Origin of the sequence: Chromobacterium sp. LK11 (assembly GCF_001043705.1) — a bacterium.
In the GTDB taxonomy this organism is placed as follows: domain Bacteria; phylum Pseudomonadota; class Gammaproteobacteria; order Burkholderiales; family Chromobacteriaceae; genus Chromobacterium; species Chromobacterium alkanivorans.
This window is the reverse complement of record NZ_LDUR01000017.1, coordinates 1-57,671: the sequence shown is the minus strand read 5'-3', so window position 1 is coordinate 57,671 and position 57,671 is coordinate 1. Positions and strand designations below refer to the sequence as shown.

At 68.6% G+C, this 57,671-nt stretch carries 35 protein-coding genes (1 of these 35 running past the window's edge); 19 read left to right on the top strand and 16 right to left on the bottom strand.

The genetic code is table 11. The features are described 5' to 3' along the window. The 3 genes in view from VK98_RS12720 to VK98_RS12710 are tightly spaced (at most 2 nt apart) and all read right to left on the bottom strand, a layout consistent with a single transcriptional unit that may run on beyond the window. Nucleotides 1–7,672 carry the 5' portion of a non-ribosomal peptide synthetase gene (locus tag VK98_RS12720; protein ID WP_048414390.1) on the bottom strand. The gene continues 3,269 nt to the left of window position 1, outside the view, so the window shows 7,672 of its 10,941 coding nt (coding positions 1–7,672); the start codon lies at nucleotides 7,670–7,672; the stop codon falls past the left edge of the window. A gap of 2 nt (nucleotides 7,673–7,674) precedes the next feature. Beyond that, entirely contained in the window at nucleotides 7,675–16,674 is a 9,000-nt protein-coding gene (locus VK98_RS12715; protein WP_048414389.1) for a non-ribosomal peptide synthetase, read from the bottom strand. Continuing rightward, the gene (locus VK98_RS12710; RefSeq protein WP_053077366.1) at nucleotides 16,671–22,997 is read right to left on the bottom strand and encodes a non-ribosomal peptide synthetase; all 6,327 of its coding nucleotides are present in this window, start codon (nucleotides 22,995–22,997) and stop codon (nucleotides 16,671–16,673) included. The genes VK98_RS12715 and VK98_RS12710 overlap by 4 nt, the downstream gene beginning before the upstream one ends. A gap of 301 nt (nucleotides 22,998–23,298) precedes the next feature. Between VK98_RS12710 and VK98_RS12705 the strand changes: the two genes are divergently transcribed. The 3 genes from VK98_RS12705 (at nucleotide 23,299) to VK98_RS12695 (ending at nucleotide 28,017) form a co-directional block, all read left to right on the top strand. Further along, nucleotides 23,299–25,053, top strand: coding sequence for a cholesterol oxidase substrate-binding domain-containing protein (locus VK98_RS12705; RefSeq protein ID WP_048414388.1), 1,755 nt, complete (start codon nucleotides 23,299–23,301; stop codon nucleotides 25,051–25,053). Nucleotides 25,054–25,190: 137 nt separating this feature from the next. After that, a complete protein-coding gene (locus VK98_RS12700; protein ID WP_048414387.1) occupies nucleotides 25,191–26,465 on the top strand; it encodes a Y-family DNA polymerase in 1,275 nt (424 codons plus the stop codon). Nucleotides 26,466–26,604: 139 nt separating this feature from the next. After that, nucleotides 26,605–28,017, top strand: a complete 1,413-nt coding sequence (locus VK98_RS12695; protein WP_231589273.1) for an exonuclease domain-containing protein — start codon at nucleotides 26,605–26,607, stop codon at nucleotides 28,015–28,017. Between the two features lies 1 nt (nucleotide 28,018). On the opposite strand, the gene ubiB is transcribed toward VK98_RS12695, so the two are convergent. The 5 genes from ubiB to queA form a co-directional block, all read right to left on the bottom strand. Further along, nucleotides 28,019–29,545 carry a ubiquinone biosynthesis regulatory protein kinase UbiB gene (ubiB, locus tag VK98_RS12690; protein ID WP_048414386.1) on the bottom strand — a complete coding sequence of 509 codons (1,527 nt, stop codon included), beginning with the start codon at nucleotides 29,543–29,545 and terminating at the stop codon, nucleotides 28,019–28,021. Nucleotides 29,546–29,551: 6 nt separating this feature from the next. Then, nucleotides 29,552–30,136, bottom strand: coding sequence for an SCP2 domain-containing protein (locus VK98_RS12685; RefSeq protein ID WP_048414385.1), 585 nt, complete (start codon nucleotides 30,134–30,136; stop codon nucleotides 29,552–29,554). A 175-nt stretch (nucleotides 30,137–30,311) separates the two neighbouring features. Then, entirely contained in the window at nucleotides 30,312–31,046 is a 735-nt protein-coding gene (gene ubiE / locus VK98_RS12680) for a bifunctional demethylmenaquinone methyltransferase/2-methoxy-6-polyprenyl-1,4-benzoquinol methylase UbiE (RefSeq protein ID WP_048414384.1), read from the bottom strand. A 2-nt stretch (nucleotides 31,047–31,048) separates the two neighbouring features. Continuing rightward, complete coding sequence (locus VK98_RS12675) at nucleotides 31,049–31,420, bottom strand: gamma-butyrobetaine hydroxylase-like domain-containing protein (RefSeq protein ID WP_048414383.1); 372 nt, start codon at nucleotides 31,418–31,420, stop codon at nucleotides 31,049–31,051. Nucleotides 31,421–31,455: 35 nt separating this feature from the next. Then, on the bottom strand, nucleotides 31,456–32,478 hold the full coding sequence (gene queA / locus VK98_RS12670) for a tRNA preQ1(34) S-adenosylmethionine ribosyltransferase-isomerase QueA (RefSeq protein WP_048414382.1): 1,023 nt from the start codon (nucleotides 32,476–32,478) through the stop codon (nucleotides 31,456–31,458). A gap of 279 nt (nucleotides 32,479–32,757) precedes the next feature. Between queA and aroQ the strand changes: the two genes are divergently transcribed. From aroQ to VK98_RS12645, 5 genes are all read left to right on the top strand, one after another. Next, the gene (gene aroQ, locus VK98_RS12665) at nucleotides 32,758–33,207 is read left to right on the top strand and encodes a type II 3-dehydroquinate dehydratase (RefSeq protein ID WP_048414432.1); all 450 of its coding nucleotides are present in this window, start codon (nucleotides 32,758–32,760) and stop codon (nucleotides 33,205–33,207) included. A 36-nt stretch (nucleotides 33,208–33,243) separates the two neighbouring features. Beyond that, the gene (gene accB / locus VK98_RS12660; protein ID WP_048414381.1) at nucleotides 33,244–33,696 is read left to right on the top strand and encodes an acetyl-CoA carboxylase biotin carboxyl carrier protein; all 453 of its coding nucleotides are present in this window, start codon (nucleotides 33,244–33,246) and stop codon (nucleotides 33,694–33,696) included. A 126-nt stretch (nucleotides 33,697–33,822) separates the two neighbouring features. Beyond that, nucleotides 33,823–35,181, top strand: a complete 1,359-nt coding sequence (accC, locus tag VK98_RS12655) for an acetyl-CoA carboxylase biotin carboxylase subunit (protein ID WP_043592857.1) — start codon at nucleotides 33,823–33,825, stop codon at nucleotides 35,179–35,181. Then, nucleotides 35,181–36,077: a 50S ribosomal protein L11 methyltransferase gene (prmA, locus tag VK98_RS12650; protein WP_048414380.1), complete on the top strand. Its 897-nt coding sequence runs from the start codon at nucleotides 35,181–35,183 to the stop codon at nucleotides 36,075–36,077. The genes accC and prmA overlap by 1 nt, the downstream gene beginning before the upstream one ends. Beyond that, on the top strand, nucleotides 36,038–37,177 hold the full coding sequence (locus tag VK98_RS12645; protein ID WP_369700246.1) for a DUF3426 domain-containing protein: 1,140 nt from the start codon (nucleotides 36,038–36,040) through the stop codon (nucleotides 37,175–37,177). Before prmA ends, VK98_RS12645 begins: the two co-directional genes overlap by 40 nt. A 222-nt stretch (nucleotides 37,178–37,399) precedes the next feature. On the opposite strand, the gene queF is transcribed toward VK98_RS12645, so the two are convergent. From queF to murJ, 3 genes are read right to left on the bottom strand one after another with little or no spacing between them, the layout of a single operon-like run. After that, complete coding sequence (gene queF, locus VK98_RS12640) at nucleotides 37,400–38,239, bottom strand: NADPH-dependent 7-cyano-7-deazaguanine reductase QueF (protein WP_048414378.1); 840 nt, start codon at nucleotides 38,237–38,239, stop codon at nucleotides 37,400–37,402. Between the two features lie 50 nt (nucleotides 38,240–38,289). Then, nucleotides 38,290–39,057, bottom strand: coding sequence for a CPBP family intramembrane glutamic endopeptidase (locus VK98_RS12635; protein ID WP_053077365.1), 768 nt, complete (start codon nucleotides 39,055–39,057; stop codon nucleotides 38,290–38,292). A 1-nt stretch (nucleotide 39,058) separates the two neighbouring features. After that, nucleotides 39,059–40,594, bottom strand: a complete 1,536-nt coding sequence (gene murJ, locus VK98_RS12630; RefSeq protein ID WP_048414377.1) for a murein biosynthesis integral membrane protein MurJ — start codon at nucleotides 40,592–40,594, stop codon at nucleotides 39,059–39,061. A gap of 126 nt (nucleotides 40,595–40,720) precedes the next feature. Here murJ and rpsT point away from each other — a divergent pair, with 126 nt between their 5' ends. Together rpsT and VK98_RS12620 are read left to right on the top strand one after the other, a co-directional pair. Then, nucleotides 40,721–40,984 (top strand): 30S ribosomal protein S20, encoded by a 264-nt coding sequence (gene rpsT / locus VK98_RS12625; protein WP_048409254.1) that lies wholly within the window; start codon nucleotides 40,721–40,723, stop codon nucleotides 40,982–40,984. Between the two features lie 87 nt (nucleotides 40,985–41,071). After that, the gene (locus tag VK98_RS12620; protein WP_082158967.1) at nucleotides 41,072–42,130 is read left to right on the top strand and encodes a phospholipase A; all 1,059 of its coding nucleotides are present in this window, start codon (nucleotides 41,072–41,074) and stop codon (nucleotides 42,128–42,130) included. 97 nt (nucleotides 42,131–42,227) lie between these two features. Here VK98_RS12620 and VK98_RS12615 read toward each other — a convergent pair whose 3' ends face one another. The 3 genes from VK98_RS12615 to fabI are packed head-to-tail and all read right to left on the bottom strand — an operon-like array spanning nucleotide 42,228 to nucleotide 45,102. Beyond that, complete coding sequence (locus VK98_RS12615) at nucleotides 42,228–43,382, bottom strand: acetate/propionate family kinase (protein WP_048414376.1); 1,155 nt, start codon at nucleotides 43,380–43,382, stop codon at nucleotides 42,228–42,230. Continuing rightward, nucleotides 43,379–44,314 carry a phosphate acetyltransferase gene (locus VK98_RS12610; RefSeq protein ID WP_048414375.1) on the bottom strand — a complete coding sequence of 312 codons (936 nt, stop codon included), beginning with the start codon at nucleotides 44,312–44,314 and terminating at the stop codon, nucleotides 43,379–43,381. Before VK98_RS12610 ends, VK98_RS12615 begins: the two co-directional genes overlap by 4 nt. Nucleotides 44,315–44,325: 11 nt before the next feature. Next, complete coding sequence (fabI, locus tag VK98_RS12605; RefSeq protein WP_048414429.1) at nucleotides 44,326–45,102, bottom strand: enoyl-ACP reductase FabI; 777 nt, start codon at nucleotides 45,100–45,102, stop codon at nucleotides 44,326–44,328. A 264-nt stretch (nucleotides 45,103–45,366) separates the two neighbouring features. Here fabI and VK98_RS12600 point away from each other — a divergent pair, with 264 nt between their 5' ends. From VK98_RS12600 to VK98_RS22820, 6 genes are all read left to right on the top strand, one after another. Next, entirely contained in the window at nucleotides 45,367–45,627 is a 261-nt protein-coding gene (locus tag VK98_RS12600; protein WP_048414374.1) for an FmdB family zinc ribbon protein, read from the top strand. 6 nt (nucleotides 45,628–45,633) lie between these two features. Beyond that, nucleotides 45,634–46,302, top strand: a complete 669-nt coding sequence (locus VK98_RS12595) for a DUF502 domain-containing protein (RefSeq protein ID WP_048414373.1) — start codon at nucleotides 45,634–45,636, stop codon at nucleotides 46,300–46,302. A gap of 83 nt (nucleotides 46,303–46,385) precedes the next feature. After that, nucleotides 46,386–48,179 (top strand): aspartate--tRNA ligase, encoded by a 1,794-nt coding sequence (aspS, locus tag VK98_RS12590; RefSeq protein WP_048414372.1) that lies wholly within the window; start codon nucleotides 46,386–46,388, stop codon nucleotides 48,177–48,179. 290 nt (nucleotides 48,180–48,469) lie between these two features. Beyond that, nucleotides 48,470–49,084, top strand: coding sequence for a peroxiredoxin (locus VK98_RS12585; protein WP_048409261.1), 615 nt, complete (start codon nucleotides 48,470–48,472; stop codon nucleotides 49,082–49,084). A gap of 139 nt (nucleotides 49,085–49,223) precedes the next feature. Next, nucleotides 49,224–50,426: a GGDEF domain-containing protein gene (locus VK98_RS22825; protein WP_053077363.1), complete on the top strand. Its 1,203-nt coding sequence runs from the start codon at nucleotides 49,224–49,226 to the stop codon at nucleotides 50,424–50,426. Beyond that, entirely contained in the window at nucleotides 50,423–51,655 is a 1,233-nt protein-coding gene (locus VK98_RS22820; RefSeq protein WP_156187852.1) for a GGDEF domain-containing protein, read from the top strand. Before VK98_RS22825 ends, VK98_RS22820 begins: the two co-directional genes overlap by 4 nt. An 88-nt stretch (nucleotides 51,656–51,743) precedes the next feature. Here the strand turns inward: VK98_RS22820 and VK98_RS12570 are convergent, their stop codons facing one another. Both VK98_RS12570 and VK98_RS12565 read right to left on the bottom strand, forming a co-directional pair. Next, nucleotides 51,744–53,039 carry an MFS transporter gene (locus VK98_RS12570; protein WP_082158965.1) on the bottom strand — a complete coding sequence of 432 codons (1,296 nt, stop codon included), beginning with the start codon at nucleotides 53,037–53,039 and terminating at the stop codon, nucleotides 51,744–51,746. A gap of 117 nt (nucleotides 53,040–53,156) precedes the next feature. After that, nucleotides 53,157–53,756, bottom strand: coding sequence for an arylesterase (locus VK98_RS12565; protein WP_048414371.1), 600 nt, complete (start codon nucleotides 53,754–53,756; stop codon nucleotides 53,157–53,159). A 2-nt stretch (nucleotides 53,757–53,758) separates the two neighbouring features. Between VK98_RS12565 and VK98_RS12560 the strand changes: the two genes are divergently transcribed. The 3 genes from VK98_RS12560 to VK98_RS12550 are packed head-to-tail and all read left to right on the top strand — an operon-like array spanning nucleotide 53,759 to nucleotide 57,520. Next, nucleotides 53,759–54,451, top strand: a complete 693-nt coding sequence (locus tag VK98_RS12560) for an ABC transporter ATP-binding protein (RefSeq protein ID WP_048414370.1) — start codon at nucleotides 53,759–53,761, stop codon at nucleotides 54,449–54,451. Next, nucleotides 54,448–56,940, top strand: coding sequence for an ABC transporter permease (locus VK98_RS12555; RefSeq protein ID WP_048414369.1), 2,493 nt, complete (start codon nucleotides 54,448–54,450; stop codon nucleotides 56,938–56,940). The genes VK98_RS12560 and VK98_RS12555 overlap by 4 nt, the downstream gene beginning before the upstream one ends. 55 nt (nucleotides 56,941–56,995) lie before the next feature. Then, nucleotides 56,996–57,520 carry a DUF2946 family protein gene (locus VK98_RS12550; protein WP_048414368.1) on the top strand — a complete coding sequence of 175 codons (525 nt, stop codon included), beginning with the start codon at nucleotides 56,996–56,998 and terminating at the stop codon, nucleotides 57,518–57,520. The last annotated feature ends 151 nt before the right edge of the window (nucleotides 57,521–57,671 follow it).

The following is a 57,671-nucleotide window of genomic DNA, read 5'->3' as shown; positions in this document are numbered from 1 at the left end:
GCGCGGCCAGCGGGAAGTCGTCCGGGGTCAGCGCCGTTGCCGCGGCGTTGACGTCCGCGTCCAGGCTCAGCAGCGCGAGCAGCCGCTGCCGCATCTGTCGGGCGAGGGCTTCCACCGTCGCGCGCGGCAGCGTGGCGCGGCCGTAGTTCCAGCGCAGCGACAGCTTGCCGTCGCTGACCAGAGCCACGATGTCGATCAGCCGCGGGCGCAGGCCGTCCGGGTCCTCCATCGCGCCGACGCTTTCCGGCGCCGGCGCCAGCGCGCCGTCGGCCGGCAGGCTGGCGTCGAACTGGCCCAGGTAGTTGAAGGCGATCTGCGGTTCAGGCGCGGCGGCCAGCGCGCGGGCGTCGGCGTCGTCCGCCTGCCGCAGCGCGCCGTAGCCGGCGCCGCCGGCCGGCACCGCGCGCAGCGCCTGCTTGGTTTGGCGCAGCAGTTGCTGCGGCGAGGCCTCGGCCAGGCCGGTCAGCGCCAGCGGATACAGCGCGGTGAACCAGCCCACGGTGCCGGACAGGTCCAGCTCTTCGTCGTCGCGGCCGTGGCCTTCCATGGTCACGGTCAGCGCGTTGGCGTCCAGCCAGTCGCGCAACGCGCCCAGCGCCGCCGCCAGCAGCATTTCCTCGGCGCTGGCGCGCAGCGCTCCGCCGCGGAGCAGGGCGGCGGTTTCGCCGCCGTCCAGCGACAGCTCCACGGTTTCGCTGGCGCCGTAGCGGTTGTCGCGCTCGGCCTCCGCCGTCAGCGGGACGCGGACCGCGTCGGCGGCCAGCCGCGCCTGGTCCAGCCAATAGGCGCGCGCTTCGGCGGAAGGCGCGGGCGGGCGCAGCGCCCAGTGGCCGAAGCCGACGCGAACCGGCGCCGCTTCGGCGCCGGCGAGCAGGCCGGCGAGATCTTGCAGCAGCACGCGCCAGGACACGCCGTCCACGATCAAATGGTGGATGACCAGCAGCAGCCGGCCGGCCTCGCCGTCGCCGTAGTCGAAGTGCACGGCCCGCAGCAGCGGACCGTGTTCCAGATCCAGTGCGCGCTGCGCCGCCTCGGCGCGGGCCTCGACGGCGGCGGCGCGTTGCGCGGCCGGCAGCGCGCTCAGATCGACGCGCTCCAGCCAGTCTTCCTCGCGCAGGGCCTCGCGCGGCGCGTAGCGCTGGCGCCAGCCGTCGGCGTCGGCGGCGAAGCGCAGGCGGAAGGCGTCGTGGTTCTGCTCCAGCCGCAGCAAGGCGCGGCGCAGCGTCGGCGCGGAGACGCCGGCGGCCACGCTCAGCAGCAGCGCCTGGTTCCAGTGGCCGGGGCGCGGCAGGGTCTCGATGCGGTCGAAGAACCAGCGCTGGGCCGGCGTCAGCGGCAGCGGCGCGCCGGGCGGAATCTCCGCCAGCGCGGCCTCTTGCCGCGCCGGGCGGACCTGGGCGGCCAGCTCGGCGATGCTGGGGTGGCTGAAGATGTCGCGCGCGGCCAGCGCCAGGCCGGCCTGGCGGGCCTGGGCCACGATTTGCAGGCCGAGGATGGAGTCTCCTCCCAATTGGAAGAAGTTGTCGTCGGCGCCGATGTCGTCGCGGCTCAGCACTTGCCGCCAGATCGCGGCCAAAGCCCGTTCCTGCGGCGTGTCGGGCGCGCGGCCGCGCGTCGGGGCGGCCTCGTCGGTTTGCGGCGCCGGCAGCGCGGCGCGGTCGGTCTTGCCGTTGGCGTTGACCGGCCATTGCCGCAGCGCGATCAAGCGCGCGGGCAGCATGTATTCCGGCAGGCGCAGGCGCAGCGCCGCCAGGATGGCCGCCTGCCAGTCGCCGGCCTCGGCTTCGGGCGTCAGCCCGACGTAGCCGGCCAGCCGGTCCGCGCCGGAGCGGTCGCGATAGAGCGCGGCGGCGGCCTGGCGCACGCCGGGGCAGGCGGCGAGGCCGGCTTCGACTTCGTCCAGCTCCAGCCGCTGGCCGCGCAGCTTGACCTGGCCGTCGGCGCGGCCCAGGTATTCCAGCACGCCGCCCGGCAGCAGGCGCACGATGTCGCCGCTGCGGTACATGCGGCCGCCGGGCAGCGGCGACTGCGGGTCCGGCAGGAAGCGCCGCGCGGTCTGCGCCGGCTGGCCCAGATAGCCACGCGCCAGGCCGCAGCCGGCGATGTACAGCTCGCCGCGCACGCCGGGCGGCACCGGATTGAGGCGCGCGTCCAGCACGCGGAAGGCGGCGCCGTCTATGGGCCGGCCGATGCCGACGGCGGCCGCCGGCGCGTCGGCGCGCAGGTATTCCGCGCTGGACGCGTCGATGGCGGTTTCGGTGGGGCCGTAGAGATTGACCAGCGGGATGTCCAGCGCGGCGTGGAAGCGGGCCAGGGTGGCGGCCGGCAGCGCTTCGCCGCCGACGAAGACCCGGCGCAGCGAGCGGCAGCCGGCGAAATCCGGCGTCGACAGCAGCACGGCCAGCAGGCTGGGCACCAGTTGCAGCACGGTGACGCCTTGCTCGCGCACGGCGCGGATCAGGTAGTCCGGATCGCGGTGTCCGTTTTCGGCGGCCAGCAGCAGCCGCGCGCCCTGGGTCAGCGGCGCCCAGAACTCCCAGACCGAGGCGTCGAAGCCCACCGGGGTTTTCTGCAGCACCGCGTCGTCCGCGTCCAGCGGGTAGCGGCGGTTCATCCAGGCCATGTGGTTGTCCAGCGCGGCGCGGCCGACGGCGACGCCCTTGGGGCGGCCGCTGGAGCCGGAGGTGAACAGCAGATAGGCCAGCGCGTCGCCATGGGCGGGCGCCGCGGGCGCGGCCGCGTCTTCATCGCTCAGCTCTGCGGCCAGGTCCGGCTGCAAGACGGCGCAGCCGGGCGGCGCGTAAGCGGCGGGGTCCAGGCTGAGCAGCAGCGCCGGCGCGGCCTCGTCCAGGATTTCGCGGCGACGCGCCTCGGGCTGGCCGCGGTCCAGCGGCAGGTAGGCGGCGCCGGCTTTCAGCGTCGCCAGCATCGCCGCCACCAGTTCGGGCGAGCGCGGCAGGTCCAGCGCCACCACCGCGTCCGGACCGACGCCGCGCGCCAGCAGCCGGCGCGCCAGCCGGTTGGCCTGGCCGTCCAGCTGGGCGTAGCTCAGCGTTGCGCCGTCTCCGGCGACGGCGACGGCGTCCGGACGTTGCCGCGCGACGGCGGCGACCGCCTGCGGCACCGAGAAGGCGGCGAGGCCGGCGGACGGCCCGCTCAGCGGCTCGGCGGCGTTGTCGGAGACGTCCGCCAGCGCGGCGTCCAGGCAGGCGGCGTCGGGGTCGCGCGCCAGCGCGGCGGCGGCGGCCAGGTAGAGCCGGCCGATGGCGGCCACTTGCTCGTCGGGGAAGGCGGCGCGGTCGTAGGAGAAGCCCAGGGCGACGGAGCCCTCGGCGCGGCTGGCGCTGAAGGTGACCGCCAGCGGGATGTCGACGGATTCCAGGCTGTGGGTGTCCAGGACTTCCAGGCCGCCGCCGTCGTCCAGCCGGCGATAGATGTGGAAGTCCACGTAGTTGAACGAGGTGTCGAAGCGGGCGGCCTCGCCCAGCTTGAAGATTTCCGCCATCGGGAAGAAACGGTGCGGCAGGCTGGCCCCTTCCGTCGCCATGGTTTCCGCCAGCAGCGCGCGCCAGCTGCCGGCTACGCGAACGCGCAGCGGCAGGGTGTTGAGGAAGAGGCCCAGCGCCTCGGCGCCGTCGGCGTCGGCCGGGCGGCCGTTGCTGACCAGGCCGGTGACGATTTCGTCCTGGCCGCACAAGCAGGCCAGCGCGCGGGCGTGCACCGCCAGCAACAAGGTCTTCAGCGGCAGGCCGCAGTCGGCGGCCAGCCGGATCAGCGCCGCGGCGACGGCGGCCGGCAAGCGCGTTTCCCGCGCGCCCACCCTGGCCTTGCCCGTCGGCGCGGCGCGCTGCGGCCAGCGCGGGACGGCGGCGGACGGCAGGCCGCTGAGCTGGGCGCGCCAATAGGCTTGTTGCGCCGGATCGGCCAGCGCCGCGCGCTCGGCGGCGACGAAGTCGCGGAAGGCACTTTGCCGGACCGGCGCGGCGGTTTGGCCGCGCATGCGTTCGAACAAGCGGGTGCACAAGGTGGCCACGCTCCAGCCGTCCAGGATGGCGTGATGGATGGCCAGCGTCAGCTGCCACTCGTCGTCGGCCAGCCGCAGGCAGCCGACGCGCAGCAGCGGCGGCCGCTCCGGCGCGAAGCGCTGCTCGCTCAACTGGCGCACCTGGCTGGCGACGGCGTCTTCTCTTTGCTGCGGCGACAGGCCGCGCAGGTCGTCGATTTCCAGGCTGGGCGTCAGATCGCGCCAGACCAGCTGCAGCGGCTGGGAGTAGCCGGCGAGCGCGAAGCCGGTGCGCAGCAGCGGGTGTTCGCGGCTCAGCTCCGCCAGCGCCTGGCGCAGGCGCTCCAGGGAAATGTCGGCGCGCAACCGGTGGGAGAACACGTCGTGGTACAGATTGCGGCCGTCGTCGTATTCATTGTGGAACAGCATGCCGGCCTGCAGCCTGGCCAGCGGCAGCGCGTCTTCCACCTCGGGCGGCAGCAGCGCGCGGTCGGCGGCGTCGATCAGCGCGAACGGCGGCAGCTCCGCGTCCGGCGCGGCCGCGTCGCCGTCCTCGCCCATCGCCTCGACGATGGCGGCTATGGTGCCGTGGCGGAAAATGTCCTGGATGCTCAGCGGGCAGCCGCGCTCCTTGGCCAGCCCGGCGATGCGCACGCTGCGGATGGAGTCGCCGCCCAGCGAGAAATAATTGTCGTGGACGCCGACGCGCGGCAGGGCCAGCACCTGGCTCCAGATCTCGGCCAGCAGCTTCTGTCTGGGGGTGGAGGCTTCGACATAGGGCGTGTCCAGCGCCGAGCGCGCGCCTTGCGGCGACGGCAGCGCGCGCGCGTCTATCTTGCCGTTGAGGGTGAGCGGAAACTCGGCGAGCGCGATGAAGACCGCCGGAATCATATGCGCCGGCAGCCGCGCGGCCAGATGGCGGCGCAGCGCTTCGGCGCCGGCCGCGGCCGGGTCGTCGGCGCGCAGATAGGCGATGAGCTGCTCGTCGGCGGCGACGAGGTGGACGTCGCGCACAGCCGGGTGGCAGAGCAGCGCCGCGCGCACTTCGCCCAGCTCGATGCGGAAGCCGCGGATCTTCACTTGCTGGTCGATGCGGCCGCAGTAGAGCAGCTCGCCGTCGGCGTTCCGCCGCGCCAGGTCGCCGGAACGGTAGCGCCGTTGCGCGCCGACGCCGGGAAAGCGCTCGGCGTTGAGTTGCGGGCGGTTCAGATAGCCGAGGCTGACGCCGGCGCCGCCGACCAGGATTTCGCCGGGCGCGCCCAGCGGCACGGGGTGGCCGCAGGGGTCGGCCAGTTCCAGGCTCAGGTCGTCCAGCGGCTCGCCTATCGGGCTGAGCTCGCCGCCGGCGTCGAGATCGGCGGCGAGGATGCGGCGGAAGGTGACGTGGACGGTGGTTTCGGTGATGCCGTACATATTGGCCAGCCGCGGGCCGTCGTCGCCGTGCCGCTCCAGCCACGGCCGCAGCTCGGCCAGCCGCAGCGCCTCGCCGCCGAAGATCACCCAGCGCAGCGCGGACGGCCGCGGCAGCGGCGCTTCGCCTTCGGCGGCGATCGCCAGCTTGAACGCGGACGGGGTCTGGTTCAGCACGGTGACGCCTTCGCGGCCCAGCAGCTCGACGAAGGCGGCCGGATCGCGGCTGAGTTCGCGCGGCACCACCACGCAGCGGCCGCCGTGCAGCAGCGCTCCCCAGATTTCCCATACCGAGAAATCGAAGGCGAAGGAGTGGAAATAGCTCCAGACGTCGTGCTCGTCGAAGGCGAAGTGGCGGGCGCTGGCGGAGAACAGCCGCAGCACGTTGCGGTGCGAGACCAGCACGCCCTTGGGCTGGCCGGTGGAGCCGGAGGTGTAGATCACGTAAGCGCCGTGTTCGGCGTCCAGCTCGGCCGGCGGCCGCGCCGCCGGCCTGGCGTCGCAGCCTATCTCCGTCAGCGACAGGCAGGGGTGCTCCGCCGGCAGCCGCGGCCTGAGTTCGGCGTCGGTCAGGGTGAGCAGCGTCTGGCTGTCGGCCAGCTGGTAGGCCAGCCGCTCCGCCGGATAGTCCGGGTCCAGCGGCAGGTAGGCGCCGCCGGCCAAAGTCACCCCCAACATGGCGGCGATCTGTCCGGCGGAGCGCGGCAGGCAGATGCCCACCGTGACGCCGGGCGCGACGCCGGCCCGGCGCAACCGCTCGGCGATGGCGGCGGCCTGGGCGCGCAGCTGGCGGTAGCTCAGCGTCGCGGAGCCGTCGCTGACCGCGACGCGGTCCGGAAAGCGCTCGGCGGCGGCCAGGAAGGCGGCGGCCAGGGTGTCCGGCCCGCCGCAGTCGGCCGGAACTGCCGGCTGGATCGCGCTTGGCCGCACCAGGCCCAGCTCGCGCAGCGCGGCGTCCGGCCGCGCGGCGATCTGGCGCAGCAGCTCCAGGTAGGCTTCGGCCAGCGCCGCGGCCGGCGCCTCGTCCACCCGGGCGCGGTCGAAGCCCAGCTTCAAGCTCAAGCCGTCGGCGCCCGGCACCAGGGTCAGGGTCAGCGGATAGTGGGTGCGCTCGCGCTGGGAAACGTCGGAAATCCGGAAGCCCAGCCCGTCGGAGGGCAGGGCGTCGCCGATGGGGAAGTTGTCTATCGCCACCAGGGTTTCAAACAGCGGCTGGCCGCGCGGCACGCCGCTGTGGCGCTGGACTTCGGCCAGATCGCTGTGCGACAGCGATTGCAGCTCCAGCTGGCGGCGCTGCACCTCGGCCAGCCATTGCGGCAGCGCGGCGTCGGCCGGCACCGGCAAGCGCAGCGGCAGGGAGTTGATCAACAGGCCGGCCATGCCGTCCACGCCGGGCAGGTCTATCGCCCGGCCGGACAGGGTGAGGCCGAAGACCACGTCGTCCTGGCGGCTGTAGCGGCTGAGCAGGATGGCCCAGGCGCCCAGCAGCAGGCTGCCCGGCGTCACTTGGCAGCGTTCGGCGGCGGCGGCGAGGTCGCCGTCGGCGCGGTAGTCCAGCCGCATCTCGATCTGGCCGACGTCGGCGCCGGCCAGCGCGCCCGGCAGCGCCGGGCGGTCCAGGCCCAGCGGCGTGGGCGCGGCGACATCGCCCAGCAGGGCGCGCCAGCGGCCGGCGGCGGCGTCCTGGTCCTGGCGTCCCAACCAGCCTAGGTAGGCGGCGAAGGGCGGCGGCGGCGGGGGCAGCGCCGCGCCGGACAGCAGCGCGAAATAATCGCGCATCAGGATGGGCAGCGACCAGCCGTCCAGCAGGATGTGGTGGTGGCTCCAGATCAGCCGCCATTCTTCCGGCCCGTAGCGCAGCAGGGTCAGCCGCATCAGCGGCGGCCGGTTCAGCTGGAAGCCGCGGCGGCGGTCCTCGTCCAGCAGCGCCTCCAGCCGCCGTTCGCGCCCGGCCGCGTCGTCCTGGCTCCAGTCGTGGACGGCCAGCGGCGCGCGCGCGCGGCGAAACACCACCTGGCGCGGCTCGGCCTGCCCCTTGGTGACGAAGGCGGTGCGCAGGATGGGATGGCGTTCGGCCAGCCGCTCCAGCGCGTCGGCCATGGCGGCGGGGTCCACCGCGCCGTCCAGCCGGCAGATCAATTGCTCGAAATAGACCGGCGAGCCGGGCGCGAACAAGGTGTGGAACAAGACGCCGCGCTGCAGCGGGCTCAGGGGCAGGATGTCCTGGATCTGGTCTTTGAGGTTGGTTGTGCTTGTCATGTTCATTCGATGTCGGTGAGGTCGTCCAGCAAGGCGGCCAATTCGTTCTCTTCCAGCGCGACGCCGGCGAAGTCCGAGGTGTGGTAGGCGACGGCGGGCTGGCCGCCGGCGCGGCAGAGCGCGGCCAGTTCTTCCAGCGCCAGCCGGCACTGTTCGGCCAGCGCCGGGGTTTGATGCGCGTCGGCGTAGTCGAAGTCCAGCCGCAGGCGGCCTTGCTCGATGCGGGCGTTGACGGCGACGGCGTGCGGCAGCCGCTGGCGCGGGTCCTGCGCCGGCCCGGCTTCCCGTGGCGACAGCCGCGCCCGCAGCCGCGGCAGCACGCCGTCGGCGGCGTCGTCCAGCCGGCCCAGGTAGTTGAAGCTGAGCGGCCGCGGCGGCGCCTGGTCCAGCGCGGCGGCCCGGGCCGGATCGCCCAGATAGCGCAGCACGCCGAAGCCGATGCCGCCGCCGGGCACGCCGCGCAGCGCGGCCTTGGCCGCCGCCGCCGCCGGTTCCCAGCCGTCGCCGGCCGGTTCGACTCGCAGCGGGTGCAGGCAGGTGAACCAGCCCACGCTGCGCGACAGGTCCGGCGCGGGGCCGGCCGCCGCGCCGCGGCCGTGGCTTTCCAGGTCCAGGGCCAGCGCGGGCTGGCCGCTGAGCCGGCGCCAGGCCAGGGTCAGCGCCGCCAGCAGCAGCTCCTGCGGCTGGGCGCGGTAGCGTTCGGCGCCGCCCTCCAGCAGCGCGGCGCTGGCGTCGGCGTCCAGGCTGATCGTCGCGCGGCGGCGTTCCGCGACGCGGCCGACGGCGGCGAGTCCGGGCGGGACGGCCAGCGGGGCGACGGCGGCGCGCCAGTAATCGAACTCGCCGCTCAAGGAAGGCGCGCCGTCGGTCAGCGACTGCGCCCAGGCCCGGTAGCTGACGGCCACCGGCGGCAGCGAGATCTCGGCGTGGTCGGCGGCCTGGCCGTAGGCCTGGTCCAGGTCGTCCAGCAGAATGCGCCAGGACACCACGTCCAGCACCCAGTGGTGGGCGATCAGCAGCAGTTCGGCGCGGCCGTCCGGGCCGGCTTCGACCAGGACGGCGCGCAGCAGCGGGCCTTGCTCCAGATCCAGCGAAGCCTGCAAGCGCGCGCCGTGGGCTTGCAGCTCCGCCTCGCGCTCGGCCGGCGTTGTCGCCCGCAGCGTCAGCGTTTCAAGCGGCGGCGCGGCGCGCGGGCCGTAATGCTGGCTCCAGACGCCGTCGGGGCCGCGGCGCAGCCTCAGGCGCAGCGCGTCGTGCCGCAAGGCCGTCGCGGTCAGCGCCGCCTGCAAGGCGGCCGGGTCCGCGGCGGCGTCCAGGCTCAGCCGCAGGCTGAGGTTCCAGTGCTGCGGCGCGGGCCAGTCTTGTTGCAGGAACCAGCGCTGGATGGGCGCCAGCGGCGCTTCTGCCTGTTCCGGCTCCTCGATGTGCGCCCGCCGCGCGGCGACGCCGGCCGCCGCGGCCAGCCCGGCCACGGTGGGATGGGCGAACAGCGCGCGCGGCTCGATGTCGAAGCCGGCCTGCTTGGCGCGCGAAACGATCTGCAGCGCCAGGATGGAGTCGCCGCCGGCGGCGAAGTAATTGTCGTGCACGCCTATGCCGTTCCGTCCCAGCACCGCGCGCCAGATTTCCAGCAGCGCGGCCTCGGCCGGGTTCAGCGCCTGCTCCGCGTCCGGCGAGGCCGGCGCGGCCTCCTCCGGCGGCGGCAGCGCCGCGCGGTCTATCTTGCCGGCCGGGGTCAGCGGCCATTGCCGCAGCTGCACGATGGCCTGCGGCAGCTCGTGGGCCGGCAGCCGGGCGGCCAGGTGCGCGCGCAGCGCGGCGGCGTCGGTTTCGGCCTCCGGCTTGAGCCGCGCGTAGGCCACCAGCTGGCTGCGCTCGCCGTCCCGGCGGATCAGCGCCAGCGCCTCGTCCACGTCCGGGTGGTTGCTCAGCGCGGCGGCCACGCCGTCCAGTTCGATGCGGTAGCCGCGGAGCTTGACCTGGCCGCCGGCGCGGCCGAGGAAGCGGATGCCGCCGTCGGGCAGGTATTCGCCAAGGTCGCCGCTGCGGTACAGCCGCGCGCCGGGCAGGCCGGACACGGCGTCCGGCACGAAGCTGGCGGCGGTGCGGCCGGGCTGGCCGATATAGCCGCGCGCCAGCGCCTCGCCGCCTATGTGCAGCTCGCCGGGCACGCCGGGCGGCACCAGGCCGCCCCAGCGGTCCAGCAGATAGAGGCGAACGCCGGCCATGCCGCTGCCTATGGACGGCAGCGGTTCGACGGCGTCGCAGGCCTGGATGCTGGCGCAGACCGTGGCTTCGGTCGGGCCGTAGGCGTTGAGCACGCGGCGGGCGGCGGCCCAGCGCGCCAGCAGGCCGGGCGCGGCCGCTTCGCCGGCGGCGATCAGGGTGCGCAGGCCGGGCAGCTCGCTCTCGTCCAGCGCCGCCAGCAGCGCCGGCGGCAGGGTGGCGTGGCTCAGGCCGTGGCGCAGCGCGGCGCGGCGCAAGGCGCCGGCCGGATCTTGCGCCGCGTCGGCGTCCGGCAGGCACAGGGCCGCGCCGCTGCCCAGGGCCATGAAGATTTCCGACACCGAGGCGTCGAAGCTGAGCGGGGCGAACTGGTAGACCCGGCTGGCGGCGTCCACCTGGAAGGCCGCGCATTGGGCGCGGCACAGATTGGCGATGCCGCGGTGGCTGACGCCCACGCCCTTGGGCCAGCCGGTGGAGCCGGAGGTGTAGATCAGGTAGGCCAGGTTGTCGATGCTGGCGGCGCAGGGCGGCGCGGAGTCGGGCGCGTCGACGGCCTCGTCCAGCAACAGCAGGCGCGCCGGCAGCCGGCTCAGCATGGGCAGCCGGCTGGATTCGCTGAGCAGGACGGCGGCGCCGCTGTCGGCCAGCATGTAATCCAGCCGCTCGGCCGGATAGGCCGGGTCCAGCGGCAGGTAGACCGCGCCGGCCTTCAGCGTGGCCAGCAGCGCGGTCACCGCGTCCGCGCCGCGCGGCAGCAGCACGCCCACCACCACTTCCGGGCCGGCGCCCAGCGCTTGCAGCCGGTGGGCCAGCCGGTTGGCGCGGGCGTCCAGCCCGGCGTAATCGAGCGCGCCGTTCTCGTCCAGCAGGGCGGCCGCGCGCGGCGAGAGGGCGGCCTGGTCTTCGAACAGGCGCTGCGCCAGTTGCGGCGGCGCCAGCGGCGGCTGGGCGGCGTCGGCTATCCGCGTCCGCCGCGCCTCGGCCGGCAGCAGCTCGATGGAGGCGAGAGCCGCGTCCGGCGCGGCGACGATGCGTTCCGCCACGGCGAGCCAGCGTTGCAGCAACTCCTCGGCCGCCGCGTCGGCGACGCGACTGCGGTCGAAGGTGAGCTTGACGCTCAGGGCCGCGCCCGGAATCACGGCCAGCGTCAGCGGGTAGTTGGTGTGCTCGCTGAAGCGCGGGGTTTCAAAGCCCAGGCCGGCCGCCTCGTCGCGCAGCATTGCGTCGGCGGGGTAGTTCTCGAAGACCAGCAGGGTGTCGAACAACTGGGCGTTGTCGCGGCCGGCCCAGCGCTGGACGTCCACCAGCCGGTTGTGGGCGTAGTCCTGCACCCGGGCCTGGCCGGCCTGCACCTGGGCCAGCAGCGCGCGCGCGTCGGCGGCCGGGTTCAGCCGCACCCGCAAGGGCTGGGTGTTGATGAACAGGCCTATCATCTCGTCTATGCCGGGCAGATCGCCGTTGCGGCCGGACAAGGCGCTGCCGAACACGATGTCCTCGCCGTGGCCGCTGCGCGCCAGCGTCAGCGCCCAGGCGGCCTGGAACAGGGTGTTCAGCGTGCTGGCGCAGGCTTGCATCGCGGCGGCGGCGCGCGCGCTCCATTCCGGCGACAGCCGCAGCTCGCGTTCGACGAACTCCGCGCCGCCGCCGGCGGGGCCGGCCAGCAGGGTGGGTTGTTCCAGCCCGGAAAAATAGCGGCGCCAGAAGCGCTCGTCCGAGCGGGCGCGGCGGCCGGCGCGGTCCAGCCAGCCTATATAGGCGGAGAACGGGCGCGCCGGCGGCAGGGTCGGGGTTTCGCCGCGGCTGAGCGCGCGGTACAGCGTCAACAGTTCGCGGAAGAACAGCGGCAGCGACCAGCCGTCCAGCAGCAGGTGGTGGTAGCTCCAGATCCAGCGCCAGCGGTCCTGGCCCAGGCGGATCAGCGCCAGCCGCATCAGCGGCGCGGCGTCCAGCGCGAACGGCCGCGCGGCGTCGGCGGCCAGGTAGTCGGCCAGCGCGGCCTCGGGGTCGGCCAGGCCGGACCAGTCCAGCCGGCTGATAGGCAGCGGCGCCGCGCGCATCGCCGCCTGCAGCGGCTGGGCCAGGCCCCGCCAGTGGAAGCTGGAGCGCAGCAGCGGATGGCGCGCCAGCATCGCGCGCCAGGCGTCGGCGAAGGCGTCCGGATCCAGCGCGCCGTCGACCACGCTGCTGAGCTGTTCCAGATAAGCGCCGTCGGCGGCGTCGGCCACGCTGTGGAACAGCATACCCTGTTGCAGCGGCGACAGCGGATAGAGGTCGTCGAAGGAGCCGACGCGGCGTGCCAGCTCGTCGACGGCGGCCTGCTCCAGCCGCGCCAGCGGGTAATCGGCGGCCAGCAGCGGCGCGGCTTCAATCTCGTCCAGCGCCAGCGCCAACTCGCGGGCGAAGGCGTCGGCCCAGCCGGCGACGCTGGCCGCTTCGAACTGGCCGCCGGCGTAGCGCCAGTCCACGCGCAGCCTGCCGTCGAGCACCACCAGCACCAGATCCAGCGCGAAGGGGCGCAGATTGGCGGCGGCGCGTTCGCCGGCGATCAGTTCCGGCCGCAGTTGAAAGCGCTCGTTGTCCAGCGCGCGCGGCGCGCCCAGGTAGTTGAAGCTGATTTCCGGTAGGCCGGCCGCGTCCAGCTGGCGGCGCGCGTCCCGGTCCGGTCCCAGCCAGCGCGCCTGGCCGTATTCCGGCGCGATGGAGGTCAGCCGCGACAATGGCGCGGCGATGGCGGCCAATAGCTCGGCCGCGCCGGCGGAGGCGGCGTCGCCGGCCACGCTCAGCGGATACAGCGCGGTGAACCAGCCCACGGTGCGCGACAGGTCGAGGCCGGATTCGGCGTCGCGGCCATGGTGTTCCATCGTCACCGCGAAGCGCGGCGCGTCGAGCCGGGGCGCCAGCGCGCGCCACAGCGCTAACAGCAGCAGCGTGCTGACGCGCTGGCCGGCGGCGCGGGCACCGGCGCGCAACAGGCGACCGGTCAAGGCTGTGTCCAGTTCGCGGCTGAGCAGCCGCGAGCCTGCCTCGGTATTGGCCGCCGGCGTCGCCGCGTCGCGGCGCAGCGTCGGGAAGCCGGCCGCCGCCTGGCTGAGCCAGGGCGTCGGGTCCGCCTCGGCGGCGTCGGCTCTTTGCCGCTCCGCCCAGCGGCGCCAGTTGGCCGGCACGGCGGCGAGCCGCGGCGCTTCGCCGCGCGCCAGCGCGTCCAGCGCCTGGCCCAGGTCGTCCAGCAAAATGCCCCAGGACACCGCGTCCACCGCCAGATGGTGGACGATCAGCGCCAATAGCGGTGCTTGTCGGCCGCGGCGCAGCAGCAGCGCGCGCGCCAGCGGGCCGGCGCTTGGATCCAGTTCGCGCTGGGTCTGCTCTATTGCCGCGCGCGCCGCCTCCTCGCTCTCGTCCGCCAGTTCCAGTTCGCGGCAGGGCCAGCCGCCGGCCGCGTCGGCCAGCGCCGGGTCCGGCGCGAAGCGCAGACGGAAGGCGTCGTGGCGCGCGGCTACGGCGTCGAGCGCGGCTTGCAGCCGGGCCGGGTCCACGGGGTGGTTCAGTTGCAGCGCCAGCGCCTGGTTCCAGTGCCGCGGCTCGGCCAGATCCAGGCCGGCGAACCAGCGTTGGATTGGCGTCGCCGGCAGCGGGCCGGCGGCGGCATGCTCCTCCTCGGCCGCCGCCGTGTTCAGAGCAGCGGCCAACTGGCGGATGCTGGGTTCCAGCAGCAGCTGGCGCGGGCTCAGCGCCAGACCTTGCGCGCGGGCGCGGGCGACCACTTGCAGCGAGAGGATGGAATCGCCGCCCAGGGCGAAGAAATTGTCGTCGATGCCGGGCAGGGGCACGGCCAGGACCTCGGCCCAGATTCGGGCGAGTGCGCGCTCGGCGTCCGAACGCGGCTCGACGCGCGGCGCGTCGCTGGCGGCCTGAGCCGCCGGCAGCGCGGCGCGGTCTATCTTGCCGTGATGGGTCAGCGGGAAACGCTCCAGCGCCACGATGACGGCGGGCAGCATGTGCTCGGGCAGCTCGGCGGCCAGCGCGGCGCGCAAGGCGGCGGGTTCGCCGTCGCCGACGACGTAGGCGATCAGCCGCGGTTCGCCGGCGGCGGGGCGGTCCAGCAGCGCCAGCGCTTCGCGCACCGCGGGCAGCCGGCACAGCGCGGCTTCGATTTCGCCCAGCTCGATGCGGAAGCCGCGCAGCTTGACCTGATGGTCGGCGCGGCCCAGGTATTCGATCTCGCCGTCGGCGCGGCGGCGGGCCAGATCGCCGGAGCGATAGAGACGGGAGCCGTCGGCGGCGAAGGGATTGGGCAGGAAACGGGAGGCGGTCAGGCCGGGGCGGTTCCAGTAGCCGCGGGCGACGCCGGGTCCGCCGACGTAGATCTCGCCGGGCACGCCTATGGGCACCGGCTGCAGGAAGCGGTCCAGCAGGTGGAAGGCCAGATCGGGAATCGGCTGGCCGATGACCTGACCGCGACGGGCGTCGAGATCGGCCTGGCGGATCGCGCGCTGAGTCACATGCACGGTGGTTTCAGTGATGCCGTACATATTGACCAGCTCGGGGCGGTTATCACCGCGTTGCCGGAACCAGGGCTCCAGGCTGGCCAGCTCCAGCGCCTCGCCGCCGAAGATCACCAGGCGCAAGTCCGGCAAGGCATGAGCGGCGGCGGCGGGAATCAGCTGACGGAAGGCGGCCGGGGTCTGGTTCAGCACCGAGACGCGATGCTGTTGCAGCCAGCCGGCGAAGGCCTCGGGCGAGCGCGACACCCAGTAGGGCACCACCAGGCAAGTGCCGCCGAACAGCAACGGCCCCCAGATCTCCCACACCGAGAAATCGAAGGCGTAGGAGTGGAATAGCGACCACACATCGTCGGGCCCGAAGGCGAAGCGCTCCGAGGTGGCGGCGATCAGTCGCACCACATTGTGGTGGCTGACCACGCAGCCCTTGGGCGTGCCGGTGGAGCCGGAGGTATAGATCACGTAGGCGGCCTGCTGCGGATGCAGACGGCGCGGCGGCGGCGTGTCGTCGCCGGACGAAACGGCGACGTCCAGCCAGCGCAGAGCCAGGCCGGCGGGCAGCGCTTCGGCGGATTCGGCGTCGCCGACGACGACATGGATGGCGCTGTCGCGCACCAGGAATTCGAGGCGTTCGGCCGGATAGCCGGGGTCCAGCGGCACATAGGCGGCGCCGGCCTTGAGGATGGCGAGGATGGCGACCAGCAGATCGGGCTGACGTTGGCAGCAGAGTCCGACGCGCTGCTCCGGGCCGACGCCGAGTTGCAGCAATTGCCGGGCCAGCTGGTTGGCGCGGGCGTCCAGCTCGCGGTAGCGCAGGGCGGTGGTGTCGCCCTGGACGGCGACGCGTTCGGGAAAGGCCCGGGCGGCGTGTTCGAACCAGCTGCACAGATCGGGGTGGGGTGGGGCGACGGCGAGGGGAAGCGGGCTTTGCGCCTGGGCGGCTTGCTCGGCGCTCGGCAGCGGCAGCCGCGTCAGCGGGCAATCCGGCTGCGCGGTCGCCGCCTGCAGCAGTTCGCGGTAGTGCTCCAGCCAACGGGCGGCGGTGTCGGCGCCGATCAAGCCGGCGCGGTATTCCAGCGTGGCGCGCAGGCCGTCGCCGGCTGGCTCCAGCATCAGGCTCAGGTCGAACTTGGCGTCGGAGGGGAACAGCGGCAGCGCTTCCGCCTCCACGCCCCGCCAGTCCAGGCGGCCCAGCGGCGCATTCTGCAATGCGAACAGCGCGCGGAACGGCGCGTCCTGGGCCTGGGTGCGCGGGCCGGCCAGTTTCACCACCTGATCGAAGGGCGCGTGCTGATGGGCGAAGGCGTCCAGGCAGTCGGCGCGGTTGCGCGCCAGCAATTGGGCGAAGCTGGGCGTGCCGCTCAGATCCTGGCGCAGGATCAGGGTGTTGACGAAGAAGCCGAGGGTGGCTTCGAACTCGGCGCGGTCGCGGTTGGCCACCGGGCTGCCGACGCAGACCTCGTCGCGGCCGCTCAGCCGTTGCAGCAGCGCCTGAAAACCGGACAACAGCGCCATGAACAAGGTGGCGTCGGCGGCGCGGGCCTGGGCGCGCAGCGCGTCGGTCAGCGCCGCCGGCAGCGTCAGGCTGACGTGGCCGGCCGCCTCGCTCCGGTTTTGGCCGGCGGCGAAATCGCCGGGCAGCTCCATCTCGCCGTCCAGGTCCGCCAGCCGTTCGCGCCAGTAGTCCAGCGCGTCGGCGTCGCCGCCGGCGCGGGTTTCGCGTTCCCATTCCGAAAAATCGGCGTATTGCAGCGCCTCGGGCAGGGCCGGCTCGGGCAGGCCGGCGGCCAGCGCCGGGTAGAGCGCGCCCAGTTCGCGCACCAGCACGCCCAGCGACCAGCCGTCGCAGGCGATGTGGTGGATGACGATGGACAGCACATGGTGCTGCGGGCCGAGGACGAACAGGCGCGCGCGGATCACTGGATCGCGCCGCAGATCGAAACGCAGGGCGGCTTCCGCGCGCAGCAGCGCCGCCAGGCCGGCCTCGTCGCAGGCGCTGCGCGGCAGCTCGCAGCCGGCTTGCGGGCGGATCAACTGGCAGGGTTCGCCGTCGACCAGATCGTATTGGGTGCGCAGGATTTCGTGGCGCGCCACCAGGGCGTTCAGCGCGGCTTGCAGCGCGTCGGGGTCCAGCGCGCCGCGCAGCCGCAGCGCCAGCGGGATGTGGTAGGCCGTCGAGTCCGGCGCCAGGTCCGCCAGCGTCCACAAGCGGCGCTGGGCGCCGGATTGCGGGAAGACATAGGCGTCGAAAGAGGCGTGGGCGTCAATTGCGTTCATGGTTGGCCTTGATTGGACTGCTTGAAGGAGGCGTCGCCGTCGGCGCAGGGAGTGACGCGCGCCAGCTGGCGGCGCGCCTGCCGCACCGGCGCGGCGGCCGATGTCTGTCCGCGCAGCGCGTCGGCGTGCTGCGCCAGTTCCGCCGCGCGCGGATGTTCGAACAAGAGGCGCAGCGGCAGCGCCAGGCCCAGGCGCTCGCGCAGCCGGTTGGCGGCGCGCACCGCCAGGATGGAGTCGCCGCCCAGCTCGAAGAAGCTTTCATCGCGGCTTACCTGCGGCAGCCGCAACAGCTCGGCGAACACCTCCGCCACCAGGAATTCGCTGGGCGTGCGCGGCGCTTCGAACACGCGCCGGGTCAGCGGTTCCGGCGCCGGCAGCGCGGCGCGGTCTATCTTGCCGTGGTGGGTCAGCGGGAAACGCTGCAGCGTCACGATGACGGCGGGCAGCATGTGTTCGGGCAGCTCGGTGGCCAGCGCGGCGCGCAGCGCGGCCGGTTCGGCGTCGCCGACGACGTAGGCGATCAGCCGCGGCTCGCCGGCGGCGGGGCGGTCCAGCAGCGCCAGCGCTTCGCGCACCGCGGGTAGCCGGCACAGGGCGGCCTCGATCTCGCCCAGCTCGATGCGGAAGCCGCGCAGCTTGACCTGATGGTCGGCGCGGCCCAGATATTCGATCTCGCCGTCGGCGCGGCGGCGGGCCAGATCGCCGGAGCGATAGAGGCGGGAGCCGTCGGCGGCGAAGGGGTTTGGCAGGAAACGGGAGGCGGTCAGGCCGGGGCGGTTCCAGTAGCCGCGGGCGACGCCGGGCCCGCCGACGTAGATCTCGCCGGGCACGCCTATGGGCACCGGCTGCAGGAAGCGGTCCAGCAGATGGAAGGCCAGATCGGAAATCGGCTGGCCGATGACTTGCCCTTTGCGAGCGTCGAGATCGGCCTGGCGGATGGCGCGCTGAGTCACATGCACGGTGGTTTCGGTGATGCCGTACATATTGACCAGCTCCGGCCGCTGGTCGCCGCGTTGCCGGAACCAGGGCTCCAGGCTGGCCAGCTCCAGCGCCTCGCCGCCGAAGATCACCAGACGCAAGTCCGGCAGGGCGTGGTCGGCGGCGGCGGGGATCAGCTGGCGGAAGGCGGCCGGGGTCTGGTTCAGCACCGACACGCGATGCTGCTGCAGCCAGCCGGCGAAGGCCTCGGGCGAGCGCGACACCCAGTAGGGCACCACCAGGCAAGTGCCGCCGAACAGCAGCGGCCCCCAGATCTCCCACACCGAGAAGTCGAAGGCGTAGGAGTGGAACAGCGACCAGACGTCGTCGGGGCCGAAGGCGAAGCGCTCCGAGGTGGCGGCGATCAGCCGCACCACATTGTGGTGGCTTATTACGCAGCCCTTGGGGGTGCCGGTGGAGCCTGAGGTGTAGATGACGTAGGCGGCCTGCTGCGGATGCAGACGGCGCGGCGGCGGCGTGTCGTCGCCGGACGAGACGGCGACGTCCAGCCAGCGCAGCGCCAGGCCGGCGGGCAGCGCTTCGGCGGATTCGGCGTCGCCGACGACGACATGGATGGCGCTGTCGCGCACCAGGAACTCCAGGCGTTCGGCCGGATAGCCGGGGTCCAGCGGCACATAGGCGGCGCCGGCCTTGAGGATGGCGAGGATGGCGACCAGCAGGTCCGGCTGACGTTGGCAGCAGAGTCCGACGCGCTGCTCCGGGCCGACGCCGAGTTGCAGCAATTGCCGGGCCAGCTGGTTGGCGCGGGCGTCCAGCTCGCGGTAGCGCAGGGCCGTGGTTTCGCCCTGGACGGCGACGCGTTCGGGAAAGGCCCGGGCGGCGTGTTCGAACCAGCTGCACAGGTCGGGATGGGGCGGCGTGATGGCGAGGGGAAGCGGGCTCTGCGTCTGGGCGGCCTGTTCGGCGTTCAGTAGCGGCGCGGCCAGCCAGTCGGCGTCGGGGTCGGAGGCCAGCGCCGTCAGCGCCTGCCGCAGATAGCCGGCGATGTCCTCGATCTGCTCCGCGTCGAATTCGGCCTCGTCCCAGGCCAGCGTCAGTTCCAGGCCTTGGTTGCGCGGATCGCGGCTGAACTGCACCAGGCAGGGGAAGTCGGTTTCCTCGAATACTTCCACGCCTTCCACCGTCACCTCCGGCAAGCGCAGCGCCTGTTCGTAGACGTGGAAGTGGATGTAGTTGAAGCCGACCTCGAAACCGCGTCGTCCCTGGTTCTGCTGCATGATGGCGGCCAGCGGCAGGCGGCGCAGCGGCTGCAAGGCGGTTTCCTCGGCAAAGACGCGGCGCGCCAGTTGCGCCCAGCTGCCGGCCCGCAGCTCCACGCTCAGCGGCACGGTGTTCAGAAACAGGCCCAGCGCGGCGGCGCTGTCTTCGCGCTCGGGGCGGCCGTGGGTGACGTAGCCGGTGCTGGCGGCGGCGGAGCCGGTCAGCAGCGCCAGCACGCGCAGGTGGGCGGCGAGCAGCACGGTTTTCAGCGGCAGCGCCAGCCGCGCGGCGGCGGCGTCCAGCGAGCAGGACAGCTCGGCCGGCAACATGCGGCTGAGACGGCGGACGCTGCGCGGGCCGGCCGCGGCGGGCTGAGCGCGCAGCCGGGGCAAGATGGAGGCTTCCACGCCGGCCAGCCGTCGCCGCCAGGCCGCTTTCAGCTCGGCGTCGTTCTCGGCCTGCTTTTCCTGCTCGATGAACAGCGCGCTCAGCGCGCCGGACGCGTCGTTGCCGCCGGCGCTCTCCGGCTGGCGCGCCAGCCGCAGCAGGTCGGTGACCAGGGTGGCCACGCTCCAGCCGTCCAGAATCGCGTGGTGGAAACTCAGCGTCAGCCGCGCGCGGCCGGTTTCCAGCCGGAACAGCGCCAGCCGCAGCAGCGGCGGTTGTTGCGGCTGGAAGGGCCGGGCTTTTTCCGCGGCGACGAAGTCGGCCAGCGCCCGGCTTTGCGCGTCGGCGTCCAGCGCGCGCAGATCGACGACCTTGAGCGGGACGTCGCCGTCGCGGTGGATCAGTTGCAGCGGTTCCGAATAGTGGTTCCAGTGGAAGGTGGTGCGCAGCGCGGCGTGGCGTTCCGTCAAGCGGCGAACCGCGGTGCGCCAGGCGGTCTCGTCCCAGGGCAGGCGCAGATCGAAGCTGAAGATGTCGTGGAAGATCGCGCCGTTCTGCGACAGCTCGCTGTGGAACAGCATGCCGGCTTGCAGCCGCGACATCGGCAGCGCTTCGATCACGTCGTCCGGCAGGCGCAGCCGGTCGGCTTCGGCAATCAGCGAGAAAGCTTGCCGCGCGGCGGTCTCGCCGTTATCGGCAGGCTCCGGCGTTTCGCACAACTGACGGATGGTGGGCCGGCCGAACAGCGCTTGCACGCTCAGCGCCAGGCCCTGGTCGCGAGCGCGGGCGACCACTTGCAGCGAGAGGATGGAATCGCCGCCCAGGGCGAAGAAATTGTCGTCGATGCCGGGGGCGGGCACGGCCAGGACCTCGGCCCAGATGTGGGCGAGCGCGCGCTCGGCGTCCGAACGCGGCTCGACGCGCGGCGCGTCGCTGGCGGCCTGCGCCGTCGGCAGCGCGGCGCGGTCCACCTTGCCGTGGTGGGTCAGCGGGAAGCGCTCCAGCGCCACGATGACGGCGGGCAGCATGTGTTCGGGCAGCTCGGCGGCCAGCGCGGCGCGCAAGGCGGCGGGTTCGCCGTCGCCGACGACGTAGGCGATCAGCCGCGGTTCGCCGGCGGCGGGGCGGTCCAGCAGCGCCAGCGCTTCGCGCACCGCGGGCAGCCGGCACAGCGCGGCTTCGATTTCGCCCAGCTCGATGCGGAAGCCGCGCAGTTTGACCTGATGGTCGGCGCGGCCCAGGTATTCGATCTCGCCGTCGGCGCGGCGGCGGGCCAGATCGCCGGAGCGATAGAGGCGGGAGCCGTCGGCGGCGAAGGGATTGGGCAGGAAGCGGGAGGCGGTCAGGCCGGGGCGGTTCCAGTAGCCGCGAGCGACGCCGGGGCCGCCGACGTAGATCTCGCCGGGCACGCCTATGGGCACCGGCTGCAGGAAGCGGTCCAGCAGATGGAAGGCCAGATCGGGAATCGGCTGGCCGATGACCTGTCCGCGACGGGCGTCGAGATCGGCCTGGCGGATGGCGCGCTGAGTCACATGCACGGTGGTTTCGGTGATGCCGTACATATTGACCAGCTCGGGCCGCTGGTCGCCGCGTTGGCGGAACCAGGGTTCCAGGCTGGCCAGCTCCAGCGCCTCGCCGCCGAAGATCACCAGGCGCAAGTCCGGCAAGGCATGAGCGGCAGCGGCGGGAATCAGCTGACGGAAGGCGGCCGGGGTCTGGTTCAGCACCGACACCCGATGCTGTTGCAGCCAGCCGGCGAAGGCTTCCGGCGAGCGCGATACCCAGTAGGGCACCACCAGGCAAGCGCCGCCGAACAGCAGCGGCCCCCAGATCTCCCACACCGAGAAATCGAAGGCGTAGGAGTGGAATAGCGACCACACATCATCGGGCCCGAAGGCGAAGCGCTCCGAGGTGGCGGCGATCAGTCGCACCACATTGTGGTGGCTGACCACGCAGCCCTTGGGGGTGCCGGTGGAGCCGGAGGTGTAGATCACGTAGGCGGCCTGCTGCGGATGCAGACGGCGCGGCGGCGGCGTGGCGTCGCCGGACGAGACGGCGACGTCCAGCCAGCGCAGGGCCAGGCCGGCGGGCAGCGCTTCGGCGGATTCGGCGTCGCCGACGACGACATGGATGGCGCTGTCGCGAACCAGGAACTCCAAGCGCTCGGCGGGGTAGCCGGGATCCAGCGGCACATAGGCGGCGCCGGCCTTGAGGATGGCGAGGATGGCGACCAGCAGATCGGGCTGACGCTGGCAGCAGAGTCCGACGCACTGCTCCGGGGCGACGCCGAGCTGCAGCAATTGCCGGGCCAGCTGGTTGGCGCGTGTGTCCAGTTCGCGGTAGCGCAGCGCGGCGGTTTCGCCCTGGACGGCGATGCGTTCGGGAAAGGCCCGGGCGGCGTGTTCGAACCAGCTGCACAGATCGGGGTGGGGCGGGGCGACGGCGAGGGGAGGCGCGGCGCGGCGGGCAGGCTTGGCCAGGGTTTGCTCGGGATCGCGCAGCAGGCTGTGCAGCAAGGGTTCCACGCCGTCGATGAAGGCGGCGGCGTCCAGTTCCGCGAAGCTGGCCAGATTGTAGTCGAGGTCCACTTTCACCGGCTGGCGGGAGTCCGCCTCGCGGACGAATATCTTCAGCGGGTAGTGCTGCGACAAGGCGCGCATCGCGGTCATATTGCTGACGGTGCCGTCGAACATGGCGTCGTAATCGTGTTTCTCGAACGACAGGCTGATCTCGTAGGGCAGTTGGTCGCGGCTGAGGCCTTCGGTTTCGCCTATCGGGAAGCGGTGATGGCGGAAGTCGGCTCTTAGTTCGCGCTGGATCAGGCTGAGCAGTTCGGCGAAGCTCCAGTGCGGCCGGAGCTTCAGCCGCAGCGGGCACAAGCTGGCGAACAGGCCGGGGGTGTTCTTGGCCAGCGCGCTGCGGCGGTTGAGGATGGGCAGCGCCAGCAGCAGGTCGTCGGCGCCGAACTCCCGCAGCGCATGGGTGTAGATCAGGCCGATGAAAAAGTGGAAGACGGTGGCCTGGTGCGCGGCGGCCAGTTCGCCGATGCGGCTATAGCTTTCCGCCGACAGCTGGAAGCTGTGCTGGCCGCAGGCCAGTTGTCCGCCGGCGTCGGCGAACAGCCGGGTTTGATAGCCGGCCAGCTTGTCCTGCCAGTACTGCCTGTCCTTCGCGTAATGGCGCGATTCGTAGTAGCCGTCCTCTTCCTCCGCCAATTCGGCTGGCGTCATCATCGGGGCCGGCTCCGGCAGCGCGCCCAGGCGCAGGCCGTTGTAGTAGCGGCATTTCTCTCCGTAGAGCCGGGCGATGGCCCAGCCGTCGAAGGCGATGTGGTGGAAGCGGCCGTAGAGGATGAAATCCTCGTCCCCGTGACGCAGCAGCGTATAGGCGGCCAGCGGCGTTTGGCCGTCGAAGGCGAAGGCGCGGGCGAAGTCGCGCTCGGTCCATTCCCTGGCCGCGCGCTCCGGGTCCGGCTCGCTGCGGGTGTCTATCACCGTCAGCGGGCAAGGGTGGCGCGGGCACAGCACCTGGCGCGGCTGACCGTCCGCCTCGTCGACGGCGATGCGCAGCGCGGGCGTGTGCTCCATCAGCGCGCTCAGCGCGGCTCTCAGGGTCTCGATATCGAGTGCGCCCTGGATCTTTATGAAACCACCGATGTTGAATAATTCGGGCGTGGAGAATAACGATTGATGAAAATAAATTTCCAGCTGCCGGCGTGTAAGCGGGAAGGTTTCCATTTGAGTTATTCCAATCTTATTTTAGAAAGTATTATGCCGAAATATGCTTTTCGGACTGCCTGTGTGTCGCGTAAATCTACACCGATGTGAATTAAATTAGTGAAGCAATTTAACTGGTAAATAAGTCAGGTTTTTAATGATTGCAATACATGATAGCGTCATTCTATTAAGATAATGGGATAGCAGATGCAGTGATTTCCATTATGTTTTTTCAAATATTCCTGCCAAATACGATTTAAATTCAGTCTGTTTAATTCGTATTGTTTTTATTTTTACTTTTAAGAGTGCGAGGAGTTTTGGAATGAGTTCGAATGATGCGGAAAAACCATTGGCCGCCAGCCGGCGGGACTTTTTGACCGGGGCTTTGAAATTGACTTCGGCGGGGGCGCTGGCGGGGTGGTTGCCGGCCGAACGGATCATGGCGGCGCGGCTGACTTGCAGCCAGCCCAATAACTTCCCCGCCGATATTCCCCTATATAAGCAGAGCTTCAAAAACTGGGCCGGCGACATCAAGGTGGACGATGTCTGGACCTGCGCGCCGCGCTCCGCGGACGAGGTGGTGAAGGTGGCCAACTGGGCCAAGGACAACGGCTACAAGGTGCGCGCGCGCGGCATGATGCACAACTGGTCGCCGCTGACGCTGGCCGCCGGCGTCAGCTGCCCGGCGGTGGTGCTGCTGGACACCACGCGTTATCTGACCGCGATGTCCATCGACGCCTCGGGTCCGGTGGCCAAGGTCACCGCCCAGGCCGGCATCACCATGGAAGCCTTGCTCACCGGAATGGAAAAGGCCGGCCTGGGCGTGACCGCCGCGCCGGCGCCGGGGGACCTGACCCTGGGCGGCGTGCTGGCCATCAACGGCCACGGCACCGCGATTCCGGCCAAGGGCGAACGCCGGCTGGCCGGCGCCAGCTACGGCTCGATCAGCAATCTGGTGCTCAGCCTCACCGCCGTGGTCTACGACAAGGCCAGCGGCGCCTACGCGCTGCGCAAGTTTGCCCGCAACGATCCGCAGATCGCGCCGCTGCTGGCGCACGTGGGCCGCTCGCTGATCGTGGAAGCCACTTTGCAGGCGGCGCCCAACCAGCGCCTGCGCTGTCAGAGCTGGTTCAACATTCCCTACGGCGAAATGTTCGCCGCGGCGGGCAGCGGCGGACGCACTTTCGCCAGCTATCTGGACAGCGCGGGCCGGGTGGAGGCGATCTGGTTCCCGTTCACCAGCAATCCCTGGCTCAAGGTGTGGACGGTGACGCCGAACAAGCCCTTGTTCTCCCGCCAGACCGACAAGCCGTTCAACTATCCCTTCTCCGACAATCTGCCGGACGAAGTGACCGATCTGGCCAACAAGATCCTGTCGCTGGGTGACGGCAAGCTGACGCCGGCCTTCGGCAAGGCGCAGTTCGCCGCGGCCAGCGCCGGCCTGGTGGCGACGGCCAGCTGGGACTTGTGGGGCTGGTCCAAAAACCTGCTGCTCTACGTCAAGCCCACCACGCTGCGCGTCACCGCCAACGGCTACGCGGTGCTGACCCGCCGCGAAAACGTGCAGCGCGTGCTCAATGAATTCGTCACCTTCTATCAGGCGCGGGTGCAGGCTTATCAGCAGCAGGGCCGCTATCCTATGAACGGGCCGGTGGAGATCCGCGTGACCGGGCTGGACGATCCCAGCGAGGCGGCGCTCGGCGGCGGCGTGGCGCCGGCCTTGTCCGCCATCCGCCCGCGGCCGGACCATCCGGAGTGGAACGTCGCCGTGTGGCTGGACATCCTGACGCTGCCGGGCACGCCGTACGCCAACCAGTTCTATCGCGAGATCGAACAGTGGATAGAGGCCAATTTCAACGGTTCCTACGCGGCGGTGCGTCCGGAGTGGTCCAAGGGCTGGGGCTATACCGATCAGGCGGCGTGGGCGGATTCCGCCATGCTGCAGACGACCATCCCCAACGCCTTCCGCGCCGGACAGCCGTCGGCGGCCAACTGGGACGCGGCCAAGGCGGCGCTGGCGGCCTATGACCCGTATCGCCTGTTCTCCTCGCCCTTGCTGGACAGCCTCGCTCTCTGACGCTAGAGAATAGTGGAAACGGCGCGCCTCCTTCGGGACGGCGCGCCGTTTTTCGCCGCGCGCTCGCTTCCGCCTGGCCGCGAACGCTACACTGTAAGCATCCCCACCGCGCCGGATTCGCTCTATTCCGCCCAGCCATGCCATCCTGCTACGCCCAAGTCGATTGCAATTCCTTTTACGCTTCCTGCGAGCGGGTGTTCAACCCGCGGCTGGCCGGCGCGCCGATTGTCGTGTTGTCCAACAACGACGGCTGCATCGTGTCGCGCTCGGCCGAAGCCAAGGCGCTGGGCGTGCCCATGGGCGCGCCTTATTTCCTGCACAAGGCGCGGCTGGAGCAGTTGGGCGTGGCGGTGTTTTCCTCCAATTACACCCTGTACGGCGATTTGTCCGGCCGCGCGATGCGCTTGCTGGCCGGCTTCGCGCGCGCGCAGGAGGTGTATTCGATAGACGAATGCTTTCTGGACATCGCCGGCGAGCCGGAACCGGAACGGCTGGCGCAAGCGATGCGCGACGCGATGCTGCGCGGCCTGGGCCTGCCGGTGTGCGTCGGCATCGGCCCCAGCAAGACCCTGGCCAAGCTGGCCAACCACCTGGCCAAGCAGGATCCGTCCAGCGAGGGGGTGATGAATCTGCAAGCGTTGGACGCGGAGGAGCGCCGCGGCGTGCTGGCCGCGGTGCCGGTGGAGGAGGTTTGGGGCGTGGGCCGCAAGCTGTCGCTCAAGCTGAGGCTGGAGCGCATCGGCCACGCCGCGGCGCTGGCGGCGGCGGACCGGGATTGGCTGATCCGTCGCTTTGGCGTCACCGTGGCGCGCATCGCCGACGAACTGGACGGCCTGTCTTGCCTGAGCCTGGAAGAGGCGCTGCCGCCGCGGCAGTCCTTGATGTCCACGCGCTCTTTCGGCCACAAGGTGACGCGGCTGGAGGAGGCGCGCGAGGCGGTGGCGATGCACGCGGCGCAGGTGGCGGAGCGCTTGCGGCGGCAGGGCTCGCTGGCCGGCTTCCTGCAAGTGAGCCTGCAGCGCGGCGTCTACCAGCAAGGCACGGTGCAGCGCGACAGCGAGGTGGTGCCGCTGTTGCCGGCCAGCGCGGACAGCCGGGTGCTGGTGGCCGCGGCCGGGCGGGCGGTCGAGCGCTTGTGGCGGCCCGGCGCCGGCTACCAGAAATGCGGGGTGATGGCCTGGCAGCTGGTGGACGCGGAGCGGGCGCAGCCGGATCTGTTCGCCGAGGGGGCGGACCCGGAGAAAGGGCGGCGCCTGATGGCGGCGCTGGACGCGATCAACCAGCGCATGGGCCGCGGCACGGTCAAGCTGTTGGCGGAAGGGCTGGAGCAGCCGTGGAAGATGAAGCAGGACATGCTGTCGCCGGCCTACACCACGCGCTGGGAGGACATCCCGGTGGCGAAGGCGAAGTAGCGAGGGGCGGACGCGGCGGAAAGCGGGGCGCGGCCCGGCTCTTGGAGTAAAATGCCGCTCTTGATTTGCAACCTTGCGGGGCCAGGGCGGCGGCTATAGTGCAATCAAGCCGCCGCGCGCCGCACTCGAAAGCGAGACATTGAACCCTCTGTTTGCCCAGCCTTGCGCCATCGTCGACTTGGAAACCACCGGCGGCCACATCAGCCGCGACCGCATCACCGAGGTGGGCGTCATCCTGATCGACGGCGACCGGGTGGAGCGCTTCAGCTCTCTGATCAATCCCGGCCAGCCCATCCCTCCCTTCATCGAGAACATGACCGGCATTTCCGACGCCATGGTGGCGGAAGCGCCGAGCTTCGCCGAGCTGGCCGAGCGTTTGCTGGCGATGCTGTCCGGCCGCCTGTTCCTGGCGCATAACGCGCGTTTCGACTACGGCTTTCTGAAAAACGAATTCCGCCGCGCCGGCCTGCGCTTCCAGAGTCAGTCGCTGTGCACGGTGAAGCTGTCGCGCCGGCTCTACCCGCAGTTTTTCAAGCACAGCCTGGACAGCCTGATAGAGCGGCACGACATCCGCCTGCCGGAGCGCCACCGGGCGCTGGCGGACGCGGAGGCGGTGCATCGCTTTCTGGGCCTCGCCAATCAGGAGCTGGGCGCGGAGGCGCTGGAAGCGGCGATGGCGGCGGTATTGGCCGCGCCGCCGGAGCTGGCCGGCCTGCCGGAGGCGCTGCAGGAGCAACTGGAGCTGCTGCCGGACGTGCCGGGGGTGTACACGCTGTACGGCGAGGACGGCAAGCCCTTGTACGTGGGCCGGGGAAGCAATCTGCGCAATCGGGTGCTGGCGCATTTCGCCGCGGTCAAGGGCGGCGGCAAGAGCCGCGAGGTGCATATCGGCGAGCCCATTGGCCGGGTGGAGTGGCGGGAGACCCTGGGCGAGTTCGGCGCGCATCTGCTGGAGCTGCAGCGCGTCCACGCCTTGGCGCCGCGGCACAACCATCGCGGCAAGCTGAGCCCGGAGCTGTGCTCCATCCAGCTGGTGACTGAGGACGGCTTCACCCGTCCCAAGGTGGTGTACGCGCGCGAGCTGGACTTCAGCCGCACCGCGGATTTGTACGGCCTGTTCCGCCACGCGCGCGAGGCGCGCAAGATCCTGGCGGAGATCGCGCTGGGCAATGCCTTGTGCCAATCGGTGCTGGGGGTGGAGGCGGTGACCAGCCGCAAGGGCGCGCCGTGCGCGGCCTTGAAGCTGGGCCGCTGCCGCGGCGCCTGCGTCGGGCGCGAGCCGGCCGAGGTGCACAATATCCGGCTGCTGGGGGCCTTGGCCAAGCTGAAGGTGAAGGCCTGGCCGTTCGCCGGCGCGATCGCGGTGGTGGAGACCGACGAGGTGACCGGCGAGCGCGCCGAGCATGTGTTTGACCGCTGGTGCTATCTGGGCTCGCGCCAGCGCGACGGCGGCCCGCTGGAGGGCGCGCCGTCCTTCGATCTGGACAGCTACAAGCTGTTGGAGGGCTGGCTGCGCAAGCCGGCGGAGGGGACGGCGCTGCGCGAACTCTGAATCATAGCCAGTTCTTCAGCAGCAAGGCCGCCAGCAGGACGGCGATCAGCGCCAGCAGCCAGTTCTGGCGCTTTTGCTCCCGCATCAGCTGGATGTAGCCGCTGATCAGCAGTTCGCTGTTGGCGGAGGACAGCGCGTCGTTGAGCTTGCGCGGTAGCGTGGGCAGGGTGGTGGCCCATTGCGGCGCCTCGTGCTTCAGCGTGCGCAGCAGGCCGCGCCAGCCTATCTGCTCGTTCATCCACTTGGTCAGGAAGGGCTTGGCGGTGTCCCACAGGTCCAGATTGGGGTCCAGTTGGCGGCCCAGGCCTTCGATATTGAGCAGGGTCTTTTGCAGCAGCACCAGTTGCGGCTGGATCTCGACATTGAAGCGGCGGCTGGTTTCGAACAGGCGCAGCAGCACCATGCCGAAGGAGATTTCCGACAGCGGCTTCTCGAAGATGGGTTCGCACACGGTGCGCACCGCCGCTTCCAGTTCCTCGGCGCGGGTGTCTTTCGGCACCCAGCCGGATTCGATGTGGGCAGTGGCCACGCGGTGGTAGTCGCGGTTGAAGAAGGCGAGGAAGTTGACCGCCAGGTAGTGCTTGTCGGTGTCGGTCAGCGTGCCGACGATGCCGAAGTCCAGCGCGATGTAGCGGCCGTCGGCGGCGACGAAGATATTGCCCGGGTGCATGTCGGCGTGGAAGAAGCCGTGGCGGAACACCTGGGTGAAGAAGATTTCCACGCCGAAGCGGCTGAGCCTGGATAGGTCCACGCCGGCTTCGCGCAGCCGCTCCACCTGGCCCACCGGGATGCCGTGCATCCATTCCAGCGTTAGCACGTCGCGGCTGGTGTAGTCGTAGAACACCTCGGGCACGATCAGCATGTCCGAGTTCTTGAAGTTGCGGCGCAGCTGCGAGGCGTTGGCGGCCTCGTGCATCATGTCCAGTTCGTCGTGCAGGTATTTGTCGAACTCGGCGACGACTTCGCGCGGCTTCAGCCGCTTGCCGTCGGTGAACAGCTTTTCCACCCAGCCGGCCAACGTGGCCATCAGCGCCAGGTCCTGCTCTATCACCGGCTGGATGCCGGGGCGCAGCACCTTGACCGCCACTTCGCGGCCGCGGCCGCCGTCGGGCTGGCGCAGCCAGGCCTTGTGCACCTGGGCCACCGAGGCGCTGGCCACCGGGGTGTTGTCGAAGTCGACGTAGAGTTCGTCCACCTTGCGGCCCAGGCTGCGTTCTATCATCTCGCGCGCTTGCAGGCCGTCGTAAGGCGGCACCCGGTCCTGCAGCCGCGCCAGCTCGTCGGCGTAGTCCGGCGGCAGCAGATCGCGGCGGGTGGACAGCACCTGGCCGAACTTGACGAAGATGGGCCCCAGGCTTTCCAGCGCCAGCCGCACCCGTTGCGGCAGCGGCGCGCTGGCGTCGCGGCGCAGCGGCAGCAGGCCGAACAGCTTGTGGACGAAGCCGAGCTTGGAATGGCCTTCCAGGAAGTCGTCCAGGCCGAAGCGGTAGAAGGTGGAAACAATCTTGAAAAAGCGCGAAATCCGCATGTGCCGTCAGGCCTTTGTCTGTTCTTGTTGCAGCGCGGCCTGCAGCCGCGCCAGGCGTTTTTCCAGGCGGCCGGCGTCGTCGCGCAAGGTGTCCACCGCGGCGACGAAGCCTTGCACCTGGCGGCGGCCGGCCAGCACCGGCGTTTCCTCGCGCAGGTGCTCCACCCAGTTGGCGGCCAGCCGCCAGGCCACCTGGCCTTTGAAGCCGAGCAGGCCGCGCGCCAGGGTTTCCGCGCGCTGGGCGGCGGCGTCGCCCACCAGTCGGGACAGGTCCTCGGCGGCGCTCCACTGCAGGCGGCCCAGCAAGCGGCCGACGGCGGCGGCCAGTTCGGCGTCGCCTTCCAGCTGGATGTCGCTCAGCGCCGGGTCGCGGCCGGCCACCGCCGCCAGCGCGACGGCGTGCTTGAGTCGCACCGTGGCCTCCGGCTCGCCCTCGCAGGCGGCCAGCCAGCCGTCGTCGGTGAACACGCCGGCCACGTGGAAGGGCGGCAGCGCCACGGCGACGCGCCGTCCGGCGTGCGCGGCCAGTTCCGCCCGCACCGCCGGGTGTTGGTTCAGCAGGTGGTTGAACGCCGCGATCTGAATGCCCATGCGCTGTCTCCGTGGATGGAAGGTGAAGGGGTCTGGTCTGATCAAGGCCGCATCGCCGGAGCGCAGCGGATCGTAATCAGGCTCTTAGAAGCTGTTCAAAGTCTCGCGAGCAAGAGCGAGCTGAAGGCGTTTTCAACGCCGTATCGCCGACGCGCAGCAGATCGTAAACAGGTTCTTAGAACTTGTAGCCCTTGTGCAGCGCAACCACGCCGCCGGTCATATTGTGGTAGTCCACCTTGCCGAAGCCGGCGTCCAGCATCATCTGTTTCAAGGTGTCCTGGTCAGGATGCATGCGGATGGATTCGGCCAGGTATTGGTAGCTGTCGGGGTCGTTTGCCACCAGCTTGCCCATCACCGGCAGCGCCTTGAAGGAGTAGAAGTCGTAGAACGGCGACAGCGGCTTCCACACCTTGGAGAACTCCAGCACCATCAGCTTGCCGCCCGGTTTCAGCACCCGGCACATTTCCTTCAGCGCCGCGTCCTTGTGGGTCATGTTGCGCAGGCCGAAAGCCACCGACACCGCGTCGAAGTAATTGTCGGGGAAGGGCAGCTTCTCGGCGTCGGCCAGCGACACCGGCAGCATCAGGCCGTCGTCCAGCAGCCGGTCGCGGCCCACGGTCAGCATCGAGCTGTTGATGTCGGTCAGCCATACCTCGCCGCTCTTGCCCACGCGCTTGGCCCAGCCGCGCGACAGGTCGCCGGTGCCGCCGGCGATGTCCAGCACCTTGTCGCCTGCCTTGACGCCGGAGGTGGTCAGGGTGAAATGCTTCCACACCCGGTGCAGCCCGCCGGACATCAGGTCGTTCATCACATCGTATTTCTTGGCCACCGAGTGGAACACATCGGCCACCTTGGCGGCTTTTTCGCTTTCGGCAACGGTCTTGAAGCCGAAGTGGGTCGTCTTGTCCATGGTCACTCCCTGCTCGCGCCTGCGGCGGCGAGGCGATTGAGATAATCCTGCCAGTACTGGTCGCGTTTGGCGCCCAGCTCGTATAGATAGCTCCAGCTGTACAGTCCGCTGTCGTGGCCGTCGTCGAAGGTGATCTTCAGCGCGTAATGGCCCACCGGCTCCAGCGCGGTGACGGCGACGTGGCGCTTGCCCACTTGCAGCACTTCCTGGCCGGCGCCGTGGCCGCGCACTTCCGCCGAGGGCGAGTAGACGCGCAGGTATTCGCAGGGCAGCTCGAAGCGGGCGCCGTCGTCGAAGCTGATTTCCAACACGCGCGACACCGCGTGCAGCTGGATTTCCTGCGGCGCGGGCGCGTCGGGGGTGGGTCCGGACATGGTCTATCCTCAAAGGCGGCCGATGGGGCCGCGCGTCAGTCTTTGCGTTCCAGCAGCATGGCGTCGCCATAGCTGAAGAAACGGTATTCCCGCTCCACCGCGTGCCGGTAGGCGGCGCGGATTTCCTCGTAGCCGGCGAAGGCCGACACCAACATCAGCAGCGTGGACTTGGGCAGGTGGAAATTGGTCAGCAGGCGGTCCACCACCCGGAAGCGGTAGCCCGGGGTGATGAAGATGTCGGTTTCGCCGCAGCCGGCGGCCAGTTCGCCGCCGCGGGCGGCGGATTCCAGCGCGCGCATGCTGGTGGTGCCCACCGACAGCACTTTGCGGCCGGCGGCGTGAGCTTCGGCGATCAGCGCGCGAGTGGCTTCCGGCACTTCGTAGATCTCGCTGTGCATCTTGTGCTCGGCGATATTGTCCACCCGCACCGGCTGGAAGGTGCCGGCGCCGACGTGCAGCGTCACGTAGGCCAGGCGCACGCCCTTGGCGCGCAGCTGCTCCAGCATGTCTTCGGTGAAATGCAGGCCGGCGGTGGGCGCCGCCACCGCGCCGCGTTCGCGGGCGTAGACGGTTTGATAGCGCTCGTCATCCTCGTCGCCGGCGCCGCGTTCTATATAAGGCGGCAGCGGCAGCTTGCCGGAGGCTTCCAGGATGTCGAACAGATTGTCCTCGGCCAGGAAGCGCAGCTTGAACAGTTCGCCGTGGCGCTCTACCATCTCCGCCTCCCAGCGATCGGCGAAGATCAGCCGGGTGCCGGGTTTGGGCGATTTGGAGGCGCGGACGTGGGCCAGCGCGGTGTGGGCGTCCAGCACGCGTTCTATCAGCGCCTCGATCTTGCCGCCGCTGGCTTTTTCGCCGAACAGCCGCGCCTTGATCACGCGGGTGTCGTTGAACACCATCACGTCGCCGGGACTGACCTGGTCGATGAAGTCGGTGAAGCGCAGATCGGCGCGGTCATGGCCGGCCACGCGCAGCAGGCGGCTGGCGCCGCGCTCGGCCGGAGGGTGCTGGGCGATCAGCTGCTCGGGCAGGTGGTAGTCGAAGTCGGAAAGCTGCATAAGACGTAAAAGATTCAGAATCGGCAAATTATACCCGCGCCGCCGGCCGCCGGCATCAGCTTAGTGAGCGAAGTGGCGGGATTTGCGCTGAATCAACATCGATTTTCGGCAAGGCGGTAAAAACTTGCCAGGCGGAAAAACGCCCGTGGATACTAGTGCTTTGACTCGAAGAACCGCCGTGTTCGGCATCCAAACAACTGTTTGAAATGATGCAAAAGCTAGACATCTTGCAGCGAATTGCGGCAAACTCGCGCCCAAGATGATAAACAGGAGCAGGCTTTGACCGGAAAAATCCTCGTGTTGCACGGCCCCAACCTCAATCTGCTGGGACAGCGGGAGCCGCAGCACTACGGCCGGGAAACGCTTGACGATATCAACCAGCGGCTGGAACAGCAGGCTAGCGCCGCGGGGTTTGAATTGTCGGCATTGCAGAGCAATGCGGAATATGTGTTGATTGATCGCGTGCAGCAGTGCCTGCATGACGGTACTGCCTTCATTCTGGTCAATCCGGCCGCTTTCACCCATACCAGCGTCGCCTTGCGCGATGCGCTGGCGGCGGTGCAAGTGCCGTTTATCGAAGTCCACCTTTCCAACGTTCATGCCCGCGAACCGTTCCGCAAGCATTCGTATTTCTCCGACCTCGCGGTCGGCGTGATCTGCGGATTCGGCGCCCACGGCTATGAACTGGCGCTTGCGCACGCCATCCGGCATCTTGCCGCGCAAGCCTAACTCACTCTACCGAATATCCCACTCGAAGGATTATCAATGGATCTCCGTAAACTCAAGAAGCTGATCGATCTCGTCGAGGAATCCGGCATTGCCGAACTCGAGGTGACCGAGGGGGAAGAAAAAGTCCGCATCACCCGCGTATCCGCCGCGCCGCAAATGGCCTACGCTCAGCCGATGACTGCGCTGCAAGTGCCCAACGCCGCTCCGGCCGCCGCGGCCCCGGCCGCCGAAGCCGCCGCGCCGGCCAGCAACGACAAGAACGCGATGAAGTCGCCCATGGTGGGCACCTTCTACCGTTCGCCGAGCCCGGGCGCCAAGAGCTTCATCGAAGTGGGTCAGAGCGTCAACGCCGGCGACACCCTGTGCATCATCGAAGCGATGAAGCTGATGAACGAGATCGAAGCCGACCGCTCCGGCGTGGTCAAGGCCATTCTGGTTGAAGACGGCCAGCCGGTGGAATTCGGCGAGCCGCTGTTCATCATCGAGTAAGCCAGACGACAGGCTGACGGCAACAGGGCACGGCGCAGCGTCTGTGCCCTTGTCGTTTGCCACGACAGCATTGGCGGCCCCCGCCGGCGACGACGCCGGCCGCGGAATCCGCCAGCGGAGAATTCCATGTTTGAAAAAATTCTGATTGCCAACCGGGGTGAAATCGCCCTGCGCATCCAGCGTGCCTGCCGCGAAATGGGCATCAAGACCGTGGTGGTGCATTCCGAGGCCGACCGCGAAGCCAAGTACGTGAAGCTGGCCGACGAATCGGTCTGCATCGGCCCGGCGCCCAGCGGCAAGAGCTATCTGAACGTGCCGGCCCTGATCGCCGCCGCCGAGGTGACCGATTCCCAGGCCATCCACCCGGGTTACGGCTTCCTGTCGGAAAACGCCGACTTCGCCGAGCGCGTCGAGCAATCCGGCTTCGTGTTCATCGGTCCGCGTCCGGACACCATCCGCCAGATGGGCGACAAGGTGTCGGCCAAGAACGCGATGATTGAAGCCGGCGTGCCCTGCGTGCCGGGCTCCGACGGCGCTTTGCCGGACGATCCGGCCGAGATCGTCAAGATCGCCAAGAAGATCGGCTTCCCGGTGATCATCAAGGCCGCCGGCGGCGGCGGCGGCCGCGGCATGCGCGTGGTGCATACCGAAGGCGCCTTGATCAACTCGGTGCAGATGACCCGCACCGAGGCCGGCGCGGCTTTCGGCAATCCCACCGTCTACATGGAAAAATTCCTGGAAGAGCCGCGCCACATCGAAATCCAGATCCTGGCCGACGAATACGGCAACGCCATCTATCTGGGCGAGCGCGACTGCTCGATGCAGCGCCGCCACCAGAAGATCATCGAGGAAGCGCCGGCGCCGGGCATCACCGACAAGCAACGCCAGAAGATAGGCGAAGCCTGCGCCGAAGCCTGCCGCCGCATCGGCTACCGCGGCGCCGGCACCTTCGAATTCCTGTTCGAGCGCGGCGAGTTCTACTTCATCGAGATGAACACCCGCGTGCAGGTTGAGCACCCGGTGACCGAGATGATCACCGGCATCGACATCGTGCAGGAACAGATCCGCATCGCCGCAGGCGAGAAACTGCGCTACAAACAGAAGGACGTGGTGTTGCGCGGCCATGCGATGGAGTGCCGGATCAACGCCGAGGACCCGTTCACCTTCGTGCCGTCCCCGGGCAAGATCGAAAGCTACCACCCGGCCGGCGGCCCGGGCATTCGCATCGATTCGCATATTTACCAGGGCTACACCGTGCCTTCGCATTACGATTCCATGGTGGGCAAGCTGATCGCCTTCGGCGATACCCGCGAGCAGGCGATGGCGCGGATGCGGGTGGCGCTGTCGGAAATCTCCATTTCCGGCATCAAGACCAATATCCCGCTGCATCAGGAACTGTTCATGGACGCGGCTTTCCAGCGCGGCGGCACGTGCATTCACTATCTGGAGCAGCGTTTGTCGCAGCAGAAAAAAGGGGGCGCCTGATGGCCTGGCTGCAAGCCACCATTGACGCCGAGTCAACCGTTGCCGAGCGTCTGGCCGACGCGCTGATGGACGCCGGCGCGCTGTCCACCGCGATCGAAGACGCTTTTGCCGGCACCGAGCGCGAAGAACCCATTTTCGGCGAGCCCGGCGAGCCGGTGGACAAGCTGTGGAGCCGCAGCCGCATCATCACCCTGTTTGATGAAGCGGCCGACGTGGCCCTGCTGATCGCCGCCGCCGCCAACGCCTGCGGCCTGAGCCTGCCCAGCTACAGCATGGAACGGGTGGAAGAGCAGGACTGGGTGCGTCTGACCCAGTCGCAGTTCGACCCGATCCGGATTTCGGACCGGCTGTGGATCACGCCGACCTGGCACGAGCCGCCGGCGCCGAACGCGGTCAATCTGCAATTGGACCCGGGCCTGGCTTTCGGCACCGGCAGCCACCCCACCACGCGCTTGTGCCTGCAATGGCTGGACGCCCAGCTGCAAGGCGGCGAAAGCGTGCTGGACTACGGCTGCGGCTCCGGCATCCTCGCCATCGCCGCGCTCAAGCTGGGCGCGGCCTCGGCCTTGGGCGTGGACATCGACGCGCAGGCGGTGCGGGCCAGCCAGGACAACGCCGAGCAGAATCAGGTCAAGGCGGATTTCTGCCTGCCGGATCAGAACCCGGAGGCGGTCTACGACGTGGTACTGGCCAATATTCTGGCCAATCCGCTGCGCATGTTGGGCCAGTTGCTGGCGAGCCACGTCAAAACCGGTGGTAGAATCGTGCTTTCAGGCATTCTCGCCGAACAAGCCGAAGAGCTGTCCGCCATCTACGAACAATGGTTCCAGATGGACGCTCCGGTGTTCGACGAAGGATGGACCAGACTGACAGGAACCCGACGCCCCACGGTATGACATATACGACACAGTGCCCCAATTGCCAGACACGCTTCAAGGTCAATGATGCCCAGTTAGCGGCCGCCAATGGCTTGGTGCGCTGCGGGCGCTGTTCGCATGTGTTCAACGCCACCGAGCATTTCGTCGCAGCGGAAGCGCCGCCGGCGGAGCCTCCGCGCGCCGCGGCGCCGCCGCCGGCCGTTCCGCCGCAGTCGGCCCAGCCGCGCGAGGCGCTGGACGATTTCGAGCTGGAAGTGCCGGATTTCGATCCGGGCGCCAGCGCGGCGGAAGCGCCGCCGGACGAGTTGCTGATGCCGCCGCCTATGGCGGAGGAGGCCCCGGCCGCGCGCGCCGACGTCGAGGAGTTCCAGCGCGCTTTGGCGGAGGCGATGCAGAATCGCCACGTCAGCGCGCCGCTGGGCAACCCGTTTGGCGCGGAAGACGCCGCGCCGGAGGAGCCGGCGCCGGAAGTGTTCGGCAACCGCCGCCGTCCCGCTCCGGAACCGGAGCCTGAAGCGGCGCCTGAGCCCCTGTTTGAAGCGCCGCCGGTCAAGCCCGCGCCGGCGCCGGAGCCGCGCGTCGAGCCGCAGCTCAGCCACGTCGACGACGATGAGGACGAGGCGCCGCGTCGTCGCCACCCGGCGCTGACCTTCCTGGCCGTGATCGCCTCGGCGATCGGCGTGCTGGTGTTGGCCGGCCAGCTGGTGTATTTCAACCGCACCCGCATCGCCGCGGAAGTGCCGGAACTGCGCCCTACGCTGGAAAGCCTGTGCGACGCGGTGGGCTGTGCGGTGCCCTGGCCCACCGACATCGCCCGCGTGCGCACCGAGTGGTCGGAACTGGCCTTCGTCCCCGATTTCCCCAATCTGATCCAGCTGTCCGCCACGCTGAAGAACCACGCCACTTACTCCCAGGCCTATCCGATGCTGGAAGTGACCTTGAAGGATTCCGACGATCAGGTGCTGATCCGCAAAGTGTTCGCGCCCAAGGAATACCTGAAGCCGGACGACTTCAAGCTCGGCCATTTCAACTCCAACAGCGAGGTCAAGGTGACCATGCGGCTGGACGCCGGCAAGGTGCATGCGATGGGGTATAGCTTGTATTGGTTCTACCCTTAAGAAGCTGCTCAAAGTCTGCTGCGCATCGGCGATACGGCGTTGAAACCCGCTTCGAAATGCTCATGTACCATCTGTACATTCCGCTTTCTCAGCGGTTTTCGCCTTGTCTCGCTCTTGCTCGCGAGATTCTGAACAGGCTCTCAGAACCATTGATCATGGTTTCCAGGACGACAAACAGGCCGGCATTCGCCGGCCTGTTCGCGTTTCCCGTCCGGAAAGATCTTATTGCCGCGCGGTGCGGGTATTCCCCACCGGCATCTCGCCGCAATTGCTGCGGAAGGGATTGATGTCCAGGCCGCCGCGGCGGGTGTAGCGCGCGTAGACGGTGAGCCGGCTGGGCGCGCAGGCGCGCAGCAGGTCGGTGAAGATGCGCTCCACGCATTGCTCGTGGAATTCATTGTGCTGGCGGAAGCCTATCAGATAGCGCAGCAGCGCCTCGCGGTCCAGCCGCGGGCCGGTGTAGCGGATCTGCACGCTGCCCCAGTCCGGCTGGCCGGTGACCAGGCAGTTGGACTTCAGCAGATGGCTGCACAGGGTTTCGCTGACCACGTCGCCGGCGTCGGCGCGCAGGATCTGCGGGCAGGGCGCGTAGTTGTCCACCTCGATGTCCAGATCGTCGATGCAGTCGCCGGCCGGTTCGGCTATGGTTTCGCCGCCAAATTGCTGCGGCAGCATGATGTCCACGCCTATCGCCTTGCCGGCGGCGGCGGACAGGTCCGCGGCCAGCTGGCGGCGCAGCGCGTCCAGGCCGGCCATCCGGGTCTGGTTATAGCTGTTCAGATAGAGCTTGAAGGATTTGGATTCGATCAGGTTAGGGCTGTCGGCCGGGATGCGGAAGGCGGCAATGCCCACCTGAGGCTTGCCGCGGGCGTTGAGCCAGGACAGTTCGAAACCGGTCCAGATGTCCACGCCGGCAAACGGCAGCGCGGCGGCGTCCACGCCGATTTCGTCGCGCTTGGCCTGGCGCGGGATCGGAAACAGCAGATGGGGATCGTAATGATCCTGATAGCTGACGGTTTTGCCCAGAGGGGATTGCTCCGGGGACATGGCTTGAGTGTTCATGGCTTGAATTATATCGATTTTCAAAGAAGCGGCAGATCGTGAGCCGCTTTTTAAAGCAGGCCCTTGCGCCACAGCGCCATCAAGTCCATGGTCAGCGCCACGCTGCAATGCAGCGCGATGCCCAGCCAGATGGAACGGTAGCGGTAGCTGAGCGCGCCCAGCGCGACGCCGGCGACGATGGCGGCCAGGCTCTCCAGCAGCGGCTTCTCAAAATGGATCATGCAGTAGGGCAGCACCATCACGAAGACGGCGCTGACGCCCAGCCGCGGTTTGAGGCCGTGCACCATATAGCCGCGGAAGAAGAACTCCAGCGCGGCGAACTGGGCGAAATACAAGAGCTCCCACAGCAGCCAGTGCGGCCATAAGCTCTCGCCGGGGCTGAGCCGGAAGAAGGGATAGATCTTCAAAAAGCCGGGCTGGCCGGACGCCCACCATACCAAGGGCAGCATCAGGGCGTAGAACAGCGGGAACAGCTTCAGGTCCGTCTTCAACGTGGCGCGGTCCGGCCAGGCCAGGCCGAAGTCGGCCAGCGGGCGGCGATCCAGCAGCCGGATGGCCAGCAGCGGCAGCAGGCAGTAGCTGGCGATGCTGGCCAGCGCCCAGTAGGCGGCGCGGTAGAGATCGGTGTCCGGGTTATGCACCACCTGCTGGCGGAAGGACAAGCCCAGCGCCGGCCACCATTGCAGCAGCCAGTCCATCATCCAGTAACGGTTGGCGGGGTAGTAGAGCAAGGTCAGGCACAGGCAGCTGACCAGCAGCACGCCGGCGGTCTGACGGTCGGCCGGCGTCAGGAGAGGAGCGCGCGGGCCGGCCGGCATCTCAGCGCTCGCGGCGCATGAAGTCGCGCGGGCGGAAGCCGAGCGCGAACAGCGCGGCGAAATAGACGGCCGCGCCGGCGACGACCAGCAGGCTCAGCCAGGCCACGCGTTGCCAGGCCGGGCCGTGCCAGTGGACGGGCAGCAGCCATTGCAGCGCCAGCAGCGCGGCGGCCATGGCCGCGATGGCCACGGCCATCTTGCTGAGAAAGCCGCCCCAGCCGGCCGAGGGCTGGTAGATGCCGCGCTTGAGCAGCGCGCGCAGCAGCAGGCCGGCGTTGAGGCAGGAGGCGAGGCCGATGGACAGCGCCAGGCCGGCGTGCTTGAGCGGAAACACGAAGGCCAGGTTCATCAGCTGGGTCAGGCACAGGGTGATCAGCGCGATGCGCACCGGGGTCTTGATGTCCTGGCGCGCGTAGAAGCCGGGCGCCAGCACCTTGACCAGGATCAGGCCGAGCAGGCCGAAGGAGTAGGCGATCACCGCCTGCTGCGACATCAGCGCGTCGTGGGCGGTGAATTTGCCGTAGGTGAACAGCGTGGCCAGCAGCGGGCCGGACAGCAGGCCCAGGCCCACCGTGGCCGGCACCGCCAGCAGCAGCGACAGGCGGATGCCCCAGTCCAGCAGCACGCTGAATTCGCCGTCGGAACGGGTGGCGGCGTGTTTGGACAGCGAGGGCAGCAGGATGGTGCCCAGCGCCACGCCCAGCACGCCGGATGGGAATTCCATCAGCCGGTCGGCGTAATACATCCAGGACACGCTGCCGGTGGGCAGGAAGGAGGCGAAGGTGGAGTTGATCAGCAGCGAGATCTGCGCCACCGACACGCCGAAGATGGCCGGCCCCATCTGTTTGATCACGCGCCAGACCGCCGGGTCGCGGAAGGCGAACACCGGGCGCGCCAGCATGCCTATCTGCTTCAGGAAGGGCAGCTGCCACACCAGTTGCACCAGGCCGCCGACGAAGACCGCCCAGGCCAGCGCCATGATGGGCGGGTCGAAGTGGCTGCTGAAGAACAGCGCGAACACAATGAAGCTGAGGTTGAGGAAGGTGGGCGTGAACGCCGGAATCGAGAACTTGCCCCAGCTGTTGAGCACGCTGCCGGTCATCGACGACAGCGAGATAAAGAAGATATAGGGAAAGGACACGCGCAGGATGTCGGCGAACAGGGCGGCCTTGGCCGGCTCGCGGTAAAAGCCGGGCGCGGAAATCCACATGATCAGCGGCGCGGCCAGCATGCCGACGGCGGTGACCAGCAGCAGCACCGAACCCAGCACGCCGGTGATCTTGGCGACGAATTCGCGGGTTTCCTCTTCGCTGCGCTGGTTCTTGTATTCGCCCAGAATGGGCACGAAAGCCTGTGAAAACGCGCCTTCCGCGAACAGGCGGCGCAGCATGTTGGGAATCTTGAAGGCGGCGTTGAAGGCGTCGGCGGCCATGCCGGCCCCGAAAACGCGAGCGATGATGGTATCGCGGACCAGGCCCAGGATGCGGGACACCATGGTCATGCTGCTGACAGCAGCCAGAGCCTTGAGCAGATTCATGTTGCGGGTGGTTTATCTAGCGTTGAGCAAGCCCGCTAGTGTACGCCGCCAGGTTTATTGTTGCAAAACCTGAGTTTAGGGCTTAGAATCGCGGGTTTCAGATTCCGCTCATCAGGAGAAAGATTCATGGCTAACAGCGCACAAGCTCGCAAGCGTGCACGCACAGCCCTTAAGCAGCGCGCGCACAACGCCAGCCTGCGTACTGCATTCCGTACTGCAGTTAAGAAAGTGCTCAAGGCAGTTGAAGCAGGCGATAAAGCCGCTGCCAAGGTAGTGTTCCAGACTTCCGAAAAAGTGATTGACCGCATTGCTGACAAGGGCGTGTTCCACAAGAACAAGGCCGCTCGTCACAAGAGCCGTCTGTCGGCTCAGATCAAGGCCATGGCCTGATCACAGCCCAGCGCTGAAGAATACGCAAAGGCTCCGCATCGCGGGGCCTTTTGTGTGTCTGGCGCATTGATTTCCCTAGGGGGAGGCATGGCTATGTCTGGATGGACGGCGTGGGCGCTGGCCTTGTGCGCAGCGCAGACCCTGGCGGCGGAGCTGCCGCAGCAATTGGCCGAGTGCGGCCGCTTGGCGGACGCCAAGTTGAGACTGGCCTGCTATGACGGCCTGGCGGCCGGCCAGCCCGCGGCGACGGCGGCCATATCGCCTCCTTCCGCCGTTCCGCCCGCGGAAAGCCGGGTTCCGGCTGCGGATGTCCGGACGGACGCGGCGCAGGCGCCCAGCCGGCTGGCCGAAGCCTGGGACCTGGATGGCCGCTCGCGCGGCGATACCTTCGGCTTCCGCCTGTACCGTCCCAATTACTATCTGCCGGTCTGGCAGATGGCCAAGCCCAACAACGAGCCGCAATCGCCGACCCGGCCGCCCAGTCAGACGCCGGGCGGCGAACTGGACAAGACCGAGGCCAAGTTCCAGCTGTCGTTCAAGACCAAGGTGTGGGAAGACATTTTCGATACCCCGCTGAACCTGTGGTTCGCCTACACCCAGCAATCGCATTGGCAAATCTACAACAGGGCGCATTCCGCGCCGTTCCGCGGCACCGACTACGAGCCGGAGCTGATCCTGACCTTCCCGCTGCCGTCTTCCTGGGCCTGGGGCGACACCCGGCTGCGCATGGGCGGCCTGGGCCTGCTGCACCAGTCCAACGGCCGCGCCAATCCCTTGTCGCGCAGCTGGAATCGGGTGTACGCGATGGCGGCGCTGGACAACGGTCCGTTCACGCTGCAAGGACGCTGGTGGGCGCGGCTGCCGGAGTCCGGCGACAATGACGACAACCCCGACATCGTCAAATACCTGGGGCACGGCGATCTGCAGGCGATCTACCAATATCGCGGCCAGACCTTCAGCGCCTTGTGGCGGCCCAATTTCGACAGCGGCAAGCACGGCTTGCAGCTGGACTGGAGCTTCCCGCTGCGGGGCAAGCTGCGCGGCTATGTGCAGGCTTTCGACGGTTACGGCGAAAGCCTGATCGATTACAACGTGCGCACCCGCGCGCTGGGCGTGGGGCTGACGATGAGCGACTGGCTGGAGTGAATCCCGCTCGCTAGGCTGGGCTTGGAATCCGCGGTGCGGATGATGCAAGGATGGTGAACAGGCTCGAAGCAGGCCCGCCGCTAGGCGGGCCTTGCGCTTATTGCAGCAGCGCGGCCGCCTGGCGCGCCATCTCGCCTTCCTCGTCGGTGGGCAGCACATAGGCCGCGCGCGCGCTGGCGGCGGTGGTCAGCCGTCGCGCCTGGGCCAGGTTGGCGGCCTGGTCGGCCTCAAAGCCCAGCCAGGCCAGCTGTTGCAGCACCCGGCCGCGCACCTCCGGCGAATGCTCGCCCACGCCGGCGGTGAACACCAGCGCGTCCAGGCCCTTCATCGCCGCGGCCAGGCTAGCCACTTCGCGCGCCACCCGGTAACAGAACAGCTCGATGGCCTCGCGCGCCGCCGGCAGGTCGCTGGCCAGCAGTTCGCGCATATCGGACGACAGGCCGGAGACGCCGAGCAGGCCGGAGTTCTTGTACAGCTCGCGCCGCACATCGGCCACGCTCATGCCGGCCTGTTCCTGCCAGTAGAGGATGACTTCCGGGTCGATGTAGCCGGGGCGGCTGCCCATCATCAGCCCGTCCACCGCGGAGAAGCCCATGCTGGAAGCCATGCTGCGGCCGGCGTCCAGCGCGCAGGCGCTGGCGCCGCTGCCCAGGTGGCAGACCACCACCTTGGCGCGCTCCAGGCCCAGTTCCGGCAGCCGCCTGGCGATGGCGGCGTAGGACAGGCCGTGGAAGCCGTAGCGGCGCACCCCGTCGTCGTGCCAGTGGCGGGCGATGCCGAAGCGGGTGGCCACCTCCGGCTGCTGGGCGTGGAAGGCGGTGTCGAAGCAGGCGAACTGCGGCAGCCGGGCGTCGTACTCCTCGAAGGCGGAAATCACCGACAGGCTGACCGGCTGATGCAGCGGCGCCAGCGCCACGTAGTCCTCCAGCTGGGCGCGGATGTCGGCGTCCAGCCGTACGGCGGCGGTGAAGCGGCCGCCGCCGTGCACCACCCGGTGCACCACGGCCAGCGGCTCCAGCTGCTGATCGGCCAGGCTGTTGATCACCGCGGCGATGGCGTTGGCGCGGCCGCCGTCGTCCAGCGCGTGGCGGCTCAGCGTCTGGCCCTTGCCGTCCAGCAATTGCAGTTCCGGCTTGGCCTGGCCGAAGCGGTCCACCATGCCGCGCGCCAGCAGCTGGCGCCCGTCCGGCGCGAAGGCGCGGAATTTCAGCGTCGAGGAGCCGGCGTTGACGGCGAGCAGCACCCTGCTCATGGCCGCGGCCCGCTTTGCCGGCGCTTGTGCGCCAGCAAATTTGCCACGGCGGCGGAGGCGAGGCGGCCGTTGGCGTCGTCGGCGCGGCTGGTCAGCACGATGGGCGCGCGCGCGCCCATCACGATGCCGGCCGAAGCCGCGGCGGCCAGATAGGTCAGCTGCTTGCCCAGCATATTGCCGGCTTCCAGATCCGGCACCAGCAGGATGTCCGGGTCGCCTGCCACCGGCGAGACGATGCCCTTGCTGTCGGCGGCTTCGCGCGAGATGGCGTTGTCGAAGGCCAGCGGGCCGTCGAGGATGGCGCCGGTGATCTGGCCGCGGTCCGCCATCTTGCACAGCGCGGCGGCGTCCAGCGTGGAGCGCATCGCCGGATTGATGGTTTCCACCGCGGCCAGGATGGCCACCTTGGGCTGGCGGATGCCCAGCGCCTGGGTCAGGTCAATGGCGTTCTGGCAGATGTCGCGCTTGGTCAGCAGGTCGGGCTCGATATTGATCGCGGCGTCGGTGATGAACAGATAGCGCGGATAGGTCTCCACCTTCATGATCCAGACGTGGCTGATGCGGCGGTCGGTGCGGATGCCGGTGCCGCGCGCCAGCGCTTCGGCCATGAATTCGTCGGTGTGCAGGCTGCCCTTCATCAGAATGTCGGCGTAGCCGTCGCGCACCAGGGTCACCGCCTGCTCGGCGGCGGCGTGGCTGTGCGGCACGTCGATCAGCTCGAAGCGGCTCAGGTCCACTTCCAGCTCGTCGGCCAGCTTGGCCAGCCGGGCGGCGGGGGCCACCAGGATGGGGGTGGCGATGCCGTGGTCGGCGGCCTCCACCGCGCCCAGCAGCGCTTCGCGGCTGCAGGGGTGGGCCACCGCCATCGGCAGCGGCCCCAGGCCGGTCGCCTGTTGCAGGATGTCGGCAAAAGCGTGTTCGTCGCGTGTCATGGCGGGCCTCCTCAAGCCTTGATGTGGTGGCCGCCATCGACATAGATGGTCTGGCCGGTCAGGCCGCGGGCGGCGTCGGAGATCAGGAAGGCGCAGGTGGTGCCCACGTCCTCGATTTCCACCAGGCGGTTCTGCGGAGCGCGCGCGATGGCGTCCTCGATCAATTGGTCGAAGTGGGCGATGCCGGAGGCGGCGCGGGTGCGCAGCGGGCCGGGGGACACCGCGTGCACGCGGATGTTCTTGGAACCCAGCTCGCTGGCCAGGTAGCGGGACACGCTTTCCAGCGCGGCCTTGACCGGGCCCATGATGTTGTAGTTCTCCACCACCTTGTCGGCGCCGTAATAGCTCATGGTGATCAGGCTGCCGCCCTGGCTCATCAAGGGCTCGGCCAGGCGGGCCATTTCGATGAAGGAGTAGCAGGAGACGCGCATCGCCTGCTGGAAGCCGGCCTGGGAACAGTCGGTGACGCGGCCGTGCAGATCGTCCATCGGGCAGAAGGCGATGGAGTGAATGACGAAATCCAGTTTGCCCCATTGCTGGCGAATCGCCTCGAACACCGCCTCCATTTGCCCCGGCTGTTCCACGTCCAGCGGCAGCACCAGCGGCGAACCCAGCTGGTCGGCCAGCGGACGCACGTATTTTTCCGCTTTCTGGTTCAGGTAGGTGACGGCGAATTCGGCGCCCAGGTCGCGCAGCACGCTGGCGCAGCCGTAGGCGATGCTGTTTTCATTGGCGATGCCGACGATCAGGCCTTTCTTGCCGGCAAGAATGTTGCGAATGCTTTCCATCTGACCCTCTTGGTAAACCATGTGACCTCCGGGATTTGTAGGGTTGCAGGGCAGTATTGCGGGCTAATGAAGCAAAGGGATTTTTGTATTGACGATTCAGTCGGATATAATCGACGATTTGGCGGGACGAAGGCTTGATGTTGGAGCCCTTCATCCGCATCTGTCCGACTAGGCATGCCGGGCGTAAGTTCACGCTCGGATAGTGCAGTGCAGCATGAGTTCGGTTTATTATGCCATCATGATTACTGGTGGGGAAGCAAAGCTATGCCAATCTACGAATACCGTTGCGGCGCCTGCGGCGTCGCCAAAGAGCATCTGCAAAAACTCAGCGACGAGCCCGTCGCGCAATGCCCGGCCTGCGGCAGCGCCGAGTATCGCAAGCAGCTGTCCGCGGCCGGCTTCCAGCTGAAGGGTTCCGGCTGGTACGCCACCGATTTCAAGGGCGGCGCGTCCGGCGGCTCGTCCGCCTCGTCTTCGGACAGCGGCGGCGGCCATAGCTGCGGCACCGGCTGTGGGTGCGCGTAAACCCCGATGACGCCGCAAATCAAAATGACGCTGAAGGGCTATCTGGTCACCGGCTTGCTGGTGTGGCTGCCCTTGGCCGTGACGCTGTGGGTGTTGAACCTGATCGTCACTTCGCTGGACCAGACGCTGAACCTGTTGCCGCAGGAATGGCAGCCGGAGGCCTTGCTCGGCTTCCACCTGCCGGGCCTGGGCGTGGTGCTGTCGGTGCTGATCCTGCTGGGCACCGGCATGCTGGCCGCCAACGTGCTGGGCCAGCGCGTGCTGGACATGTGGGACGCGCTGCTGTCGCGCATCCCGGTGGTGAAGAGCATTTACAACAGCGTCAAGCAAGTCAGCGACACGCTGCTGTCCGACTCCGGCCAGGCCTTCAAGAAGGCGCTGCTGGTGCAGTTCCCTCATTCCGGCATGTGGACGGTGGCGTTTCAGACCGGCCCGCTGCCTGAAGTCGTGTCCGAATCGCTGTCCGACGACGAGTTCGTCGGGGTCTACGTGCCCACCATCCCCAACCCGACTTCGGGTTATTTCGTGATGGTGGCCAAGAAGGACACCCGCGACCTGAACATGAGCGTGGACGAGGCGTTGAAATACGCGATCTCCATGGGCATGGTGGCGCCGAACCCGCCGCCGGCCGCTCAGCGTCCGCGTCTGAACGACGAACATAATCGGCAGGGCTAGACCGACACCCTGTCTAGCCCTTAACGCCTTTCTTTCCCCCGGGCGGGGAAGCCTCACCGAATTTGAATAAAAGGGTTTACCCAATGCGAACCGACTATTGCGGACTTATTGACAAGAAATACCTCGGCCAGACCGTTACCGTGAAGGGCTGGGCTCACCGCCGCCGCGACCATGGCGGCGTGATCTTCATCGACCTGCGCGACCGCGAAGGCCTGGTGCAGGTGGTGATCGATCCGGACACCCCGGAAGCCTTCCAGCTGGCCGACAGCAGCCGCGGCGAATACGTGCTGTCCATCACCGGCATCGTGCGCGAGCGTCCGGCCGGCACCGCCAACAGCAAGATGATTTCCGGCGAGATCGAAATCCTGGCCAAGGAAATCGAAATCCTCAACGCCGCCGCCACGCCGCCGTTCCAGATCGACGACGAGACCCTGTCCGAGAACGTGCGTCTGACCAACCGCGTGATCGATCTGCGCCGCCCGGCGATGCAGAAAAACCTGCGTCTGCGCTACAAGGTGGCGATGGGCGTGCGCAACCACCTGGACAAGCAGGGCTTCATCGACATCGAAACCCCGATGCTGACCCGCTCCACGCCGGAAGGCGCGCGCGACTACCTGGTGCCGTCCCGCGTGCATCCGGGCGAATTCTTCGCGCTGCCGCAATCGCCGCAGCTGTTCAAGCAATTGCTGATGGTGGCCGGCTTCGACCGCTACTACCAGATCACCAAGTGCTTCCGCGACGAAGACCTGCGCGCCGACCGTCAGCCTGAATTCACCCAGATCGACATCGAGACCTCGTTCCTGAACGAGGATCAGATCATGGACATCACCGAGGGCATGACCAAGGAGATCTTCCGCGACGTGCTGGGCGTGGAGCTGCCGCAGTTCCCGCGCATGAGCTACGCCGACGCGATGTTCTACTACGGTTCCGACAAGCCGGACATGCGCGTGGACCTGAAATTCACCGAACTGACCGACGTGATGAAGTCGGAAGAGTTCAAGGTGTTCCGCGGCGCCGCCGACATGGCGAACGGCCGCGTAGTGGCCCTGCGCGTGCCGGGCGGTTCCGGCCTCAGCCGCAAGGAAATCGACGACTACACCCAGTTCGTCGGCATCTACGGCGCCAAGGGCCTGGCCTACATCAAGGTCAACGACGCCAGCAAGCCGACCGAAGAAGGCCTGCAGTCGCCCATCGTCAAGTTCCTGTCCGCCGACGGCCTGAAAGCCATCATCGAGCGCACCGGCGCGCAAAACGGCGACATCATCTTCTTCGGCGCGGACAAGGCCAAGGTGGTGAACGAGGCCATCGGCGCGCTGCGCATCAAGATCGGCCACGAGCACGGCCTGGCCAACGGCTACTTCGTCAAGGAATGGCGTCCGCTGTGGGTGGTGGACTTCCCGATGTTCGAGCACGACGAGGACGCCGACCGCTGGACCGCCTGCCACCATCCGTTCACCAGCCCGAAGCAGGGCCACGAGGACCTGATGGCCACCGATCCGGGCGCCTGCCTGGCGCGCGCTTACGACATGGTGCTGAACGGCTGGGAAATCGGCGGCGGCTCCATCCGTATCCATCGCGCTGAAATCCAGGAAAAAGTGTTCGGCGCGCTGAAGATCAGCCCGGAAGAGCAACAGAACAAGTTCGGCTTCCTGCTGGACAACCTGAAGTTCGGCGCGCCGCCGCACGGCGGCCTGGCCTTCGGCCTGGATCGCCTGGTGACGCTGATGTGCGGCGCGGAATCCATCCGCGACGTGATCGCCTTCCCGAAAACCCAGCGCGCCCAGTGCCTGCTGACCAACGCGCCCAACGCGGTGGACGACAAGCAACTGCGCGAACTGAACCTGCGCCTGCGCCAGAAGGCCGAGCCTTCCGCCTGACGCCGGCTTGATTCGACGTCGACGGCCGTTGCGCAAGCAGCGGCCGTTTTTCATTCGGCGGCTCTCGGCGTCCTTGGCTTGAACCTTGCGCTTTTGGCCCAATCTAATACCGGCCTCATACTTGACGCGAGCGCCTGCCGGGCCGGCATTGCAAAACTTTATCGCAACGATATGGATTTACAATTTGCCGATGTCGGCGGGCCTGATTTATAAAGCCTCGCATTCCGCCGCGTTTCCCGACGCCCGATCAGGGAAGCGCAGTCACACCAAGACCTTTAAGGAGATCCGCAATGGCCGTACTCGTTGGCAAACAAGCCCCCTTCTTCGATGGCGCGAAAACCTTCTCCGCCGTGCTGGGCGATGGTCAGATCGTTGACAACTACTCCTTCAAGCAAGCTACCGCCGGCAAGTACGCGGTAGTGTTCTTCTACCCGCTGGACTTCACCTTCGTGTGTCCGTCCGAGCTGATCGCCTTCGATCACCGCCTGGCCGATTTCAAAGCCAAGAACGTGGAAGTGATCGGCGTGTCCATCGACAGCCAGTTCTCCCACGCCGCATGGCGCAACACCCCGGTGGAAAAGGGCGGCATCGGCCAGGTTGGCTACACCCTGGTGGGCGACATCCAGCACGAACTGTGCAAGGCCTTCGACGTTGAAGCCGAAGGCGGCGTCGCTTTCCGCGGCTCCTTCCTGATCGACCGTTCCGGCGTGGTGCAGCACCAAGTGGTGAACAACCTGCCGCTGGGCCGCAACGTCGACGAAATGCTGCGCATGGTTGACGCGCTGCAGTTCACCGAAGAGCACGGCGAAGTGTGCCCGGCTGGCTGGAACAAGGGCAAGAAGGGCATGAAGCCGAGCGCCGAAGGCGTGGCTTCCTACCTGGCTGAAAACGCCAAGGACCTGTAATCCGTCGCAAGCGGATTGCGTCCGACCCTGCCCCGCGCGCCTTGGCCCGCGGGGCTTTTTATTGCGCGGCCCGCGCTGACTTGGCGCATTGCTCGCTATAACTAACAATAAGTTACCAAGATAACGACAGGCCCGAGCCATGCCTCTGCCGATCAGTCAGCTGGACAGCCTCACCATGCTGCATGCGATGCGCTCCACCTACCTGTCCGTGCCGCACGCCTTATTGGGCGCGGCCCTGCTGATCGGACTGGAATGGGGGCGGACGCCGGTCGTCCCGTCCGTATTGTGGCTGGTGCTTCTCAGCCTGTTGTTGTTGTGGCAATGGGGCACCACCTGGCGCGCCTGTCGCTGCCCCGAGCACGACGACTGGCAGATCGCCGCGCTGTACCGGCGCTTTGCCGTGCAGATCGTCGCCGTGGGCGTGGGCTGGGGAGCCGCGGCCTGGATCCTGATGCCCGACGGCGATCTGACTTACAGCCTGATCGTGGTGCTGTGGGGCATCGCAGTCAGCGCGGTGCTGGGCGCGATGCTGTCGGCGCGCCGCGAACTGTTTTACGGCTTCGTCGGCCCGCTCTGGTGCTTGCTGTTGTTGCGCTTGTTTCTGTCGCCGGAGCCGGTGCTGCGCTGGGTGGGCGTTTCCGGCATCATCTATTGCCTGTCGCTGATGCAATTCACTTCCTTATTGCATCGCTTTGCGCTGGAATCCATGGGGCAGCGCGCCGAAAACGCCAGCCTGATGCGGGAATTGACGCTGGAACAGACGCAGCTGGATAACTACAACGCGATGCTGGAGCAGAAAAACATGGAGCTGGACGGCGCGGTGGAGCGCATCAGCGAACTGGCCTCGCGCGACCCGCTGACCGGCGTGCTCAATATGCGCACCCTGATGCGGGAAATGGAGCGCCTGCTGGAGCTCTCGGAAACCCAGGGCTCGCCTTTCGCCATCGCCATCATCGATCTGGACCATTTCAAGCGTGTCAACGACAGCTGCGGCCATGCGCGCGGCGACGAGGTGTTGCAGCAGCTGTGCGAGCTGGCGCAGCAGGCCTTGGCGGACGGCGAACTGTTCGGCCGTTACGGTGGCGAGGAATTCCTGCTGCTGGCCCCGGCTTGCAGCGGCGCCGAGCTGAGCCGGCGCATGGAGGCGCTGCGCGACAAGGTGGGCGGCTGGGACTGGCGGCGGCTGACCGGCGACCTGCCGGTGACCCTGTCCTGCGGCGTGGCCGCCTGGCGGCCGGGGGTCGACCCGCTGGGCCTGCTGCAGCAGGCGGACAAGGCGCTGTATCAAGCCAAGGCGCTGGGGCGCGACCGCGTCTGCCTGGCGAGAGAGGCCGCGGCGTGAGGCGGAGACTGGGCATTCTGATGCCGTTTCCCTGGCAGGCCGCGCATCCGGAGCTGGAGGCGGAACTGGTGCGCCAGTTTGTCTCCATGCTCAAGCTCTCGATTCTGCAATCCTTCATCGCGATACCCCTGTTCGGCCTGCTGATGCTCGGGCACGCGCCCGCCTGGCGCATCCTGTGTTGGGTGGGCATCTTTCTGCTGATGCAATTGCTGTTCGCGCGGCTGGTCTACCGGTTTCACTGCCACGCGCATAGCCAGGACCAGGTGTTCCGGCACTACCAGGTCCTGCGGGAGCTGATGCTGTTCAGCGCGCTGGTGTGGAGCATGATGATGTGGTTCATGTTCCCGCAGACGGAGGGGCCTTACCGCATCGTGGTGGTGCTGTGGCTGGCCGGCGGTTTCGCCGCGGTGTGCCTGCTGCAAGCGCCGTGCCGCGATCTGCACCTGACGTTTTTCGTCGGCTATTGGGCGTATCCGCTGTACCGCTTCCATTCCGAGGGCACTTTGCTGTACAGCGCCTTGCTGGTGGGCGCGGTGATTTTCATCCTGGTGCAGTGGGAGTTCCTGTCCAGCTTCAATCCGCTGCTGCGCGACACCGTCAGGCTGCGCGAGCGCAATGCGGTGGTGCTGCGCCGGCTGCAGGAGCTGTACGCGGAAAGCGCGGCCAAGCGGGAGCTGCTGGAGCAGCGCAGGCAGATGCTGGAACAGGCGGCGGAACAGATGCGCTTGCTGGCGGATTCCGATGTGTTGACCGGCTGTCTGAACCAGCGGGCCTTGCGTTGCCGGATGGCGGAGCTGGACCAGTCGGACGCCGCGGTCTGGAGCCTGGCGATGCTGGATCTGGACGAATTCAAGCAGGTGAACGACCGCTTCGGCCATTTGGCGGGAGACCAGGTGCTGCAGCAGGCGGCGCAGCACATCGCCTCCTGTCTGGAGGGCTGGATGACGCTGGCGCGTTACGGCGGCGAGGAGTTCGTGGTGCTGGCGCCCGGCTTGGCGCCGGAGCGGCTGGCGGAGAGAATGGAGGCGGTCAGGCTGCGCCTGGCGCAGGCTCAGCTGGACGGCTTGCCGGACGGTTACGCGCAGACGGTGTCCATAGGCGTGGCGGGCCAGCCGCCGCTGAACGGCAGCCAGCAAGCCTTGCTGCAGGCGGACGCCGCCTTGTACCGGGCCAAGGCGTCCGGCCGCAATCGGGTGTGCGTGTGGGACGCGGAGCCGGAGCGGGACTAGGCCAGCCTGCCCAAAGCCTGCCGCGCTTGCCGAGAGGCGGCGCGGCGAGCGCGGTCCGAACGGTCCACGACGCGCGCATTCGGCTTCCTCAGCCGTTTTCGCCCTGGCTCGCCTTGGCCGGCGCGGCTTTGAACCGGCTCTGCGGCGCCGGCTCGGATTGGCGGGCGAGCATGAGGCGCAGCGCCGGCTGCTGGATCAGCGCCGACAGGCAGACGGCGGCGGCGCACATCCACCACAGCGCGACGCCGCCCACCGCGCCGTAGAGCCAGGTGCCCAAGGCCGGAGCGAACAGGGTGCGGCCCTGCCACACCGCGTTGTACAGCCCCAGATAGCGACCGCGCAGCCGGCCTTCCGAGCGGTGCATCACCAGCATGGTGTAACAGGGCGACACCAACAGCTCGCCCAGCGTCAGCGTCGTCATCATCAGCACCGCCCACAGCGGGCCCTGGCCCAGCGTCAGCCACAGGAAGGAGACGCCGGTCAGCAGCACGCCGGCCTGGGTGCTGGCCAGCAAGCCCCAGTCCAGAATGCGGCGGCTGATCGGAATCTGCAGCGCCACCACCATCAGGCCGTTCAGCGTGAACAGATAGCCCATCCATTGCGGGCCCAGTTGATAATGCTCGCGCAGGAACAGTCCCAGCGTCACATAGATCTGGTCGAATACCGCGGTCATCAGCGTCAGGGCCAGCAACATGCGCAGAAAGGGAAGGTCGCGCCAGGGGCCGACCAGCGCTTCGGCGCCGGTTTCGGCGGTTTCGAGCGCAGCCGGAGGGACGGGCGCCGAGTCGTTGCGGCGGTAGGCCCAGGCCAGCCACAGCGCCGCGCTCAGCGTGGCGGCGGCGTTGGCGGCGTAAACCCAGTCGTAGCCGATGGCGGCCAATGAGCCGCTGAGCAGGCCGGCGCCGGCGACGCCCAGATTGAAGGCCACCCGCAGCATGCCCTGGGCCACCGCGCGCTGCCGAGGCAGACAGGGCTCCAGCGCCAGCCGCAGATTGACCGGACGGAAAGCGCCGTCGGCGAAGCCGGAGACCAGCAGCACCGGCACGAACAGCCAGAGCGGGATCGCCAGCGCCAGCAACAGCAGGCACAGGCCGGAGGCGCTCAGGAACAGCGTGGCCAGCTTGCGGCCGTCGAAGCGGTCGGACAGCGCGCCGCCGTTGAGGGAGCCCAGCAGCGCGCCGGCGCCGTAGGCCGCCATCATCAGGCCGATCTGCGCATAGCCCAGCTGGTAGTTCTCGCGCAGATAAAGCGGCAGGAAGAGTTTGGAGATGCCGCCGATATTGTTGATCAGGCTGCACAACACCTGGATGTAGACCGTGGCGGGCAGGCCGCGATAGGGGGACAGCAGGCGTTTCAGCCAGGGGGCGGGGGGCGGGCGGCTCATAAGAATCCAGGATATGATTATGCTTTTGACTTATCTTGCTGCGTTGCAGCGAAGAAAGTCAACTCCGTGAATATCCTGGGCGAGCCGGAAGCCGCCGCGCGGCGCGCGCGCGGGTTTTCAGCGCAGCGGCAGCTTGGCCTTGACCGTGCGCATCATCGCGGGCTGGGCGGCGGCCACCGGGTGCAGCCCGTCAGGCTGGAATTGGGACAGATCGGCCTCGAAGCCGGCCACCAGCAGCGGCACGAAGGGCAGGCGTTCGCGCTTGGCCAGGTCGGCGTAGGCTTTGCGGAACTCGGCGCCGTATTGCGGGCCATAGTTCGGAGGCAGGGCCATGCCCACCAGCACCACCTTGGCCTTGCTTTGTTTGGCCAAGGCGATCATCTTGGACAGGTTGCCGCGCATCTGCGCCAACGGCAGGCCGCGCAGGCCGTCGTTGGCGCCCAGTTCCAGCACCACGATGTCCGGGCGATGGCGCGCCAGCGCGTCCGGCAGCCTGGCCAGGCCGCCGGCGGTGGTTTCTCCGGAGACGCTGGCATTGACGATGCGGTGCTTCGCCCCCATCTCCTTGGCGAGCAGGCTGACCCAGCCCTGGCCGGGAGACAGGCCGTAGCCGGCGGACAGACTGTCGCCGAACACCAGTATCGTCGCGGCGGACGCCGGCAGCATCAGCAGGCACAGGCCGGCGGAAAGTAGAACTTTGCTTAGTATCGAGCGCATAAATGAATCCAATTGAAACCCAGGCGGTGTTGGCGGCCAGCGAGCTGGCCAAGCAGGTGCATTTCCACGGCGAGCCGCTGAACATCCTGCGCAGCGCCACGCTGACCCTGTATCCGGGCGAGAGCGTGGCCATTGTCGGCGCCTCCGGCTCCGGCAAGTCTACCCTGTTGTCCCTGTTGGCGGGGCTGGACCATCCGTCCGGCGGCGAGGTGTCCTTGTTCGGCCAAGCCTTGTCCGGCTTGAGCGAAGACGCGCGCGCGCTGCTGCGCAGAGACAAGGTGGGGTTCGTGTTCCAGAATTTCCAGCTGATGCCGCAACTGACCGCGCTGGAAAACGTGATGCTGCCGCTGGAGCTGGCCGGCCGCGCCGACGCGCGCGAAGCGGCGCGCCAGATGTTGGACCGCGTCGGCCTCAGCCACAGGCTGGGCCATTACCCGCGTCATCTTTCCGGCGGCGAGCAGCAACGGGTGGCCCTGGCGCGCGCCTTTGTCATTCATCCCGGCCTGCTGTTCGCCGACGAGCCCACCGGCAATCTGGACCCGCACAGCGGCCGGCAGATCATCGACCTGCTGTTCCAGCTCAACGCCGAGCAGGGCACCGCCCTGGTGCTGGTCACCCACGACACCGAACTGGCCAGCCGTTGCGACGCCATCTACCGGCTGGTGGAAGGCAAGCTCAACGGAGCGCGCTCATGACGCTGGCCGGCCGCTTGACCCTGGTGTTGCGCTTCATCCGCCGCGAACTGGTGTCCGGCGAGCTGACCATCCTGGCGCTGGCCCTGGTGGTGGCGGTGATGGCGATGAGCAGCGTGGCCTTTTTCTCAGACCGCGTGGAGCGCGCGCTGACCACCCAGGCCACCCAGCTGCTGGCCGCCGATCTGGTGCTCAACGGCAATCAGCCGGCGCCGGAGTCCATCCGCCGCGAGGCGGAAAAACGCGGCCTGCGGCTGGCCGACAACATCAGCTTTCCCTCCATGGTGTTTTCCGGCGGCCAGGCGGCCTTGGCCACGTATAAATCGGTCAGCGACAACTATCCCTTGCGCGGCGAAGTCAGCGTGCGGCTGGCCGACGGCCGGATCGAAACCGGCAGCCTGCGGCCGGCCGCGGGCACCGCCTGGGCCGACGCCAGACTGATGCGGCGGCTGAAGCTGAAGCTGGGCGACACCCTGGGCGTGGGCGGCGCGCAGCTGCGGCTGGCCGGCGAAATCGTCCGCGAGCCGGACGGCGCGATGGATTTGTACAACTTCGTGCCGCGGCTGATGTTCAACCGCGCCGACCTGGCCGCCACCGGCCTGATTCAGGAAGGCAGCCGCGCGCGCTGGCGGCTGATGTTCGCCGGAGACGACCGCGGCGTCGCCGATTTCCGCCAGTGGCTGGAAAAGGCCAAGCCCAAGGACGCGCGGCTGGAAAACGTGGAGGAGGCCAGGCCGGAAGTGCGCACCGCGCTGGAGCGCGCGCGGCGTTTTCTGGGCCTGACCGCGATGCTGACCGTGGCGCTGGCGGCGTCGGCGGTGGCGCTGGTGGTGCGGCGTTATCTGGCGCGCCATTGGCAGCAGGTGGCGGTGCTGCGCTGCCTGGGCCTGACCGCGGGCGAGGTGTGGGGGCTGTTCGTCAGCCTGTTCCTCTTGCTGGGCCTGCTGGCCGGCGCGCTGGGCACCGCCGGCGGCTTCGGCGTGCAGCTGGCCTTGATGCGGCTGGCCAGCGGCTATGTCGGCGAAATCCTGCCCGATCCGGGCTGGCTGACCTGGCTGGTGGGCCCGCTGGCCTCGCTGGTGCTGCTGGCCGGCCTGGCGCTGCCGCCCTTGATGGGCATACGCGACGTGCCGCCGGCGGCGGTGCTGCGCGATGAATTGACGCCGACGCGCCAGGGCGTGCTGGCGCCCTTGCTGGCCCTGGTGGCGCTGCTGGGCCTGGCCGCCTGGCAGGTGGGCGACCTGGCGGTGGCCGGCTGGCTGCTGGCCGGCATGCTGGGCTTCTTCGCCGCGGTGGGCGCGCTGGCGCTGGGCGTGGTTCATCTGATGCGGCGGCTGCCGCGCGGACGCCGGGTGGGCTGGCGCTTCGGCATCGCCAATATCGCGCGCCGCCACTGGCTGGCGGTGATACAGATCGTGTCCTTGTCGGTGGGCCTGATGGCCTTGCTGACGCTGACCATCGTCCGCGACGACCTGATCGGCGCCTGGCAGCGCAGCGTGCCGGCGGACGCGCCGAACAAATTCGTCATCAATATCCAGCGCCATCAGCTCGACGGCGTGCGCAACGCCTTCGCCGCGGAGGGACGCGCGGCGCCGGAACTGGCGCCCATGGTGCGGGCGCGGCTGATCGCGATCAACGAGCATCCGGTGCGGCCGTCCGCCTATGAAGACGAGCGCGCGCGGCGGCTGGCCGAGCGCGAATTCAATCTGTCCTGGCGCGACGAATTGCCGCCGGGCAATAAGCTGACCGCGGGCCAATGGTGGCAGCCCCAGAAACGGATTCCGCCGCAGTTCTCGGTGGAGCGCGGGCTGGCCGACACCCTGGGCATCAAGCTGGGCGACATGTTGGCCTTCGACCTGGCCGGCACCACTTACCGCGCCAAGGTCACCAGCCTGCGCGAAGTGCCGTGGGACAGTTTCCGCGTCAATTTCTTCGTGATCGGCACGCCCGGCCAGTTCAGCCAGCAGCCGGCCAGCTGGATCAGCAGCTTCCGGCTGGAGGCGGCGGACGAGGACTTCGTCAATCGCCTGGTGGGCGAGTTTCCCAATCTGACCGTGATCGACGTCGGGGCGATTCTGACCGAGGTGAGGGCGATGATGGACAAGCTGTCGCGCGGCATCGAGGCCATGTTCGGCCTGGCGCTGGCCGCCGGCGTGCTGGTGTTGTGGGCGTCGCTGGCGGCCACCCGCGACGAGCGGCTGTTCGATGTCGGCCTGATGCGGGCGCTGGGGGCGTCGCGGCGACAGGTGCGCAGCGTGGTGCTGGCGGAGCTGGCCTGGCTGGGCGCGTTTTCCGGTTTATTGGCGGCGTTGGGCGCGATGGGCATCGGCGCTTTGGCTTCGGTCAAATTGTTCAATCTGCCCTTGGTGTTCAATCCCTGGCTGTTGCCCGCCGGCGTCGTCAGCGGCGCGCTGGTGGTGGTGGTGGCCGGTTGGCCGTTGGTGGGGCGAGTGACCCGGACATCGCCGATGGCGGTGTTGCGGGCGATCTGAGTTTGGTGGTCAAAGCTGAGAGTCAAGCGGGAGCAGACCCGCAAGGAGACGCATGATGGATGCGATAGTACAGGCGGCAATGGCCAAGTGGCCGAACGTGCCCGCCGTGTTTGGCTGGCTGCGGCTGGACGCGCGCGGCCAGTGGTGGATCAAGGACGAACGCCTGCAGCACGAGGCGATGATCGAGTTCTTCGGCCGCAACTACAGCCGCGACGGGCTGGGGCGCTGTTATGTGCAGAACGGGCCGCAGAAAGTCTATGTGACGCTGGACGCCGCGCCGCTGGTGGCGCGGCGTACCCCGTCGGGCTGGAGCACGCTGCCCTACGACGACGACGTGCCGGCGCGCTCCGCCTGGCTGACGCCGGAGGGCATGCTGTTGATCGAGATCGGCGGCGAGCTGGCGGCGGTGGACGACCGCGACCTGGCCGCGGTGCTGGACGAAGGGGCGCCGGGCTGGGACGGCGACATGGCTACGCTGCCGGACCGGCTGGCCTTGGGCAAGGCCGCGATTCCGCTGGGCAAGGAGAGCCTGCCGGATTTGTGGCTGCGCTACGGCATCGTCGGCCGCCCCAAGGGCTGAGCCGCTCCGCCGTCAAACAAAACCCCGGGCTTGCCCGGGGTTTTGTTTGGCCCGCGCGCGGCGGGGCTTGGACCCCGTTCAAAATCTGCTGAGCGTCGGCCGCAACGCTTGGTCCCGCTCCCGCTTGCGAGACTTTGAACAGGTTCTTAGA

Bases quoted from the DNA above. Each gene is read 5' to 3' on its own strand.
- VK98_RS12715 (WP_048414389.1), bottom strand. From the start codon at position 16,674: ATGAACGCAATTGACGCCCACGCCTCTTTCGACGCCTATGTCTTCCCG.
- VK98_RS12710 (WP_053077366.1), bottom strand. From the start codon at position 22,997: ATGGAAACCTTCCCGCTTACACGCCGGCAGCTGGAAATTTATTTTCAT.
- VK98_RS12705 (WP_048414388.1), top strand. From the start codon at position 23,299: ATGAGTTCGAATGATGCGGAAAAACCATTGGCCGCCAGCCGGCGGGAC.
- VK98_RS12700 (WP_048414387.1), top strand. From the start codon at position 25,191: ATGCCATCCTGCTACGCCCAAGTCGATTGCAATTCCTTTTACGCTTCC.
- ubiB (WP_048414386.1), bottom strand. From the start codon at position 29,545: ATGCGGATTTCGCGCTTTTTCAAGATTGTTTCCACCTTCTACCGCTTC.
- VK98_RS12685 (WP_048414385.1), bottom strand. From the start codon at position 30,136: ATGGGCATTCAGATCGCGGCGTTCAACCACCTGCTGAACCAACACCCG.
- ubiE (WP_048414384.1), bottom strand. From the start codon at position 31,046: ATGGACAAGACGACCCACTTCGGCTTCAAGACCGTTGCCGAAAGCGAA.
- VK98_RS12675 (WP_048414383.1), bottom strand. From the start codon at position 31,420: ATGTCCGGACCCACCCCCGACGCGCCCGCGCCGCAGGAAATCCAGCTG.
- queA (WP_048414382.1), bottom strand. From the start codon at position 32,478: ATGCAGCTTTCCGACTTCGACTACCACCTGCCCGAGCAGCTGATCGCC.
- accB (WP_048414381.1), top strand. From the start codon at position 33,244: ATGGATCTCCGTAAACTCAAGAAGCTGATCGATCTCGTCGAGGAATCC.
- accC (WP_043592857.1), top strand. From the start codon at position 33,823: ATGTTTGAAAAAATTCTGATTGCCAACCGGGGTGAAATCGCCCTGCGC.
- prmA (WP_048414380.1), top strand. From the start codon at position 35,181: ATGGCCTGGCTGCAAGCCACCATTGACGCCGAGTCAACCGTTGCCGAG.
- VK98_RS12645 (WP_369700246.1), top strand. From the start codon at position 36,038: ATGGACCAGACTGACAGGAACCCGACGCCCCACGGTATGACATATACG.
- queF (WP_048414378.1), bottom strand. From the start codon at position 38,239: ATGAACACTCAAGCCATGTCCCCGGAGCAATCCCCTCTGGGCAAAACC.
- VK98_RS12635 (WP_053077365.1), bottom strand. From the start codon at position 39,057: ATGCCGGCCGGCCCGCGCGCTCCTCTCCTGACGCCGGCCGACCGTCAG.
- murJ (WP_048414377.1), bottom strand. From the start codon at position 40,594: ATGAATCTGCTCAAGGCTCTGGCTGCTGTCAGCAGCATGACCATGGTG.
- rpsT (WP_048409254.1), top strand. From the start codon at position 40,721: ATGGCTAACAGCGCACAAGCTCGCAAGCGTGCACGCACAGCCCTTAAG.
- VK98_RS12620 (WP_082158967.1), top strand. From the start codon at position 41,072: ATGGCTATGTCTGGATGGACGGCGTGGGCGCTGGCCTTGTGCGCAGCG.
- VK98_RS12615 (WP_048414376.1), bottom strand. From the start codon at position 43,382: ATGAGCAGGGTGCTGCTCGCCGTCAACGCCGGCTCCTCGACGCTGAAA.
- VK98_RS12610 (WP_048414375.1), bottom strand. From the start codon at position 44,314: ATGACACGCGACGAACACGCTTTTGCCGACATCCTGCAACAGGCGACC.
- fabI (WP_048414429.1), bottom strand. From the start codon at position 45,102: ATGGAAAGCATTCGCAACATTCTTGCCGGCAAGAAAGGCCTGATCGTC.
- VK98_RS12600 (WP_048414374.1), top strand. From the start codon at position 45,367: ATGCCAATCTACGAATACCGTTGCGGCGCCTGCGGCGTCGCCAAAGAG.
- VK98_RS12595 (WP_048414373.1), top strand. From the start codon at position 45,634: ATGACGCCGCAAATCAAAATGACGCTGAAGGGCTATCTGGTCACCGGC.
- aspS (WP_048414372.1), top strand. From the start codon at position 46,386: ATGCGAACCGACTATTGCGGACTTATTGACAAGAAATACCTCGGCCAG.
- VK98_RS12585 (WP_048409261.1), top strand. From the start codon at position 48,470: ATGGCCGTACTCGTTGGCAAACAAGCCCCCTTCTTCGATGGCGCGAAA.
- VK98_RS22825 (WP_053077363.1), top strand. From the start codon at position 49,224: ATGCCTCTGCCGATCAGTCAGCTGGACAGCCTCACCATGCTGCATGCG.
- VK98_RS12570 (WP_082158965.1), bottom strand. From the start codon at position 53,039: ATGAGCCGCCCGCCCCCCGCCCCCTGGCTGAAACGCCTGCTGTCCCCC.
- VK98_RS12565 (WP_048414371.1), bottom strand. From the start codon at position 53,756: ATGCGCTCGATACTAAGCAAAGTTCTACTTTCCGCCGGCCTGTGCCTG.
- VK98_RS12560 (WP_048414370.1), top strand. From the start codon at position 53,759: ATGAATCCAATTGAAACCCAGGCGGTGTTGGCGGCCAGCGAGCTGGCC.
- VK98_RS12555 (WP_048414369.1), top strand. From the start codon at position 54,448: ATGACGCTGGCCGGCCGCTTGACCCTGGTGTTGCGCTTCATCCGCCGC.
- VK98_RS12550 (WP_048414368.1), top strand. From the start codon at position 56,996: ATGGATGCGATAGTACAGGCGGCAATGGCCAAGTGGCCGAACGTGCCC.